The sequence below is a fragment of the Halobellus sp. genome (genome assembly GCF_042218505.1).
Classification (GTDB): Archaea; Halobacteriota; Halobacteria; order Halobacteriales; family Haloferacaceae; genus Haloquadratum.
In genome coordinates, this window is sequence record NZ_JBDGQZ010000031.1 from 1 (window position 1) to 54,803 (window position 54,803).

Genomic DNA, 54,803 nt, shown 5'->3' on the forward strand with positions numbered 1-54,803 from the left:
CGTGTTGTTGGCAATAGTAGCCTGCGTCCCAGAAAGTAGGACGGCCTGTGGGTAGCCTCCTCCGTCCGGGGCGGCCGACTGATTGAACGTGTTGTTTGTCACCCTGACACCGGTCGACGCCTCTGCTCTGATTCCGTAGTTCGAACTGCCGGAGATGTTGACCGTGTTGTTCCTGAACGTCACGTTGTCAGAACCGCCAAGAAAGATTACCTGACCGTTGAGGTCGAACGTGAGGTCGCTGACGGTGCTGTTCGGTCCGACTTCAACCCGAGCGCTACCGGCGACCACCGTCGGGGAGACTCCTGATGCGGCGGTGACGGTCAGATTATCGACCGAACTTCCAGAGAATGCGCTGTAATCCGCGGCGCTTTGTTGAACGACCACTGTGTCGCCGCTCGTCGCATTGTCCACCGCTGCCTGAATCGTGCCGTACTCGCCCTCCCCTGAATCGTTATCGACGACCAGCCGACCATCGGAGTTGGTCTGACCGTTGACTGCACCACCTTCGAGAGCAGAGAGGTCGCCACTCGCCCCTGCCGTTAGATCGATATCAGTCGCTACTGCGCTGCCACTCCACGCGAACAGCCCGATTAGAGCAATGGATAGTATAAGCATCACAAGACCGCGCTCTGTCAACTGCCATTTATCATCACGCATTACCAAGAGTATATCTAGTAGTCTTAACATTTTGATGCCGATATTAATAGGCGACGTGACAGTACATAGTATCAATATAGTAACTATAGCATTTCCCCGATAGACGATCGAGGTCTGTCCGTCCACTTTCTCGTTCGGCAGTGTAGCATTCGTCTTCCAAGCGCTCGCGACAGAACGCGCGATTTGGGAGGGAACAGCAGCATCGGGTGGAAATCATTCTTTCGATCAGGTATCGACACGAGCAGGCAGCTATAGTAGCGTTTGCAACTGATTGCACAGCCGATCGCACGCAGTTGTGCAATCGAGTGAGCGAATATTTGCAAACGCTACTATAGTGATTACCCTCGTCTCTTCGCAGTGATCACCGCGAGCGGGGACGACGATCACCGGTAAACAGTGAGAGTAATCACTATCTCCCCGTTATGATCGTCGGTTGGACCGTCGTCGTTCGCTCGCTTCGACTTGTGGTGACCGCGTCTGTACTCTGTTTTCAATCATATTCGCCGTGACACTCATTTCCAAACCACAGTCCGTCAGGTGACTCTCTCGCCGGGTGCATCACGCCCCGTTTGGTCCCGTCTCCACGGGGGCACAACTCGTGTGCCGTGTTTACGTGTGACGAACCAGCGAGGAAGGCGAAAGTACGTCGGGGCCTTAGGTCTGTTATGGACTTACTCCGAATGCGGTGGCGCGACGCGCTGTTCGCCCACTGGGCGGTCGGTCCGGACGTGATCGACCAGGCGCTTCCGGAGGGACTCGACGTCGCCACCTACGACGGCGACGCGTGGCTGGGCGTCGTCGGCTTCGTGATGGAGGACATCCGCCCGCGCGGTTCGCCGGTCGGACTCTCGTTTCCGGAACTCAACCTCCGGACGTACGTGACGCGCCCCGGGAGCGACGAGCACGCCGTCTACTTCTTTAGCCTCGACGCCGACGACCGCCTCGGAGTCTCTGTCGCTCGCTCGCTGTTCGAGCTCCCGTACTATCGTGCCAAGATCCGCGTGGCACGCGAAGACCACGACGAAGTGCCGGAACTGACGATGCGAAGCCAGCGCGATCACGCGGGCGTGGCTCCGGCACGGTTCGAGGCGTCCTACCGACCGGCCGGTGAGCAGTTCACCCCCGAGCCGGGGACGCTCGAAGCCTTCCTGACCGAGAACTACCGGTTCTACACCGCGGGCGACGGCGACCTCTACTACGGGAACATCGACCACCAGCCGTGGCCGCTGCAGGAGGGGGAAGCCGAGATCGAGTCGAACACGCTGTTCACCGCCAACGGGTTCGACGCGCCGGCCGGAGCGCCACTGCTGCACTACTCGCCAGGAATCGACGTCACTGCGGAACGGCTCACCAGAGTATGAATCGGAACAGCAACACAGCGGACGTCTCAACAGTCGCTCGACTGGGATCGCCGGGTTTCAAGCGCCGTGGGTCCCTCCCGCTATCTATGGTACTCGACACCGTTATGCGGACGCTCCACACCGTCGTCGGAGCGCTGTGGGTCGGAAGCGTCGTCTTCGTCGCCTTGGCCATCCTCCCGAGGGCGGTCGACGGCGCGCTCGACGCGGCCCCGCTCGAGACGATCGCCGACCAGCTCGTCTATCTCTCGCGCGGGTCTTCGGTTGTGATGCTCCTCACCGGCGGTCACCTCGCCGGCACGGGGTACACGATCAGCAGTCTCACCGGGAGCAGTCGCGGCCACCTGGTGCTGGCGATGCTCGTCCTGTGGCTCGTGTTTACCGCGCTGGTCGAGATCGGCCGGAGCCGGCTCGTCGACGGTCTTCAGGAGAAGCGGGTCCGCACGCCAGCCACAGAGGTGACGACGCTCTTTCGTGTGGCCTCGGTCGTCGGCCTTCTCCTCCTCGTCGACGCCGGGTTGCTCTCCTCGGGAATCGTGTTGTACTGACCACCGATGAATCGTCTCCATCCCCGCGTCCGGCTGCTATGGGTCGCCCGCGCGCTGCTCACCGCCGCAATACTCGGTGGCGTGGCCGCCGGCGTCCAGTTCACCGTCGCACCGCCGTGGCTTCCGGGCTGGACGCCCGCAGCCGTATTTGCCGTGATGGCCGCCCTCGGCGTCACGACGTCGCTTCTCCGCTATCGGATCTGGCGCTACGAGGTCCGTGAGGATTCGCTGTATCTCGAACGCGGCGTCTTCACTCGGGTCAGGACCGTCGTGCCATTCGTCCGCGTTCAGCACGTCGACACGTCGCGGTCGCCGACGGAACGCGTCGTCGGCCTCGCCAGCACTGTCGTGTACACCGCCGGGTCGCGCGGGGCCGACGTGTCGGTTCCGGGCCTCGCGTACGACGACGCCGACGGCCTCCGCGAACGGCTCAAGCGACTGGCGATCCGTTCGGAGGGCGAAGACGCTGTCTGAGATGGCCCGGAGCCTCTCGCCACTGTCGGTCCCGTATCGCGTCTTCCAGCGGGGGAGCGGTATCGCTATCGCGCTCCTGTTCGCGCTCGGTGGCGGGTTCAACCTCCCTGTCGTCGGGGCCGCCGGCCCGGTTGTTATCGCAGGGTTCGGGCTGCTCGCAGCGACTGCGTTCATCAGTTACGAGGTCGCGTACGTCAGTCGGTTCAGTTACGAACTCACCGCGGACACGCTCGACATCGACTCCGGCGTTCTCTCGCGACGAAGCCGAGAGATCCCGCTACGGCGGATCCAGAACGTCGACATCTCGCGGAACGTGATCCAGCGCGTGCTCGGTATCGCCGTGGCCTCATTCGAGACCGCCGGGGGTGGCGAAACCGAGGCCGAACTCCGATTCGTCTCGTTCGAGGAAGCGAAGCGTCTCCAGCGGGAACTCGGCCGGCTGAAACGCGGCGACGAGACGACCACGGACGAGGACACAGACAATGCAGCCACCGGGCCGGAGACGACCGAACTATTCGCGCTCGATCGCGGCGAACTCGCCCTGGTCGGCGCGTTTTCTATCGACCTCCGCGTCCCGGGGCTCCTGTTTGTGGCTGCCTCCACGCTCGGCACGACCGTCGTCCCACAGTACCTCACCGGCGCGACGGGCGTGGCCGTCGTCGGACTCGGGGTCGCGGGCGTAGTGCTGCTCGCGCTCGCTTCCTGGGTCGTCGGCGCGGCCGCGTCGATTGTGGAGTACTACGACTTCCGTCTGGTACAGTCGGGCGAGGAACTCCAGTACGAACGGGGGCTCCTCCAGCGCTACGACGGGTCGATCCCATTCGACAAGGTGCAGACGCTGACAATCCGGGACAACCCGCTGAAGCGGCACTTCGGCTACGCCACGCTGTACATCGAGACCGCCGGCTACGGCAGTGGCGGCGACGGCAGCGGTCGGGGCTCTGAGGCGGCGATCCCGCTGGCCAAACGCGACCGCATTCTCGACCTCGTCGATGAACTCGAACCGGTCGGCGACGTCGACCTCGAGCGGCCGCCCAAGCGGGCGCGACGACGCTATCTCGTCCGGTATCTGTTCGTCGTCAGTGCGCTCGCCGCCGGCCTCTACGGGGCGCAGACGTTCGTCTCGCCCTCGATTCCGTGGTGGCCGCCACTGGGGCTCGCACCGCTCGCCGTCTGGTACGCACACGCGACGTGGAAGCATCGGGGGCACTGGCTGGGCGACCAGCACGTCGTCACCCGGAACGGGGTCCTGCGGCGGGAGACGAAGGTCGTCCCGTACTATCGGATCCAGACGGTCATCGACTCCCGGAACGTCTTCCAGCGCCGTCTCAATCTCGCCACGGTCAATGTCGATACGGCGGGATCGCTCTCGCTCGGGGGGCAGGACGCCGCCGCGGTCGATATCTCCAGTGAGCGGGCCGACGAACTCAGGACGGGCCTCGACGAGCGACTCGATCAGGCCGTCGACGCCTACCGGGCTGGCCGCGCGGGGATCGGCCTCGAAACGGGATCACTGCAGGAGGAGTTAATCGGTCTAGACGGGGTCGATGCAACAGAGACGAACGGGCACGTCCCGGCGGCGCCGGACGAGAGCGACGGGCCAGCGCCGCCGGACGGCGAGCCTGCGGTCGACTCCGACGGCCACGACGGAGCGGTGGAGGACAAGTAGGCCGGGCGAAATCGCGACCGAGCAGCGGGGAGTGGAGCGTCCAGGCTGGCGGCCACGAGCGAGAAGCGAAGAACGGGTTGTCCGGCCGAGGATGCCGATTGCTCAGTCGTCGGCAGCGACGGGCGCGGTCGCGGGTTCAGGTTCGGTCGATGCCTCGCGCTCGGCGAGCCCTATCCAGGAGCGTTCCTCGTCGTAGTGGAAAGCTTCGTGATCCTGCGTGGGATCGACGACAGTCAGCGAGAGCCAATTGTTGTCGAGTAACTCGACGAGTTGTGCGTGTTCCGAGAGAATCTCGGTCACGCGGTCGACGGGCGCGTGGACGACCGTCGAGAGCCGGAGTGGCTGATGGTACGGTTCGTCGTCCGCCTGCTTCAGGGACTGGAGGGGCAGGCCGCGCATCAGGTCACCGCCGTTGCCCTGGTAGACGCCGACGTTACCCACCGGGTTCTGGGTGACTTTCGACCCGCTTCCGTACGCGGCGGTGTCGACCGTCGCGAAGTAGTACTGGGCGTTGATCCACTGGGTGACGACCATCGGCCCGGTCAGGATCGCTTCGAGCGCGTCGCCCTCGGGGTCGGTCTGCCAGTCGTAGGAGTGGAGAAACGCGCGGCCGTTCAGGTCCACGTCCGCAGTGAGATCACGAGGGCCGACGACGAGTCCGGCGTTGCCGGCGAGACCCCATTCGGGGCGCGTCTCCGCCCAGTCGGCGGCGCGGCGCTCCGTCTCGCGTGCGGGATCCGACGCGTCCGCATCCATCGACGCCACGCGCTCCGCCGCCGCCGATTCGGCGGCCGTCGCGAGGTCGCGCCGAAGCCGATCGAGGTCTTCGGCGTGGCTCTCCGGGGTCGAATCGACGAAGAGTTCTACCTCGTCAGTCGTAGTGTTGTGCTCGCCGGCGACGAAGACGGTGTCCTCGGGGATATCGATTCCGCGCGCTTCCAGGGCCTCACGCACTGCGTCGTCGTTGCAGATGGTTGCGAGCACGCGAGCGTTCGGGCCACCAGGACTCCCGGCGCAGGCACCGCAGTCGAGGCTCGATTCGTGAGGGTTGTTGGTCGTCTCGCTGGTGTGCCCCGCGAACACGACGACGCGAGCGAACTCGTCCCAGCCCATCAGTTCGAAGGCCGTCGCCGCATACTCGACACGCTCGTCGAAGGTCAACCCCGAAGGGAGGCCACCGTCGGCAGCGGTACCGGCCCCGGGTTCGGCCTCGTGGTCGGGATCGAGCAGCGGCCGGCAGAACTCCACGGGGTTCGGAATCCGCTCGTCGACTGCGTCGAACACGTCGTGCACGCGCCCGGGGAGGAGCGTCCGGGCGGTGAGGGCAGCCCCGTAGCCGCTCCCGGCGGTCTCGACGAAACTGAACGCGGTCGCGGCGTTCGACTTGAGCGATTCCACGAGATGCTCGGCCGCCTCGAATCCCGCCGTCCACCGCGCGTGGTCCTCGTGGCGGTGGTCGTGGTCGTCGCTCGGGCGGTCCGCGATCCGATGTTCGGGATCGACGATCGGCGGGCACGCGTTCGTCCCCGTGGCCGCGTCGTATCCCTCGTAGCGCATCGGAATGCCGAAGAAGCCCGCGTAGCCGTACGTCTCGTAATCGCCGGTGGACTCGACGTGGCGACGGATGACCTCCGAGCGCGTGTCGATACAGAAGACCATCTGTGCGTCTGGCCGGTCGCGCTCGTCCTGAAGAGTTGCGCTCCGCGCTGCGACGGCCTCGCTCAACTCGTCCCGGTACGTCGCCTCCCAGGCGGTTAAGAAGGCCTCTGCGGGCGGGGCGGCAGCCGCTGATTCAGCAGCGTCGACAGGATCCGGTGTCTCGTGATCGCTCACGTCCGTCGGAGCGATCGGCGCGCCGAAGGCAGTTACGAGCGCCAACCGGACGGCCAGATAGCCCGGGACGGTGATCGGGTACGCGGACTGCCAGACGTCGCCGTCCTCGACGCGCTGTCTGATCAGCCCCGTCCAGCCGGGGAGCGCAGTCAGATGGTGTTCGAGAATCGACGACCACTCAGCCTCCGAGTACTCCGAAAGATGGTCGGCGAGGGCCTCGATCGGATCGTCGGGGAGATCGGCGACCGCGCCGTTCGGAATCTCGCTGTCGTGCCGTGCGACCGAGCGAAAGGCGCTGTAGAAGCCTTTCGACCGGTCCGGCATCGGCCACTCCGCGCCGCCCTGGTCGAGGAACGCCGACAGCCACTTCGTCAGGACGTGATCAACGTGGTCCGACGACGTCGCGGAATCGCGTTCCTCGGCCGACTCCTCCGACGCCATCCGGTCCAAGAGCGTCTCGGGGTCGGCATCGTGTCCGTGACGGTTCAACTCCTCGCGGAGCACCTCGCTTTCGATCCGACCCGCTTCCCAGGCCCGACGGAAGACCGCAGCGCGCGGATAGCCGTCGGCCCCGAACAGCGATTCACCTCGCGCCACCGCCTCGTGGAACGGGCGGTCCTCGAACCCGGCGAGCGGGTTGGCCGTCACGAACGAGTGGAGCGGCCAGACCCGACCGACCGCCGTCGATGCCTGCTCGATGCTGTCACGGATCGCTGTCTCAGTACTCATTGTAGTCCTCCGTCGAAGTCGTCATCGTCGTCGTTGGCGAGCGTGAGGCGTTCAGTAGTGCCACGTACAGACGCCTGCTGCGCCGGTAGACCCCGGTATCGATGGCTACGTAGGAGCTCACGAACGCAACGGCGACGAGCCCGTGAACGGGCGTGAGCGTCGTTGCTGCGGTCACGATGGGGAGCCCACTCAGGACCGTCCTGATCGCGTTGTAGACGAGGCCGTAGAGGGCGACTGCCGGAAGCAACACCAGCGGGATGGCGGCGAGGCGGGCCGCGACCGGGAGATCTCCCTGTCCCAGCGTGGTCCGTGCCGCGTGCATCGTCGACACGACCACGATCAGGGTCAGCAGCAGTCCGGTGTCGAACTCGCCTCCTTTCCCAGTGGTCACGACGAACACCGCGCCGCCGGCGACAGCCGACACGGCCGCGACGGCGACGCCGACGAGGCCGAGGGAGTCACGTTCGGCCGCTGCCGACGGGGCGGCGCGTTCGACCCGGCTCCCCGCCGAGAGGAACTTGTAGGCCTTGTAAAAGCCGTGCAGGACGAGATGCGTGATCGCGGCACCGAAGAACCCGAGGCCCGCCTGCATCAACATAAAGCCCATCTGACCGACCGTCGAACAGCCGAGGCGGCGTTTGACGTCGGTCTGTACGGATTTCAGCAGTTTACCGCCCAGCGCGCTGATGGTCCCCAGGAGCACGATTGCCAACATCACGCTCGGTTCGATCGTCACAACGGGCGCGAAACGCAGGAGGAGGATTCCGCCGGCGTTGACGAACCCGGCGTGCATCAGTGCCGACGCCGGGGTCGGGGCCGTCATCGACGAGAGGAGCCAGGTGTGAAACGGCAACAGTGCGGACTGGATCGCCGCCGCCAGGACGAGCGCGCTGCCGGCGAGGAACACCGAGGGGCCGGACAGCGAACTGGTGGCCGCCGCGATTCCGGAGACCGTTGTCGCTCCGGTCTGCCACCACAGGACAGCGAGGGCGGTCCCGACCAGCGCGCTGCTTCCCACGAAGTACCGGCGGGCGAGTCCGGCGGCCGCTTGCGCCTGTGACCAGCCGCGAACGTGTCCGACCAGATCGGCCATCACGAGTCCCATCGCCAGCCACGCGCCGACGAACAGCGCGGCGTGGTCGGCGGCGGCCAGCACCATCACAGCCACGGTGAACCCGAAGATCCGGGTGAAAAAGCGGGTGAGGCCCGAGTCACCGGCCATATACCGACACGAATAACTGTGGATGATTCCGCTGAAGAAAGTCACGACGATCCACAGCAGGACAGTCAGCCCATCGACCGTCACGGCACCGAAGGCCTGCCACGGCGCGGTGCTTCCACTCAGGAATCGCATTCCCAGCACGCCGACACTCGCGACCCACAGCGCCCACACGAGTCGCGTGAGCACCGCCGGCGCGAAGGGCGTCGCATCCGCGGCCTCGCTCGGTTCCGCTCCGACCGTCGTCGACTGTGTCTCATCCGTCATACGTTGGCTCAGTGTTGGCCGAGTCCGTCTCGCAACCGGACACCCGCAACGAACGGAAGGCGGCCAACTTGACCTTATATAGAACAGAACGTGTATTAAATCTGTTTATCTGAACGAATTGTTCTTCAATTCCATATTATAGAACGTTATGTTTTTTCGCGTGATACACAGTCACACGAGCACTCGATCGACGGCAATGGCTCTCTGACGGTGCGAGGCGAGAGCGTTCGATAGACCGTAAAACAGCCGATAGCGACTCGAAGAAGCCGCTCCGTAATTGATGTCAGTGATAGTACCAGGCGGGCCGGATCCGACGTCGGCTACTCCCCCCCGAACTCCCCGAACGGCGTCGTCTCGTGGCTCCGGACGAGCACTTCGTCGGCGACGGTCAGCCCCATCTCCAGAAGTTCCTGCGCAACGGGGGTGATGTCGTCGTCGTCTTTGCCGACCACGGTGACGAGGAGGTTCTGCTCGCCCGTGACCAGTTCCTGCACGGAGACGACGCCGTCGATCGACAAGATTCCGGGGATGAGTTCGCCCCGCTCGGGGATCGAAGCGGTGCAGAACAGCAGCATCCTGAGGGGGTAGCCGGACGCCTGGTAGTCGATCTCCGCGCTGTACCCCTTGATGATGCCGTCGGATTCGAGCCGTTGTATCCGCTTTCGGACGGTGCTCCCCGAAGTTTCGGTCCGCTCAGCGATGTCCCCCGACGACATATTGCGGGCGTCTTCCTGAAGCGCGTGGAGGATCGCCTGATCGACATCGTCGACGTCGTCTTCGGCCATACTACATAATCTCGGGTTGCGAACTAAGATACTTCGGCTCCGTGGGCGTTTATTCCGTGGACCGGGCCCTCAGTCGCTCCGGGCTTGTTCTATCTCGCGCGTGAACGCTCGTGCGGTCTCGGTGATCGCCTCGAAGTCACCCGCGGCGATCGCGTCGGCGTCCATTATTGCGCTGCCCGCGCCGACGACGGCCGCGCCGGCCTCGATGTAGTCGGAAACGTTGTCGGCGTCGATACCGCCAGTGGGCATCAACGGGATCTGGGGGAGCGGTCCCGCGATGCTCGAAAGGTGTCCGGGCCCAATCGACGAGGCGGGGAACACCTTCACGACGTCGGCGCCGGCCTCGTAGGCGTCGAGCGCCTCGGTCGGTGTCAGGACACCGGGGGCGACGAGCGTCCCGTAGCGGTTGCACGTCTCGACGACTCCCGCGTCGAACGTGGGACTGACGACGAACTCCGCCCCGCGTTCGATGGCCCGTCGAGCGGTCGTATCTTCGAGGACGGTCCCCGCGCCGACGATTGCCTCGTCCGCCGAGAACGACGCCGAGACCTCCTCGATGAGCGCCATCGCGTCGGGATTGTCTGCGGTGATCTCGTAGGCCGTAACACCGCCGTCGTGGAGCGCCTGGGCCACGTCGATGATCGTATCGGCGTCTGCGCCGCGCATCACCGCGACGACACCGCTATTGACCAGCCGTTCGAAATCCGAACTCGGATGCGGAGTACTCATCTCGTCTCACCGTCGTCGGGGAGGCAAGATAAAAGCAGGCGACGCGAGGTGGCGGCACGGTCGGCCGGCAACAGGGGCGCGGGGTACACTCAGTCCGTCTGTGGGACTGCGTACGCGCCAGCAAGGAAGAACACGACGGCCAGCGCCGCGGCGATTAGGAGGTTCGGTGCGGCCACCGTCGTCGCGTCGGCATAGGTGACTGCTCGGATCCCACGAGCCACGTACGTCAGCGGTGAGAGGCCAAGTGCGGGCCGGAACCACGCCGGGAGGAGGTCGGGCGTGACAAACGTCTCCGAGAGGAATAGCAGCGGGAGTGCGATGGCGTTCGACGCCGCAATGACGCCGTCCTGGGAGTCGGCGACACGTCCGATGATGGCACCCATCCCGCAGAAGAGCACGACGCCGACAGCGACAAGCGGGACCACGAGGAGCGTCGCGGGTGACAGCGCCAACGCGGTGCCGGTGACCAGCACCGAGAGCACGAGCAACAGGAGCGCGGCGATGCCGATGACGACGACGTTCACGAGCGACTGTGCGAGCAGCCACTCGGCGCTGGAGAGCGGCGTCGTCGCCAACTTCTCGAACTGGCTCCCCTCGCGGTGGCGTGCCACTGTACTCCCGACCCGCGACAGGGGCGTGAACAGGACGACGACAGCGAGATAGCCGGCGACGTAGTACCCCTTCGGCTCGGCGAAGATGCCGCCGCCTGTCGGCTGGGTCTGGACCAGTGCGCCGAAGATCACGACGATGATGGCGGGAAAAAAGAAGGTGAAAAACACCGCCGTGCGGCGACGGAGAAACGCGTGCCAGGCCGCAGTGAACTCGGCGCGGAGTCGACCGAGGCGGGTCACCGGCTCTCACCTGCCATAGCGGGGATGGACGTCGACGACGCGGATGTGTCAGCACCCTCGAACGTTTTGCCCGTGAGTTCGAGGTAGACGTCCTCTAGATCCGGTTGCTTCCACGTCAGCGACTCGAACGAGAGCCCTGCGGCGTCGAGCGCATCGACGACGTCGCCGATGTCGCGCGGGCCGACCGCTTCGACGACCACCCGATCACCGCGCGTCGAAACTGAATGTGAGAGCGTCGCTGTGAGGGCGTCCGGGGGAGCGTCCGTCTCGACGAGGAGCCTGGACGCGCCGCCGTGGGTGTCCACGAGGTCCCGCGGCGAGCCGACAGTGACGAGGTCGCCGTCGGTGAGAAAGCCCACACGGTCCGCGAGCCGCTCGACTTCAGCCATCGAGTGAGAGGTGAGAAAGACCGTGGTTCCACCGGCGGCCAGATCTTCCAGCAACGACCACAGGGCACGCCGGCCGGCCGGGTCGATCCCGGTCGTCGGCTCGTCGAGCAAGAGGACATCGGGGTCGTTGACAAGCGCGATCGCGACACAGACGCGGCGCTTCTGCCCCCCGGAGAGTTCCTCGTACCACTGATTCGCCGGCTCGCCTTCGATCCCCACGTCCGCGAGCACCGCGTCGGAATCGCGGGCCGTATCGTACCGACCGGCGTACTGCGCGAGCAGTTCGCGTGGCGTGAGTCGGCCCGCCGGCGAGAACGACTGCGGGAGCAGGCCGATCTGCGACGAATCGACCGCCGACGGCTCCTGCCCCAGAAGCGAAACCTCACCCGTCACCGTCGTCGTCCCAGTGAGTGCGCGGACCAGCGTGGTCTTGCCCGCGCCGTTCGGCCCGACGAGGCCGAACACCTCACCGGCGGCGACCGAAAGCGAGACGCCGTCGAGCGCCATCACGTCGCCGTAGGATTTGTTCACGTCCTCGGCGACGAGTGCGACTGTCATACCTACGGCTCGGAAGCCTCCGGGCGTAAGGGGTTCGGATTCGATCGGGGGGACGATACTTGTGTCTCGGAACCGAGCTATCGATATGAAGCGTCTGCGACGACGACGGTTCCTTCGGATCGGCGGCCTCGCCGCGCTGGGTTCAGTGGCGGGTTGTAGCGCGCCCACCGAACCCGCCGGCGAGGACGACGGGTCCGGAAGCACCGGCGGCGCGTCCGGGACCACGGAAGCCGCGAGCACCGGAAGCACGCCCAACACGCGAGTCCCAACGCCGACAGAGACCGGTCGTCCCACTCCGACGTTCGACGGTTCGGCGGTCGTACTCGAACCCGTCGCTTCGGGGTTTTCGGCCCCGCTTGATTTCGTCGCGCCCGAGGGGACGGACCGGCGATTCGTCGTCGATCGCAACGGTCGAATCTGGGCGGTCAGCGAGAGCGGCCGTCGGGAGACGCCGTTTCTTGACCTCGCCGACCGGATCATTCTCGGAAGCGAGCGCGGCCTTCTCGGCGTCGCTGCGCACCCCTCGTTCGCGAGTAACGGTCGCCTCTACGTCCGCTACAGCGCGTCGTCACGAGCGGGAACACCCGACGGATACAGTCACACGTCTGTCCTCGCGGAGTTCACGGTCGACCCAACCGCTCAGGTCGCTGAAGACCCGCGAGAACGCACGCTATTGGAGGTGCCGCAACCGCAAGGGAACCACGACGCCGGGGCCATCGCGTTCGGCCCGGAGGGCTACCTCTACGTCCCCTTCGGCGACGGTGGCGGAGCCAACGACGTGGGGCAGGGACACGCCGACGACTGGTACGACACCGTCGACGGCGGAAACGGCCAGGACGTCACGGCCAATCTGCTCGGGAGCGTCCTCCGAATCGACGTCGACGGTCGGGGCGGGGTGGAGGGGCGCGACGCAGACAAGCCGTACGCGATCCCGGAAGAAAATCCACTCGTCGGACGCGAGGGGGCCGCTGAGCAGTACGCCTGGGGGTTCCGAAACCCCTGGCGACTCTCCTTTCACGGATCAGACTGCTACGTCGCGGACGTCGGCCAGAACGCCTGGGAGGAGGTGAACCTGCTCGAAGCCGGTGGCAACTACGGGTGGAACGTCCGTGAGGGTGCTCACTGCTTCCAGCGGGAGGAGTGCCCGACGACCGGACCCGACGGTCAACCGTTCGTCGATCCGGTGGCGGAGTACCCCCACGAGGGCGGCGAGATCTCCGGCATCTCGATCATCGGGGGTCACGTCGCGACCGGCGATGCGGTCCCGAATCTGCGAGGCGCGTACGTCTTCTCGGACTTCGTGGCCCGCGGCCGACTGTTCGCGGTCGATCCCGGTAGAGAGCCACCCTGGACCATCGCAACCGTCCCGGTTACCGGCGACACCGAATTAGGTCAGTACGTGCTGGGATTCGGCCGCGATCAGGCCGGTGACGTCTACGCGCTGACGACAAACCAGAGCGGCGGCGACGGCGAGTCGGGCCGTCTACTCCGACTCGCGGCTCCCTGAGAGCGGCGCGCCCGACTACGTGGAATCGACGGTGTCCGAACCGTCGGAGGGACCATCGGCGGCTTGTGTGTGGCTGTCGGCGTTTTCAGTCTCGCCATCGGCGTCCCCGATCTCGCTGTCGGCGTTTTCGTTATTACTGTCCGCGGCGCCAGTCCCGCTGTCGGTCTCCTCGACGCGGTCCGCTGTGGGCTCCACGCGACCGTTGTCGCCACCGACCTCGTCTTTGATCGATTCTAGTTCCGCCTCGACGTCGACTTCGGGAGACGCGTCCTCCTCGTCGGACTGGTGTTCGCCGTCTTCGTGGCTGGCGTCCGCGTCGGCTCCTCCCTCCGCATCCGTCTGCGATCCGGTGACGTCGATTTCGACCGGTTCTGTCGTGCGGGCCGACCGTCGGTCCGCGTCGCCTCCTCCCTCCGCGTCAGTTCGTTCCGCCCCGCCGGCGTCTCGGCGCTCGCGTCCGGATGCGGTGCGGTCCACGTCGACGTACTCACGGTCTGTAGACGCCGACAGCCGGTCCGAGACCTCCTCGGAGAGTTGCCGGGCGTCTTCGAGCAACTCGCGTGACGGGTCGTCGTCGGGCAGATCGGACTCCGAGAGCGCACGCTGGAGTTCCGAAAGGGCGCGTTCGACCCCGGAAGCAGCGCCCCGACCGATACCGGCGACGCCGTCACTCAGGCGGTCGGCTGACGACGTGCGGCGACGAGTGTTCCGTGAGTCCAGGGCCGATCGTTCCGGATCGACGAGTCGCAGCACGCCGCGGAGCATCTCCAGCGACCGGATCGTCGCCTCCAGCGTCGAGATGACAGTCGGAATCGTATGCTGTTCGGTGAAGCGGAACAGGTCCGAGGGCGAGGGCGGTTGCAGTCCACGTCGATCTCCAGAACCGGTCCGCCACGCCGCCGACTCGGTGTCGTCCCGTCGGTCCAGTTCGTCGCGAAGGGTCGAGAGCGTCCGGTCGAGATCTTCAACGAGGTCGCGGAGTTCCTCGTCGGAGCGGTCGTTCGGATCGGGAGGAGCCATACACGCGTTTGGGTTTGCAACGGCAAAAAGTGTCCGTGCAGGTCGGCCGGCAGTCAGTAGTTCGTGGTTACGATGGGATCGTCTCGACTTGTCCTTCGACGCGACACACGCGTTCACCCTCGACGGCGTCGGCGCGGTCGGGGTGGAGGCAGTCCGATAGACGCTCGAGCGAGTCGACCAGTCGAGGGCCGGGACGGTTGAACAGGGCGTTACCGTCGACAGCGAAGACGTGGCCGCTGCGGACCGCGCTGAGATCCGCCCAGCCGGGTTGTGCGGTCAACTCGGTGACAGCTTCGACCGCCCGCTCCGTCTCGAACCCGCAGGGCGCGATGACGAGCCGTTCGGGGTCGTACACACGGAGATCCGCCCAGCGGATGGGCTCCGACGGACCGTCGGGCTGGAACGATGCGTCGCCGCCCGCGAGGTCGATCAGATCGCGGATCCAGTGGCCGCCTTTCATCGGGGGAGCCGTCCAGTCTAGCACCGCCGTTCGGGGATGGTCAGTGTCCGCGACTCGCGAGCGAACGGTCTCGATACGATCTCGGGCCTCCTCGAGAAACTCCTCTGCTTCCACCGCCCGCCCGACGACGTCGCCCACGCGCCGGACGTCGGCGAGAACCTCGTCGAAAGAGTGCGGGTCAAGCGTGAGCACCGTCGCGTCGATGTCGCGGGCAGCAACTGTCTCGAACACCGCCGACGACTCGACGGCGCAGACGTCGCAGGTAGCCTGGGTGACGACGACGTCGGGATCGAGGGCTTCGAGCCGATCCGCGTCGATGTCGTACACTGCGCCGTCGACGGACTGCATCTGATCGTCGATCTCGTTGCTCGATCGGCCTTCGTGGTCGATGACCGTACGCGTGACGCGCGGCCGATCGGTGACGGGAGGCGGGTAATCACAACTGTGTGAGATTCCGACTGGTTCGACGCCGAGGGTCGAAAGGATCTCAGTCGCTGAGGGCAACAGCGAGACAGCGCGCATACGGGAGTGTCGGCTCGGATGAGAATAAGTTCGATGGTGAGAGCGGTGTTCGGGGCGGTCGCTTACCGGAAACGGCCGCGCTCGTACTGCTTCGGCCACTCGACTTCCACGCCGAGTTTATGCGCGGCTTCGAGCGCGAAGTAGGGGTTCCGCAGGTGTTCGCGGCCGACGATAGCGAGGTCAGCCCGGTCGTTGCGGATCAACTGGTCGGCCTGCTGTGGCGTCGTGATCCCGCCGACGGCTCCGACTGAGATGTCGGTGGCGTCGCCGACGCGCTCGGCGTAGGGAATCTGATACCCCGGCCCGGCGTTGGGGAGGCGCTGGTCCGGGTGGATCCCTCCCGAACTGACGTCGATCAGATCGGCGCCGGCCTCGGCCAGGAGCGGTGCGAGGCGTGCCGAGTCCTCGATGGTCCAGGAGTCGCGTTTCGGGAGCCAATCGGTGCCCGAGATCCGCACGAAGACCGGAGCGTCTTCGGGCCACACGGATCGGACGGCCTCAGTCACCTCGCAAGGGAGTCGCGCGCGGTTCTCGAACGTCCCCCCGTACGCGTCGTCGCGGTCGTTGGTGACCGGCGAGAGGAACTCGTGGAGCAGATAGCCGTGGGCCGCGTGAACCTCGGCTATCCGGAAACCGATATCGCGTGCGCGCTTGGCGGCGAGGCGGAACTGCTCGATCACCCGGTCGATGGCCGAATGGTCCATCGCTTTCGTCGGGACCTCGCCCTCCTCGTGTGGGTAGGCCTTCGCACTCGGTGCGAGCGTTTCCCAGCCACTCTCATCAGTCGGGATCGGGCCGCCGCCGTCCCAGGGCGCACGGCTACTCGCTTTGCGTCCGGCGTGGGCCAGTTGGATGCCGGGGACGCTGCCGCGCTCGCGGATGAATCCGACCGTGTCGCGGAGCGCGTTGGCGTGATCGTCCGACCAGATGCCGAGGTCCGTCGGCGTGATCCGTCCCGTCGGCGACACCGCCGTCGCTTCGGACATCACGACGCCCGCACCGCCGACAGCGCGACTGCCGAGGTGGACTTGATGCCAGTCGGTCGCGAAGCCGTCCGGCGCTGAGTACTGGCACATCGGCGACACCATAATTCGGTTCGGGATCGTCGTCCCCCGAAGCGAGAGCGGCGTAAAGAGTGAATCTGTCACACCGGGACGCTCGAACCAGGAGGACATATACTGTCTGCTCTCGGCTCGGTGTACAGGCACTTGTTTAGGCCGACCAAAAACATTATACACGCCTGTACCTCACTCTCTGATGATGGAACACAGCGATGCCGACCCGCGCGCGACTGACGGAGAGCCGGATCCCGATCACGAACAGATCTCCGCCCACCAGTCGTCACCTGATCGGATCGTCTTTACCGAGGCCGACAACAGCGACGGGTGGATCGCGCTCGATGCGGACGCAGCGCTGACTGTCGAACGCTGACGGCTCAAAAAGAAGGACCACTCGAGTCGGCCGAGAGACCGGGTCTGTGCTATTACTCGTTGACGAGCGTGTCGTCTTCGAGGTAATGCTCGATGTGGTGGGCGGCTTCCTCGACTTCGATGAGGTTCTCACGGAGCAGATGCGCGGTCGTCGGGTCGCCGAGGTTCTCAGCGAGTTCGACGTGGTCGCGCAGCGACTCGATGATGTCGCCGTACATCGCCATATCGTTCTCCAGCGACGTTCGGATGTCGTAGACGTCCTCGTCTTCGGCCTCGACCGCCGCTTGTTCGGTCAGCGCGTCCATCCCGGCGACCGGGACGCCACCGAGCGCCTGCGCGCGCTCTGCGAGTTCGTCGGCGAACTCTTCGGCTTCGTCGGCCGCCTCGCCGAGGAAGAGGTGAAGGTCGCGGAACTCCGCGCCCTCGACGTTCCAGTGGTGCTTCTTCAACTGGTGGTAGAGCACGAACGTCGAGGCGAGATCGGTGTTCAGCGCATCGACGAGTTGGCTCGCTTTGTCGGAATCGATCCGGAGCGCGTCGCTACCTTCGACTTCGTCGGCTCGCTGTCGGACGGTCTGTTGGGTACTCATCTCGTTTGAACGTAGGGTCGCCAGCGACTTAGTTCTTTTTGCGAAAAAATATTTTTCAATATCGAAAATCGCTCTTGTCGTTTTACACACGATCCGGCAAAATTGCGATGAGTCGCCGATCCTCAGTCCGTCGCGACTCCGACGTCGTCCTGGGCCTCTCCCAGTTCGACAATCGTCCCGTGGTGGCGGCACGTTTCGAGGGCGTGCTTGGCTTCCATACCGGCTCCGTGCGGCGTCTTGTCGATACCGACGCCGACTTTGAGTTCGACGCCCGCGGTGGACTCGACGTGCGAGATCGATTCCTGGTAGTCGCTCTCGGTCATCCCGGGGCAGATCGAGATGATGTTGTCGCCGCCGACGAAGAAGGACAGTCCGCCGTGCTCCTCGCGGAGATAGCGCATCAGCGTCGCGTAACCCTGTTCGATCTGGATGAACGAGTCGAACTCGTTGAGTTGGTCCGTGTACTTCCCGGTGGCGTCGTTGACGTCGAAGTGCGCGATCTGAACGTCCTCGGGCGTCCGCTGGTCCTCGGTGAGGTACTCGCCGAAGCGAACCTCACGGCGGTCGCCGTCCTGTGCGGAGCCGGCGTCCTGCAGTCCCGCCGTGGCCGATTCGAGAGCCGAAATCGGCGACGGATCCGTGCCGGTTCCCAGACTAATCGTGACCGGATAGCGGTTGCCGATCGTCTCCTGAAGCAGGTCGTGATCCGTCCGGTCGAGACCGTTCGTGATCGCGACCATATTGTCGAAGCGCGTGAAAAAGACGTATCCTCCCCGGCCGCCGACGAACTGTGCGAGATCGGCAAAAAGCCGCGACTGCAACGTTTGGAGGTCCATTTCACGTCGGGGATTCGGGGTTACTGTCCACGGTCCGTAGTTGTCGATCTGAACGAGAGTGAGCTGGGCGTTCGTCACATTGGTTCACTGGGACGTGTCGTATATGCCTCTTTCCGTATCAGATCAGTTTTGCATCTCATTTCTGGGACGTAGTAGGGTGCGTGGGCCGGTGCGGCCGCTACGTTCAACACGACGTCGCATCTATCGTTGGTGATGGACGTGCGCGGTGTCATCTTCGACGTGGACGGAACTGTCGTCCGGGGCGACGAACCGATCCCCGGTGCCAAAGTGGGCGTCGACGCCGTCGAGGCCGCGGGGATCCGCCGACTCTTCGTGTCGAACAATCCGACGAAACCACCCGAGGCGTACGAGGCCCGCCTGGAGCGCGCGGGCTTCCGCGTCGACGCCGACGAGGTGCTCACCGCCGGGACACTGACCGCCGAGTACCTCTCTGAACACCACGCTGACGACCGGATCGCTGTGGTCGGCGAACCGGGATTGCTCGAACTCCTCTCGGCGAGGGGACTGTCGATCGAGCGGTTGGATTCGAGCGGCGAACTTCGCCAGACCCCCGACACCCTCGTCGCGTCGCTCGACCGCGAGTTCGACTACGAGATGCTCCGGGCCTGTCTGTGGCTCCTCAGGCGGGAACAGGTCGCGTTCCTCGGCACCGATCCTGATATCGTCATCCCGGCCCCGGAGGGGGACGTCCCCGGTTCGGGTGCGGTCATCGATGCCATCGCGAACGTCGCGGGCCGCGACCCGTCGGCGATGTTGGGAAAGCCCAGCGAGACCGCGCGGGCGATGGCGCTGGAGAGATTGGATCTGCCGCCGGCGGACGTTCTCGTCGTCGGCGACCGCCTCGATACCGATATCGCCCTCGGGTCGCAGGCGGGGATGACGACGGCACTTGTCCGGACTGGCGTCACCGTCGACGACGACCTCGCGGCGTCGCCGGTCGAACCGGACTACGTGTGGGACTCGCTCGCGGAGTTGGAGTCGCTTCTCTAAGATACATCACGATAAATAGTCAGTAATTATAACATTCTGGCGGTCATACGGGCGGACGCAATGGGCAAAGAGATCCTGATGATCGTCGGCGACTTCGGTGAGGATTACGAGACGATGGTACCGTACCAAGCTCTGGAGATGGTCGGCCACGACGTCGACACCGTCTGCCCCGAGAGGGAAGCGGGCGAAACGGTCAAGACTGCGATTCACGACTTCCGCGGCGACCAGACGTACCTTGAGGAACGCGGCCACGACTTTGAGGTCAACGCCACGTTCGACTCGATCGACCCCGCGGATTACGACGCGCTCGTCGTTCCTGGCGGGCGCGCGCCGGAGTATCTCCGGACGTACGACCAGGTGTTAGACGCCGTTCGGCACTTCTTCGAGGCAGACAAACCCGTCGCGGCGCTCTGCCACGGGCCGCAGATCCTCGCGGCGGCGGGAGTCCTCGACGGCTACGAAATGACGGCCTATCCCGCGGTCCGGGCTGAACTCGAGGCCGCCGGTTGCTCGTGGGTCGACGGGGTGACCGTCGACGACAACCTCGTGACCGGGCAGGCCTGGCCTGACCACCCCGAGTGGCTCGCGTCGTTCCTCGACCTCTTGGGCACGGAGATCGAAGCCGGCGAGCCAGCGGTCGCAGACGACTGAGTTTCGGTATGTGATAACGTCTGACAAATCTTTATAATTCATCGTCGCCTAGCATCGAATATGGATCACCAGCCAAACAGCCCATACGTGTACGCTGAAGAGGTCGCAGAACCATCTGGCCCGTACGTTTCACACGACGAGGTCGAAGAAGCCGAGATCCCGGACCCCGAGGGCCGGGACGTCGTCATCGCCGACGGGGAGGCGATGAGTTACCGGGCGTATCACCGACGCTAGGAGTCTCAGAACGCGTCGCCGTGGGCGGTGATTGCTGCGTGGAGCCCCTCGCGCAGCGCGCTGTGGACGTGACAGATGTCCTCGGCGCGATCGACGATTTCCGATAGTTCGTCATCCGAGAGGTCGGCCTCCACGTAGAGATCGAAGCGGATCGCCTCGAGGTCGTCGTCCGCATCGAGATCCGCGTCGGCATCGATCTGGATTGTTCCGAGGTCGTCGTGGCCACGCTGTTGCCCCCCGACGCGAACGGCCGGGAGGAAACAGGACGCGTAGTTCGCCACGAGTGTGGCGTTCGGGTTCGGTCCATACTCGTCTGTCGCGTCAATTGTGAGTTCGAAATCACCGACCTGGCTGGTGCTCGCGTACCCTTCCTCGCTGACTGTCGATGTCTGGATGTCGCTCATCTCGTCCGAGAGGAGGAGGGCAACGGTCCTAAAAGTTGCCTCGGTAGCCGGCGTGTCCGGAGGTTCCGCGTGGTCACTCCAGCGCGAACGTCTCGTCGCCGGCAAGGAGGTGCACCTCGGCGTCCGAACCGCTGGCCGAAACCTCGCTGCGGAGGTCGTCGGTGTCGATTTCGACCGGCGGGAAGGTGTCGTAATGCATCGGCAGGAGGTGATCGACGCCGAGCCACTCCGTTGCGATGGCAGCCTGCGTCGGGCCCATCGTGAAGTGATCCCCCACCGGGAGCGCCGCGGCGTCCGGTTCGAGATACGGGCCGATGACGTCTTTCATCTCGGACATCAGCCCCGTGTCGCCGGCGTGGTAGAACGTCGTCGCGTCCGGGTCGGACTCCTGTGTGGGTTCCTCGTCGCTGATGAGGAAGCCAGTCGGCGGTCCGAGGCTGTACTCGTAATCCGTGTTGAGCCCGTTAGTGTGGTCGGCGCGGTGCATCGTGACGAAGGCGTCACCGCACTCGACCGTGCCGCCGATGTTCATCCCGACCGACGACCCGAAGCCGACTTCTTCCTCCATATACGCCGTCAGTTCGGGGACACCGACGACCGTCGCGTCGGTGAACGCCCCGGCATCGGCGACGTGGTCGGCGTGACCGTGAGTCAGGAGGACGAAGTCGGGCGTCGCGACGTCCTCGGCCGACAGTTCTGTCATCGGATTCTGGAAGAACGGGTCGATCAGGAATGTCGTGCCGTCGACGTCGACGTGCCACGTCGAGTGGCCGTGCCAGGTGAGGTCCATTGTCATCGTCCGTGTATACATTGCTCCGGATCGACAATAAAGCGTACTGTCCCGGACGCAGTCGGGCGGCGGACTGTCGCTCGGTTACGCACGTCTGGGAAAACCCGGATCGGTCACAGCGTCAGAACCAACGCACCGAGCAGAACGCTCCCGACGCCGATGGCAATGCCCCCCAGCGACGTTCGAGCCATCCGGGAGGCAGTCGTCGCCGGGGTGGCGTCCGAGACGACAACCGGATCGATGCCGGCGTCTGCGACCCGGCCGACGATGGTGATTGTGTCGCCGCGCGTCGCTCGCTGTTCGGTGTAGCGACGCGTTCCCAGAGACAGCGTCGTGAACAGCGGTCGGAGGATCGCCGGAGGCGTCCGCCACCGCGTCGTCTGCGGATAACCGCTTACCGTGCGCTCGAACTGGGTCACCCGATCCGGCGGGTTGGCGTCGGCGGGGACCGTCGCGATGGTGTCCCGTTCGAGCGAGACAGTCCGAACCGAGCGATCGACGTCAACGACGTCTGCAGCGGTCCGGAGGCGGAACGCGACCGACCCCGCGGTCTCGTGAATCGTCACGAACCGAAGGAGTATCGCTGGCGTCAACCGCCGTTCCTCGGCCGCATACCGCAGCGCCACGCAATCGCGGCCACTGAACGGCGCGGTGAGCAGGCCCGAATCGCCGGGTTCGACGGTCCCGGTGAGGCTGCGCAGCGTTCCCGGGTCGGCCGATTGGATTGATTCGGACTGGGTCGCGCGGCGGACGGTGATCGCCCGCCAGACGTGCCGACCGCTGAAGGCGAACACGACGGCACCGATCAGAAGCATCGCGAGACCGAATACGGAACTCCAGAGATCTACGGAGGGCATACCGGTGGCATTTCACGGGGGCTCTGAAGGGTCTGGCGGCGTCGTGATAGAAAGAACGAAACACCGGGGCACCGAGGACCCGAGTATGCAGACGGTCAGATTCAGAGATCCCGCAGGATCGATCCGAACCGGCGAGTGGCACGGCGATAGCGTCTCGTTCGCCGGCGAGACGTACGAACTCGATGCAGTAGACGTGCTGGCGCCGTCGGACCCGACGAAGATCGTCTGTATCGGCCGCAACTACGCCGATCACGCTGCGGAGATGGACAACGAACTGCCGGATCGACCGTTGCTGTTTCTCAAGCCGCCGAACGCGGTTGCCGGCCACGGCGACACCGTGACGCTCCCGGCCGGGAAAGAACGGATCGACCACGAAGCGGAGATAGCGGTCGTCATCGGCGAGCAGGCCCGCTACGTAGACGCCGCCGACGCGATGGAGTACGTCGCCGGCTTCACGTGCCTGGACGACCTCTCGAACCGCGACGACCAGCGACAGGAGACGAACTGGGTCCGGGGCAAAGCCTTCGACAACGCCGCGCCGATGGGACCGGTGCTCGCCAGCCCCGACGAAGTGGCCGCCGACGCCGAGATCGAACTCCGAGTGAACGGCGAGACGCGGCAGTCCTCGTCGCGAGACCACCTCGCCTTCTCGGTTCCCGACCTCATCGAGGAGATCACGACGTATCTGACGCTGGAACCGGGCGACGTCATCGCAACCGGAACCCCCGCCGGCGTCGGACCGCTCGAAGACGGCGACACCGTCGAAGTCGAACTCGACGGCGTCGGCGTCCTCGAACACGACGTGCGGATCCCGTAATCCGCCCCACGCACGCTTTTTGACTTCGACGCGAAGCATCGGCTATGCGATATTCCCGCCTCGACGCGCTCTCGGTCGCCCTCCACGTCGCAGGGATCGCAGGCGTCGCCCTCCTCCCGTCGCTTCCCGATCGGATGGCCGTCCGGTTCGGAACCGGGGGAGCGCCGAACGAGTGTATGACCGCTCCGCTCGCGGTTGCCTTCGTCCCCGCAATCGGTCTCCTCACCCTCGGAGCAGTGCGAGGCGCTCTGCCGTTCGGGCGCGACGGTCCCGCACCGGCTATCTTCGGCGTCGCTCTCGCGGCCTTTCTGACGTCCGTTCACGGAGTCGCCATCGCCTGGAACCTCGGAATCAGACTGAACGTGACGCTGTTCGTCGTGCCGGGGGGTCGCCGTGATCCTCGGACCCGCGTTCCGCTCCAGTCGCGGGTGACGTGTCGCAATCGACTCGTCCGGGTGACGTGTCGCAATTGGCTCGTCCAGGTGACGACGAAAGGTAACTCATAAGTTTAGGTGTGCCTAATCCCGTGGTGTGGAACTGACCCGACGCGACGCGCTGGCAGCGCTGGCCGCCACAGGTTCGGCCATCGGCGGGGGTGTGCTCGCCGGTCGGTACGGCGCACCGACAGCCGATGCTGCGACCGGAAGCGACCAGAGCCGCTCCTCGCCCTCGCTCTCGACACCGCTTCTGGATCTTCTCGACGGGGTCGCGGAGGTGCTCTACCCGAGCGACGTTGAGGGGCGACGCGCGTTCGTCGAAACGTACGTTCTCGGCCGGATCGACGATCAGCCCTCGTACCGGGCAGGAATGCGCGAGGCGGCCGCCCAACTCGACGCGCTCGCACGGGACTGGGAAGGCACGGCCTACGCGACGCTCGACGTTGAGACCCGTGATCAACTGTTTCGGGGGATCGGTGTCGAGACGGCCGATCCGGAACCGGCGGGCACGCTCACCGAGCGAGTCCGGTTCTACCTCGTCAACGATCTGCTCTTCGCGTTCTACTCGTCGCCGACGGGCGGCCGACTCGTAGGGATCGAGAACCCCATCGGGCACCCCGGCGGCATCAAGAGTTACCAGCGGGGATCGATGTCCGATGCGGCAGCGACGCAGGGAGACCGGACCGACGATGGCTGAACCGACTGACGGCGGCGTCGGTGACGGGAGTGATCGGACTCCATCCGCCCAGGCGGATGTCTGCGTCGTCGGTGCCGGTCCCGCGGGTGCTCTCGTCGCTCACCGTCTTGCCGCGGCGGGCGCGGACGTCGTCGTGCTCGAAGCGGGCCCGTACTTCGACGACGATCGCCGACTCGAACAGCAAGAGACCGTCATCCGCCCGGGAATGAGCAATCCGTGGGAGATGGGCGGACCGCGCGACGCGTACACGTCCGGTGGACGGGGCTACCCGCTCAACGCGGCGCGGGTGAAAGGAATCGGTGGCTCCACCCTCCACTGGCAGGGAATGGTGATGCGACTCCACGAGCGCGACTTCGAGATGCGGACGCGACACGGCGTCGGCGCTGACTGGCCGCTCTCCTACGAGGATCTCCGGCCGTACTACGTCGTCGCAGAGCGGGCGTTCGGCGTCGCCGGCGCGATAGACAATCCGTACGCGCCGCCGCGGGAGGAGCCGTTCCCACTCCCGGCGTTCCCGCCCTCCCACTCGGACTCGCTCTTCGCCGACGCCTGCGAACGCCTCGGCATCGATATGCACTCGGTCCCGAACGCGCGGAACTCCGAGCCGTACGACGGCCGCGCCGCGTGTCAGGGCTACGGCACCTGCAAACCGGTCTGCCCGTCGGGCGCGAAGTACACCGCAGCGTCCCACATCCAGAAGGCCCGGGAGGCCGGCGCGCGCGTCGTCGATCACGCACCTGTGCAGCGACTCGAACACGACGACGACGGCGGTCGGGTCGAGACGGCTGTGTACGCGACGCCCGACGGGACCGAACACCGACAGTCGGCGCGGCGGTTCGTGGTCGCCTGTGGGGGTGTCGAGAACGCCCGATTGCTTTTGCTCTCGTCCTCCGACCAGTATCCCGACGGGCTGGCCAACTCCTCGGGCGTGGTGGGCCGCTTCTTTATGGATCATCTCTTCGCCGGGGCGGGCGGCCAACTCGACGAACCGACCCGGCAGAACCACATCGGCTTCAACACCAGCGAGTGTCACCAGTTCTACGACGACTCCGAACCCCTCGAGGGGCTGAAACTTGAGTTCCTCAACTACGCGGGGCCGTCGCCCGTGACGGAAGCCCTGGATGCCGACACGTGGGGCGACGACCTACTCAGTCAGTTGCGTGACTCATACGGGAATCACGTCGCAGTCGGTGCACTCGTCGAGCAACTGCCCAGCGTCGAGAACCGCGTGACCCTCGATCCGAGCGAGCGCGACGATCACGGCAACCCGGTCCCCCACGTGGAGTGGTCACTCGACGAACGGACCAAACGGGTGATCGAACGCGCCAACGCGATCCAGCACCGGATCCTGACGGAACTCGGCGCGGATGTCGAGTGGACCGTCGGCCCCGACGCCACCGGGCCGGCGTACCACCAGATGGGAACCACGCGGATGGGCTCTGACCCCCAACGGAGCGTCGTAGACGCCGACTGCCGGTCCCACGACCTCCCGAACCTCTGGGTCGTTGGCTCATCGACGTTCCCCACGGGTGGGGCGATGAACCCTACGCTCACCATCGCGGCGCTCTCGCTGCGCGCGGCCGACGCACTGGAAGCGTCTCTGTGAGATAGCGAACAGCCGGCACCCGCTACAGACCGGATTCGCCCCGATCCGGGCTGCGCTGTCCCCACGCCGTTGTGCCGGACAACCGCTGTCGACACGGGGAAACGGTCAGATCACGGCGTGGCTGGCCGCTCTATCCGATATAAAGTCTCGGGAGCACAGCGGATCGAGCGGGCCGGCGGCCGAAGTCCGAGACGCACCCTTCAAGACCCGCCGGCGACTCCGTACGAATATGCAACCGAGGGATCTCTCCGCACACAAGGCATACGTACCCGGGCGGGGGGCCAAGGAGGTGGCTCGCGATCTCGGGATGGACCCCGAGGAGCTGACGAAGCTCTCGTCGAACGAGAACCCCCACGGCCCGAGCCCGGCCGCTATCGCTGCTGTCGAGAACGCTGCATCTGATGTGAACGTCTACCCGAAGGCCTCCCACACCGATCTCACTGCACGGATCGCTCAGTACTGGGGGCTCGACGACACACAGGTGTGGGTGAGCGCCGGTGCCGACGGCGGGATCGATTACCTCTCGCGGGCGTTTCTCGATCCCGGCGACGAGATGCTCGTCCCGGATCCGGGGTTTTCGTACTATCCGATGTCGGCGCGCTATCACCACGGCGAGACGACCACGTATCCGGTCTCGAAGGAGGACGACTTCGAACAGAGCGCCGAACACGTCCTCTCGTCGTACGACGGTGAGCGGATCGTCTACGTGACGACGCCGCACAACCCGACGGGATCGGTCCTCGAAACCGAGGAGATCCGGACGCTCGCGGAGGGCGTCCACGACCAGACGCTCGTCGCCGTCGACGAGGCTTACGGTGAGTACTACGACGCGCCGTCGGCCATCGAACTCCTCGACGAGTACGACAACGTCGCGGTGCTCCGCACCTTCTCGAAGGCTTACGGCCTCGCCGGACTCCGAATCGGCTATGCTGCCGTTCCCACGGCGTGGGCCGATGCGTACGCGCGGGTGAACACGCCGTTCGCTGCGAACGAACTCGCTTGTCGGGCCGCACTGGCCGCACTCGACGACGACGACCACCTCGAGCGCTCCATCGAGACCGCTCGCTGGGCCCGAGAGCACTATCACGAGCACCTCGACGTGCCGACGTGGCCCTCGGGCGGTAACTTCGTCCTCTGTGAGGTCGGGGACGCGAGCGCGGTCGCCAGCGCGGCGCAAAAGCGCGGCGTCATCGTCCGCGACACGTCCAGTTTCGGACTTCCAGAGTGCATTCGAGTCTCTTGCGGGACCCGTGAGGGAACGCGCCGGGCCGTCGAAGTCATCAACGAGGTCGTCGCCGACATCGGGGTGGAGGCGGCCGAACCGTGACACAGATCGCGCTCACGGGGACGCCGGGGACGGGGAAGACGACCGTCGCTGACCTCGTCGAGCAGCGACTCGGCCTCGACGTACTCCATCTCAACGACGCGATCCGCGAGGCGGACCTCTTCGCAGAGCGGGATGTCGAGCGCGACTCGCTCGTGGTTGACCTCGACGCCGTCGGGTCGTGGGTGCAGGAGGCGCAGTCCGACGACGGGAAGTCGCTCATCGACTCGCACCTCTCGCACCTGCTGGACGTCGACAACGTCGTCATCCTCCGCTGTCATCCCGAGGAACTGAAACCACGGCTGCGCGACCGCGGCGAGTCGGAGGCGTCGGTGGCGGAAAACGCAGAGAGCGAGGCGCTCGACGTGATTCTCGCCGAAGCAGTCGAACGGCACGGCGAAGATTCGATCTGGGAAATCAACACTACGGATCGCTCTCCCGAGGCCGTCGCCGACGACGTGGCTGCGGCCGTCGAAAGCGAGATTCCGCCCCGCGTGGGCGTCGTCGACTTCATCGAGTCCGTTTAATCGACGATGACGCTCGACCAGTACCGTGAGTTCGCGGATCGGCTGCTCGCGCCGTTCGTCTCGGCCGCGGATCGACTCGGATTGAGCCCCGACGGCGTCAGCGTCGTCGCGTTCGGATTTGCCGTCGCGGCCGGAGGCGCGTTCTACCTCGCGACACCGACGTGGTACGTTCTCGGCGCGCTGTTCGTCTTTGTGAATGGATGGCTCGACCTCGTCGACGGCGCTCTCGCGCGGGCCCAGGGGGTCGATAGCGACGGTGGGGACCTGCTCGATCACGTGCTCGATCGGTACGCCGACATCTCGATGCTCGTCGGTCTCGCGGCCGGAACCGACGCCTACGGACTGGGCCTGGCCGCGGTCACGGGCGTGTTGATGACGTCGTATCTCGGAACCCAGATTCAGGCGGTCGGCCTCGGCCGGGAGTACGGCGGCCTCGTCGGCCGGGCGGACCGACTGGCGATCATCGGCGTCGCCACCGTGCTCACGGCCCTGGGCCGCGTCGTTCCCGGCCCGGCCCTCGGCGTCCTCGGAGTATCGATCGTGGGCTGGCTGCTGGTCTTCTTCGCCGTCGTCGGCCACCTCACGGCGCTCCAGCGCTTCTGGGGTGCGTGGTCGGACCTGGGCTGACCGCCGAGCGGGACAAAGCCCATTAGGGTTGCGACAGGAGGCCGGTGTATGGTCCCCACACCATCCTCCACCACCGACCGCGGCTGTCCGAAGTGCGGCCACGAAGAGACTGACGTCGGGAAGATCTCGACGACCGGCGGCGGCTTCTCGAAGCTGTTCGACATTCAGACGAACAGTTTCAAAGTCGTCTCGTGCGCGAACTGCGGCTACTCCGAACTGTACCGCGACACCACCTCGGGCAGTAGCGACATCGTCGACGTCTTCCTCGGGTGATGACCGGGGCCGCGTTCGCGCTCGTCGCCTTGCTGTTCGGGATCGGCGCGCCGCTGGTCCTCTACGGCCTCGTCCGGAGCGAGCACGACCAGCGGCAGACGATGAACAGGACGGATGCGGAGCGGGCGGCGCGGCGCGATACTGGCGACGACCGACACTGAGGCGCGACCCACCGCTCCGCGTGACCCCTCGGCATCGCCACGTCCCGCGGCGTGTGCTTTATACCGTACCCTCGACTACGGGGAACTATGCCCCAGTGCGAGATGTGCGGCAGTGAGCAGCCGTCGCTGACGACGGTGAAGGTCGAGGGGGCCGAGCTCGAATTATGTGATGATTGTAAAGAGTTCGGCACCGAGGTCCGCACTGAGTCGAGTGCCTCCCAGTCGACGAAGTACTCGACGTCGAGTTCGTCCGGAACGAGCGGATCGAGCGGCTCCTCGAGCAGTTCGTCAGGCGGCAGCACCGCCGGCGGCTCCGGCGGATCGACTCGACGCCGCGATATGTTCGACGATATGGACGAGATTGCCGGCGACTACGACCAGCGCATTCGTGAGGCCCGCGAGGACCGTGGCCTGAGTCAGGAGGACCTCGCGAACTCGCTCAACGAAAAGGCGAGTTTGATTCGAAAACTCGAACGCGGCGACATCCTCCCCTCAGACGACGTCCGAAAGAAACTCGAACGTAACCTCGAGATTTCGCTCGTCGAGGGCGACGACGGTGAGGACAGCGAGTGGTCCGGCGGCTCCTCGACGACGACGACGCTTGGCGACGTGGTAAAGCGGAAAGACTGACCGGTGCAGAGAGGAACCTATTTTGGCTAGTAGCGCACACCGGCACCTATGTTCATCCTTGTCAACCTCAAGGCGTACCCCTGTGATCCGATCGAAGTAGCGACGGCCGCGCGCGACGTCGCTGACGAATCGGGAGTCCGGGTCGCCGTTTCGCCGCAGGCTGCAGATCTCTCCCGCGTCGCCGAGACAGGCGTCGAGACGTGGGCCCAACACGTCGATCCGAACGGTCACGGCAGCCACACGGGCAGCACCCTCGCTGCGGCCGTCGCCGACGCCGGCGCGCAGGGAACACTCGTCAACCACTCCGAGAGACGGCTCCGACTCGCCGACATCGACGGGGCCGTTCAGGCCGCCGCGCGGGCCGGTCTCGAAACGTGCGTCTGTGCGAACAATCCCGCACAAATCGGTGCGGTAGCCGCGCTCGGCCCCGACGGCGTCGCTGTCGAGCCACCGGAACTCATCGGCGGCGACGTCTCCGTTGCAACCGCCGACCCGGGGATCGTCGAAGACGCCGTCGAGGCTGCGGCCGCCGTCGACGACGACGTCGCAGTCTACTGCGGCGCGGGAATCTCCTCCGGCGAGGACGTCGCCACCGCGGGCGAACTGGGGGCGACGGGAATCCTCCTCGCCTCCGGCGTCGCGAAGGCCGACGACCCTCGCGCGGCGCTTGAGTCGCTCGTCGAACCGCTCTGAAGTATGGCTACATCGATTTCGTCGATGTCCTCGGCTCTCGTTCGTCGCGCATAGTCATGACCCTCAGACAGTTCCTCGACGATGCAGAGCACCCGGACCGCTCGCTGGTCGTTATCAACAGAACGGCTCCCGATCCGGTCCAGCAGATGCTCGAAGGGATATTCGACGGACAGTCAGTCGACGTCGACGAACTGGAACTCCCGGAGGGCGAAGACGATCAAGTACTCGTCGTCGAGGGCGACGACGTCATTGCGAGTTCGCCGCTCAGGGATCTTCAGAATTCGATTCTGTTCGTCAACTCCGATCTCTTCATCACCGGGACGCGCGGCATCGAAGAGATCGAACTCCCGTCGGCGCTGCGAGGCCTCGACGAGATTCCGTTCTATCTCCAGGGGTATCCGGAATCGAACTCCGAGAAGTTGCTCTTGATCCTCATCTCGCGGTACATTGAACGGACGGCCTGGGAGGAGGGTGCGGGGACGCTCCGGACCTCCTTTCAGAACCTCGGACGGATCGAAGACGAGTTGGGCACGAACGAGGTCTACACGCGAGTGGACCAGACGGACGTCGACGTGCACGTCTATGGGACTCCGGGATGGGAGCCATCACCGGAGATGGACATCACGATCCACGCGGGCTACGGGCAGGACTTCCGGGAGTCGTGGTTCGTCGTGTTTTCGCCGCCAGACAGGAGCGACAGCCACACCGCGCTGTTGGCTCTCGAAGAAGATCCGAACGAGTGGGTCGGCTTCTGGACGTTCCGGAAGTCGATGATCGATCGGCTCAACGGGTACATCGAACGGCGGCTGTGAGTTCCGAGCGCGGTCAGTCCTCTGCGACGCTCGGGCCCGTGTCCCGCTCTGCCCCGGAGTCCCCGGTCGGGTCTGCACCCGCCGCACGACCGTCTCGATCCATCCTCGGAACGTCGTCAGTCTCTCCGGCTCCGTCGCTGCCGGCTGTGTCCGCACCCTCGACGCTGTCGTCTTCAGAGTCGTCGTCGTTCGAGGTCGATAGCTCCGGTCGGAACGCCGATTCGACCGCGGCGACGACCTCCCGGAGTTCCGCCTCCGAGAGCCGATCGGCGAACTCCGAGCGGACGAGGTTCGGGAGCGCGTAGGCGTAGCGTCCGCGGCCGACGTGTTCGACGAAGCCGGCGCGCCGGAGCGGCCCGTTCCGGCTGTACGCGAGTTGCTTGTCTCCGACCTCGCCGGCGGCGACGTGCGCGTCGACGGGGTCGCAGGCGTCGATTTCGCGGTAGAACGCAAGCATCCGCCGTGAGGCCGGCGGAAGCGACGCGACGACCTTCCGCAGTCGTTCGACGACGTCCTCGCGGCCAGTCAGTCCAGCAGTGTGTTCGTGCGCGCGCTCCGGGGCGAGGTCGGCCGTTCCGCTATCGAGTAGCCCCACGTCGTTTCCGACGTCGAGCCCGGGATACGCGCCTGCGGCCGCGGCGGTGACCGCATCCGGATCCGGGTCCGCGTCGGCGTCTCCATCGTCCGCATCGGCGGCTTCGTCCGCCGTCGTAGCGCCGTCCGGAGGGTGCTCGGCGGACCCTTCGACCGGCACGTCGCCGTCGTACTGATCGAGTGCCGCCTGCTGTTCTTCGGAGCGGTTCAGGTTCCGGGTTTCGCCACCGCGGTAGGGTGACTCGGCGGTCTGGAACATCGCCTGCGCGAACTGATCGGCCATCTGTGAGAGGTCCTGCGCCTCTTCGAGTTCGCGTTCGAGTTGTCGGATGCGTTGGTCTTTCTTTTCGAGTTCCTGTTTGAGGTCGGCGATCTCGCTCTCGCGACGTGCTTTCTCGTCAGAGATGTCCTGCAGTTCGGAGACGAGATCACCGTCGACGGACTTCAGGTCCGGGCGCTCGAAGTCCTCCAGTCCGGGCGTCGCCCCGGCGTCGAACGTCTGCTTCTTGTGGAATCTCACCCGTCGAAGCGACTCCGACCAGTCAGTGACGAGGAACGCCTCACCGTCGTCCATCTCCTCGATGGCGTCGGCGTACTCAGAGCCGAGGATCCGGCCGACGACTTTCGTGTCGTTGTTCCAAGTGAGACGGTGCCAGACGAGCCAGTCGCACTGCGTGATGAAGTCCTTCTTCACGTCGGCCGGGCGCTGTGAGATGCCCACGATTCCGAGTCCGTGTTTGCGACCGCGCTTGCCGATTTTGATGAGCATCTTCCCCGCTTCGGTCATCCCGCCGCCTTCGGGGATGTACTCGTGGCACTCCTCGACGAGCATCACGAAGGGCTTTTTCAGTTTCTTCTCCTTTGCGAAGAGGTGCCGCGCGACGGCAGTGAGCAGTTCCTGTGCCTCGTCGTCGTCGAGGTAGCCGGAGACGTCCAGGATGATCGGGACGTTCTGTTCCAGGGCGAGATTCGCGAGTTTCTCGGCGTGTTCGGGACTGACGACGATGTCGCACTCCTCGTCCGCGCCGGCGTGCAGCAGTTCGAACTGTTCTTTCAGGCCGTAATACTCGCCGTCGGTGTCGACGATCAGGACCGGGAAGTTGTTCGAGAGTAGGTTCTCGATCACCACCGAGGCGGTGTTCGACTTGCCCGACCCGGACTTGCCCGTGATGAACCCCCGGCCGGTCAGGATGTCGACGACGGGCAGGTCGACTGACGCGCCCGGTTCGTGGGTTCCGTCGCCGCCCGGCCCCTCGCGCACGTTCGCGACGGCGATCGTCTCCGTCTCCTCGGTCATTGCTCGGACGCTCGCCCTCGCGCGACATAGTTCCTTCCCCGAGAGGACGGGCGTCTGACGCGCGTCTGATGCCGGTTCTGGGAGTCGGCTCACTCACCGGGATCAAACTGATCCAGCGACGCCTGTCCGCCCCCGGTGTCGGGCCGCTCGCTGTCGTGACCCTTGCGGTCGTGATCGTCGCCCTCGACGGCCGTTTCACCCTCCCAGCCGTCGAGTTTCGCCTGCTCGCCGTCCGCGAACGAAAGGTTCGACACGCGGACGCCGACCTTGCGCGCCGGGTCGTCTGCGAACTCGGAGAGCAGATCGAGGGCGACGCGTTCGACGAGGTCCGGTTCGTCGACCGGTCCGGAGAGTGACTGCTCGCGAGTGGTGACGTCGTACGGCGGGACGACCACCTTGATCCCGATCGTCCGGTAGGTCGCGCCGCGATTTCGCGCCCGTGCAGCGACGTCCGAGGCGAGTGCGCTGACCTGTTCGCGTTTCTCGGCCTGATCGACCGTGGCTTCGGCGAACGCTGACTCCCGCGAGAGGCTCTTCGGCCGACCCGTGGGCGTGACTTCGCGGTCGTCGATGCCCCGGGCTCGGTCCCGTAGTTCCGGCCCGCGGGAGCCGAACGCCGAGCGGAGTTCGGTCGGGTCGGCGTCCGCGAGGTCGCCCGCCGTCTCGATTCCCATCGAACTCAACCGGTCGGCGGTGACCGGCCCGATGCCGTGGACAGCCTCGACCGGCAGCGGATCGAGAAACGCGGTGACGTTTCCGGGTTCGACGACGACGAGTCCGTCGGGCTTGTCGTGATCGGAGGCGACCTTCGCCGTCGACATATTCGGCGCGACGCCGACGCTGGCGGGCACGCCGACCTCGCGCGCGATTCGCTGTTTCACGTGTCTCGCGTACCCCTCGGCCAGCGTTCGTTCGCCGTCGGGGGCGCGTTCCCACGCTGTCCGGCCGGTCACGTCCAGGTACGCTTCGTCGATGCTTACCTCTCTGACGACATCGGCCGACTCGTGGAGGATCTCTTTGACCGACGCCGCGACCGAGCGGTAGCAGTCGAGATCGACGGGCCGGTAGTAGCCGACGGCGTCGTCGGCTGCGTCTGTCGGCGTTTCGTCCGTAGCGTCCTCGGCCGCGCGCGGCAGCCGTTCGAGCGCCTGTGAGATGGGTTGTGCGCTCTCGACCCCGTAGTCGCGAGCCTCGTAACTCGCGGTTGCGACCGCGCCGAACGTTTCGCCGGCCTCGTACCCCATCCCCACGACGACAGGGTTATTACGGAGTTCGGGCTCTCGCAACCGCTCACAGGAGGCATAAAAGCAGTCCATATCCACGTGGAGGACGATCCGCGAGGACGGCTCCGCCTCCACCCCCGGGAGGGTCTCACCGCTCATCGTCCGCTGGGTTGCTCTCGCCGGGAGACGAGACGACGGGTCCGTCCCGCGGCAGGCATCGATGTCTTGTCCGTGCGGTCATCACGCGTCTGGATACTCGAACATTGAGGAGGGAGCACTATAGCGTTCGCAAACCGGAGCGAAAGTGGATCTGGAATATCGACTGACCGGGACAGGGACGACGAAGAGACCAGATACCTCGACGTGGTACCGCGATTGTTCGTTACTTCAGGCGTTCCTGCAGGAACGACGGGTGGGCGGCCGTGATACCCTCGATGCCGAGCAACGTTTCGGAGATCACATCGCCGAGCGCGTCGCCGTCTGGGGCCCGGACCTCGGCCATCAGCATATGGTCGCCCGAGGAGGTGTAGAGCGACTCGATAGCCTCGAGATTTTTGAGTTCGCGCGTGACTTCGACGTAACACTCCGAGGCGACGTCGAGACCCACCAGCGCGATCGACGTCTCCGAAAGCTTCTTTGGATCCACGTCGGCCGAGTATCCGACGATGATCCCCTCCTGTTCCATCTTGCGGATGTACTTCCGGACAGTCGGCTTCGAGACGTCCGCTTGGTCTGCGATCTCCGAGTACGACGCCTGGGCGTCCTCTTCGAGCACGTTGAGGATGCGCCCTTCCGTCGAGGTTGTTTCCATACCTGTATCTTTTGCTTGATGGAAAAAATACCTTCCGAATAAACAAAGCGACCTACCGCCGACGAAACGATCGGGCCACGGGCGGAGCCGAGAGTGTCGGTCCCGGGTGGTTCCCCGGCGGTACCGCCACGGCGTCCCGCGATCGTCGTCAACCGATCGTCACTTGTGCTTGTCGAGGAACGTGTCGTAGACGCGCTCCCACTCGTGGTCGTCGTCGAAGTAACGCTCGGCGAGCGGTTCGTCGGGGATCTCGCCGATGCGCTGTTTCTCCTGCTGGTAGGACGGGCGGTCGTCGACGTAGTAGCGGCCCGTGAGAACGGTGCCCTCGTGGAGCGCGTTCTCCGTCTCGAACATCATCTCGGAGGCCTCAGACCGACTGGTCCTGTCGAACTCGTAGTCCTCGGAGTCGTTGACGTCGATGTAGGGGACGTACTGCTTGGCGTCCTTGTTCCAGGTCGGACACTGCGTGAGGAAGTCGACGTGGGAGAACCCGTCGTGTTCGATTGCCTCGACGATGATGTCCTTGGCCTGGTTCGGGTTCACGGCGGCCGTCCGGGCGATGTACGACGCGCCGGCGTTCAGCGACATCGACAGCGGCCGGATCGGATCTTTCGCCGACCCGTGCGGTTGGGTCTTCGACTTGTGGCCCTTCGGCGACGTCGGCGACGTCTGCCCCTTCGTCAGCCCGAAGATCTCGTTGTTGAACACGATGTAAGTGATGTCGTGGTTCTCACGGGCCGTATGCATAAAGTGGTTACCACCGATGCCGTAGCCGTCGCCGTCGCCGCCGGCGGCGACGACCGTGAGGCCGGGATTCGACAGTTTTGCGGCTCGGGCGATCGGGAGCGAGCGTCCGTGGATCGTGTGGAATCCGTAACTGTCGAAGTAACTGTTCAGTTTCCCCGAACAGCCGATGCCCGTCGAGACGAGCATCTCCTCGGGGGAGAGGCCCAGTTCGGCCGCAGCGCCCTTCAGGGCTTTCAGGACCCCGAAGTCGCCACAACCCGGGCACCACGTCGGCTGTGGTTCGAGGCCGGGGGTGTACTCGTTACGATCGCGTTCGACGTCTTCGCCGATTGCACTGAATGCACTCATTATCAATCACTCGCTGCAGGGACGAACTTGGTCTCGTGGCCGGGCAGCGTCCCGTCCTCGACGATGCTGGTGACGAACCCATCGACGATCTCGCCGGGCTCGAATGGGTTGCCGTTGTACTTCAGGAGGCTCGAGAGCTTCCCGCCGAAGCGACCGAGTTCCTTCTGAGTTAGGCCGCGGAACTGCGCGGAGGCGTTCATCTCGACGACGAGCACCTCGTCGACGCTTTCGATGAACGCGGTCACTTCCTCGACCGGGTAGGGAGCGAGTTCGGAGACGCCGAGGGACTTCACCGAGTGGCCCCGTTCGTTGAGTTGGTCGACGGCCTCCTCGGCCGTCCCCTGCTGGGACCCGAACGTCATAATCCCGTACTGAGCGTCCGCGGGCCCGTAGTGCGCGTTCGTGTCCTCGTCGGTGTCGAGGTCGGCCCGGATGGCCTCCATCTTCTCCATCCGACGATCGACCTGATTGACGCGGTTGTCGGGGTCCTCGGAGATGTGGCCGGCGGGCATATGTTCGTTCCCAGTCGCGAGGTAGCGACCGCCCTCCTGGCCGGGGATGGACCGCGGGCTGACGCCGTCGCTGACATCGTGTTGGAAGCGATTGTACTTTCCGGAGGAGTCGTGGGGGGCGTCGGCGAGCTCAGCCTCGGTGACGACCGATCCCAGGTCGGGGTTCGGTTCCTCGTCGAACACGCTGGCCGGGACGTTCTGCAGTTCGCCGCCGTTCTTCTGATCGTAGAGCACGATGGACGGGATCTGATACTCGTAGGCGATCTGGAACGCTCGGCGGGTCTGCTTGTACGCCTCCTCGGCGCCGGCGGGCGCGAAGACGACCCGGTGGGAGTCGCCCTGAGACGTGTACAGGACGTGTTCAAGATCCGCCTGTTCGGGCTTGGTCGGCATCCCAGTGGACGGGCCGGCACGCATCGCCTCGACCAGGACGACCGGTGTCTCGGTCATCTCGGCGAGTCCGAGCGGCTCTGACATCAGTGCGAAACCGCCACCGGAGGATCCCGACATCGCCTTGACGCCCGCGTGGGACGCACCGAGTGCGAGCGCGGCCGCGGCGATCTCGTCTTCGACCTGTTCGGAGATGCCGCCGACCTCGGGGAGGTTCTGCGACATAATCGTGAAGACTTCGGTCCACGGGGTCATCGGATACCCTGCGATGAACCGACAGCCCTCGTCGAGCGCGCCGTAGGCGATCGCGTCTGATCCCGAGATGAGGACCTGTTCCTCGTCGTGCTCGCCCTCAGGCACCGTGATGCCGGGCGCGTCGGCGTCGTACTCCTCTTTGACGGTCTCGTAGGCGTCGTCGAAGACCGACATATTCGGGTCGAAGATCTTCTCCGGCATCGCGTCCTCCATCAGGCTCTTGATCACCTGGGGTTCGATGTCGGCGATGGCGCAGGTGACCGCCACACCGGCGGTGTTGCGCATCACTTCCCGGCCGTGATCGCGGGCGATGGTCCGGAGGTCGATATCGTAGACGTGCCAGTCGTTCGCCTCGACGCGCTCGTCGAAGTTCGGGACGTCGTCGGTGTCCAGCAGTCCCGAGTCGTAGACGATGACGCCGCCTTCGTTCAGTTCGTCGAGGTTCTCAGCCAGCGGTTTGACCTCCTCGTTGCCGTAGTAGGCGTTCTCCTGGGGATTGCGCGCGAAGGAGTCGCCCAACGAGAGGAGGAAATTGTAGCCGTCGCCGCGTGACCGTACAGGGTCCGCGGAGACGCGGACCTCCGTGTACGTGTGGCCACCACGGATGCGCGACGGGTAGTGACGATGCGTGAATACGTGTAGGCCCGCTCGCATCAGGGCCTTTGCGAAGTTCTGGCTCGTCGAGGCGATTCCGTCTCCGGAACCTCCCGCGATTCGCCAGATGAGTTCGTCGTCAGTCATATCTGAGCACACGGCCCGCGTGGGCCACTACCAAACACTTTCGCTACGAGTCGATTAAAGCCTTTGCTATACGTTACCAAGGAAAGATAATGATAGACCTAATATGCAAGTGATATACACGATTTGCGTCTTATTATTGGATGTATACCCAACTATACGGATTTTGAAAACACACGCTGCAACTGCTTCGTCGGAACGACTGCTATCTCGTCACTCGTTGTCGGGGCTCGATGGGTGATACTCCGTATCGTACTCGCCGGGGCGGTCGTCGAGGCGGTCGGGGTTGATCCGGCCACCGAGCAGCATAAAGTCGAGAATCGTGAGGTTCAGCATCGCCTCGACCACCGGGACCGCCCGCGGCGGCAACACGGGGTCGTGACGACCGACGACCTGGATGTCCTTCTCCTCGCCGCTCTCCCAGTCGACCGTCTTCTGCTGTTTCGGGATCGATGTCGGAGCGTGCCAGGTGGCCTCGCCGTAGATCGGTTGTCCGGTGGTGATGCCGCCCTGAAGCCCGCCGTGGGTGTTGCCCTCGGGAACGGGGTTGCCCTCCGCGTCGAACTCCCAGTCCTCGTTGCGATCCGATCCGGTCCACTCCCGAGCGTTCTTGCCGAGGCCGAACTCGAAGCCCGTCGTCGCCGGAATCGACAGCATCGCCTGTCCCAGTCGGGCGGGGAACGAATCGAACCGCGGCGCGCCGAGTCCGCGCGGGACGCCGCGTGCCTCGAAGTAGATCGACCCGCCGATCGAGTCGCCCTCAGTCTGGTACTGGTCGATGCGGTCGCGCATCTGCTCGGCCGTCTCGGGGTGCGCACACCGGACCTCGTTCTCTTCGGTGTGTTCGACCATCTGGTCGAAGGTCACTTCGGGCGCCTCGATGTCGCCGATCTGGTTCACGTGCGCTTTTACCCGCACGTCTTCGGTCTCGAGGATCTTCTTCGCGATTGCGCCCGCAGCGACCCAGTTCACCGTCTCTCGGGCCGAAGATCGCCCGCCGCCGCCCCAGTTGCGCGTTCCGAACTTCGCCGAGTAGGTGAAGTCGCCGTGGCTCGGGCGCGGGGCCGTGACGTACGGTTCGTACTTGCCCGATCGGGCGTCTTTGTTCTCGATGACCATCCCGATCGGCGTGCCAGTGGTGTAGCCGTCCTGGATCCCGGAGTTGATCGAGACAGCGTCGGGTTCGCCCCGGGAGGTCGTGATCATCGACTGCCCCGGCTTTCGTCGGTCCAGTTCCGCCTGGACGTCCTCCTCGTCGAGTTCGAGCCCAGCCGGACAGCCCGAAACGGTCACGCCCATCGCGTCGCCGTGACTCTCCCCGTACGTGGTGACTTGAAAGAGCCGGCCGAATCGGTTACCGTTCATTATCACGCCGTCGTGGTTCCGTCCATATATACGTTGCAGTACGCGCCGTTCGGGGGTCTTCGAATTGGGTCGATACACCGTGGCTGCGCCGCGCGACGGGTCGGGGTTTTATGTCCGGATGTGTTCGAAGGGGGACACGCAGATGGTCCCCTCCAGCGACTCGCTCCCGGAGGCGACTTCCGCGTCGTCTCGCTCCGGGAGCACGTCCTCCAGTGGTATTGCCGGAGCGCTCCAACCGACCTCGGCGCACCTGCGGAGATCCGTCCGATGCCCGACTTCGTAACCCGGATCTCCGCGGGGATGGACCGCGCCAGCGAACACCTCGCACTTGCGCTCGTTCCGGTCCTGCTTGCGCTCCTCCGGACCGACAAAATCGTCGCGATTGCCTCGTTCGATGGCGGGCATCTGGGATTCAACCTCGGGCTGCCGCTTTCGGTTATCACCGTCTGGCAGTTCGTGAGCGTCCCAAACTCCGGTGTCGCGGTGTACGCCGGACAACCGATCGAGATGCTGCCGTTCGCGGTCGTGACCGCGCCGGTGCTGGTGGTCGTGCAGGCTGCGGTCACTGCCGGCTACTTCGGAAGCCTCCGTGCCGCACTCGACGACGAGTCCCGACGGTTCTTCGAACACAGCCGCCAGTACTTCGTGCCCTTTCTCGTCTTGATCGCCGTGCCGTTCCTCACGGTACTCCCGTTCGCGCTCGGCATCTTCGGACTCGGATCACTCACCGGCTCTATCGGTGCGGTAGCGCTCGTCCTCGCCATCCCGGCCCTACTCGGGTTCCTGGTCGCTGGCTACCTCTTCTATGCGACCCCGTATCTGGTCGTGCTCCGGGGCGACGGCCCCATCGACGCTGCCCGCCGATCCTACGCGCTCGCGATGGACGGCGGTCCGTACGTCTCGTATGCGGTCGGATTCGCACTCTTCGTTTTTCTCGTCTCCCCCTTCGCGACCGGGTTCGTCGTGAACGTCCCGATCGTCGGGGTTCCGGTCGGCGTTCTCGGCGGTGCCGTCATCGGGCTCGGAGCGAACTTCGCGACGATGCGCTTCGTCGCCGACCTCGATCCCGAAACGTCGGTCGAACGGCGGTGGGACGACGAAGCAGAAGAGACGACCGACTGAGGCGACGGACGCCCCCACCGCGAACCGTCCCCTGCCCAGTTACGCCTCGCGCTCGACGGCGACACCGAGCGACTCGATCGCGTCGAAGAAGTTCGGGAAAGAGACGTCCACGTGTTCGCCACCCTGAATCACCGTTTCGCCGTCGGCGACGAGGCCGGCAATCGCGAGCGACATCACGATTCGGTGATCGGCGCGGCCGTCCACTCGGGCCCCGACGAGGTCGGTGTTCCCGCCGTGAACCGTCAGCCGGTCCTGCGCTTCGGTCACTGACGCACCCAGTTTCGTCAGTTCTTCTGCCATCGCACTCACGCGGTCGGTCTCTTTGTACCGGACGTGCTCGCAGTTTTCGATGACTGTATCGCCGTCGGCGACCGCACCAAGCGCGGCGATCGTCGGGAGCAGGTCCGGCGTGTCGCCGACGTCGACAGTCGTTCCCGATAGCGACGCATAGGGCACGGCGATCTCTCCAACGTCCCGGTCCCAGTCGACCGTCGCGCCCATCGACTCCAGAACGTCGACAATCGCACTGTCGCCCTGTGCGCTGGGTCGCGCACCTTCGACGACCACTCGCTCGCCGTCTGCGGCCGCGACGGCACCTGCCGAGAGGAGATACGACATCGACGAGAAGTCGCCCGGAACGGCGTACTCGCCGCCCGCAGGGGCGTATGACTGTCCGCCCGGAACGGCGAAGCCCGCCACCGTCCGCTCGGCGTCGATGCCGAAGTCGTCCAGCACTTCGAGCGTGATGTCTACGTAGGGGGCGGACTTCAGTTCGGTCTCCAGTTCGATGTCGATTCCGTCCTCGGTCACGGCTCCCGCCAGCAGGAGCGCAGTGATGTACTGCGAGGAGACGTCGCCGGGAATCGAGACGGAGCCGCCGCCGACGTGACCGCCGACTACGAGCGGCGCCTGTCCGTTGCCCCGGGTCGACTCCGCGCGCCCGCCGAGTTGTTCGACCGCGTCAAGAAGGGGGCCCTGCGGTCGCGAGCGTAGCGACTCGTCGCCGGTGAAGACGCAGAGTCCGTCTGCGAGCGCGCCGCAGGCGGTGACAAGCCGGGTCGTCGTCCCGGAGTTCGCGCAGTCGACGACGTCGTCCGGAACCGCCGGCCGGCCGTCGAATCCCGAGATTTCGAGTCGGTCGTCGCTGTCTGCGCGTGCCACGTGACCACCGAACGCCTCGACGGCGCGCATCGTCGCACGGGTGTCGGCGCTCACGAGCGGATCGGTAACCACGGCGCTCTCGGCGTACCCGGCCGCCAGAATCGCTCTGTGCGTGTAACTCTTCGATGGCGGCGCGCGAACGCGCCCGGCGACGCGGGACTGAGAGATGGAGACGTCCATACCCACCGTTCGCGCGGGTGAGGGTTTGATACTTACTGTCGCGCGGTCCGGCTCCCGGGCACAGCGGTTCGTCACCGCTCGATTGGGACGATGGTTTATATGCGAAGCCGGGGCCAACGTCGCCGTGACGTAACGAACGCCCCACACCAGCCGCAGTTGTCCGGCACACCGGCGTGGGGACCTAGCGAGCGAGTGCCGGCTGTACGCTCTTGAGGTCAGAGAGCACCGCGGCCGCTTCAGCTTCGGAGCCAGCGGAGCGGTTCCTGCCGCGTCGGAACCAGCGCGGATGGTACCCCGGCTTCGGCATCAGCGTAAGGGATTACTGCCGCTTCGGGACGAGCGCAGCGAGGGCCGCCAGCGCAGCGACCGCGGCGATGATGCCGAATCCGGGCGTGCCAGCACCCGACATGGGTGACGCGCTGTCAGTCGCCGGGGCGGTCGTCTGCGACGGGGTCTCTGATGCTGCGGTCGGCGACGTCGTGGGGTCGGTACCAGATTGGAGTTGCTGGTACTTCTCGTACGCGTCGGGGTGGACGGCCTCCAGAATGGTCTCCGCGGCGAGGATCGACCGCGGCGCGGGCTGCTGGAGGTAGTTCGTGTTCACTCGAACGACGTTCCCCTCCTGCACAGCGGTCGTGCTGTTGTAGGCTGCAGTCTCGGGAATCGAACTGCCTTCGGGCGTGACGATCCACTGCGGGTTCAGTTCGACGACTGTCTCCTCGTTGATCGGCTGGAAGCCCGAGATGCCCGCCGAGGCCGCGCCGTTCTGGAGACCGGCGACCCCCATCACGTCGCCGATAAACGTGTTCTCTCCGGAAGTGTATCCGTAGAAGACGTTGAGCCCGACCGGGCGCTCCTCGTCCGCTAGCGCCTGTCGCATCAGGTCGAGCGAGCGACGCATCTCGTCGGCGCGTTCGGTGCCCGCTTCGCAGTTTCCGGTGAGCCGACCGACGCGTTCGGTCTTGTCGGCGACGTAGTCGAGCGAGGTCGCTTCCCCGAAGACGTAGACGGGGACGCCTTGGGCGCGGATCTGCTCGACGCGCTCGGCCGCGAACCCGTGCGTGCTGTTCGGCACGAGAACGAGGTCGGGCGTCGCGTTCAGCACTGTCTCGACGCTCGGTCCGCCCGCTCCGGAGACGTTCACCTTCGCGCTGGCACCATCGAGATACGTCGCGTACTGCGAGACGCCGACGACCTCGTCCTCCGCGCCGATCTCCCACATCGTCTGTGCGGCACTCGGGTTGAGCGTTACCACGCGTTCGGGATCCTCCGGAATCGTCACCCCAGTTCCGGTCGCGTCAGTCGTTTCGTACGGGAACGGACAGGCGTCGGCGTCTCCACCGTGTGATGCGACGTGTGTTCCGACGGATTCGCTGGGACCGGCCGCGGCGACAGGGCCGGCTGCGGGGCCGACGGCCGCGACGACGAGCAAGACCGAGAGGAGTAGTGCGCTTCGATGCATAGACGGGCCTGCACGCTAATGCAACAAGTATTTGCCTAATCCAACTGAGATTGGGTAACGTCGTGACTGTCAGAACGCGCGCCATCGCGTGGTCGAGCGCGCTAACCGGTGTACTCGCCGCTGTCGTGGTTGTGAGCGCCGGAATCGGCCCGGTATCCATCGCTCCGGACACCGTCGCGGGGATCCTCCTGTCGGCCGATCCGTCCCCGCTGACGTTCCACGCCGCGCGGACGAGTCGCGTCATCGTGCTGGACGTGCGGCTTCCGCGGATCGTTTTGGCGGCGCTTGTCGGCTTCGCGCTAGCGACCGCGGGCGTCGTGATGCAGGGGTTCTTCCGCAACCCGATGGCCGACCCCTCGATCGTCGGCGTCTCTTCTGGTGCGGCGGTCGGCGCCGTGACGACGATCGTCCTCCCGATTGCGTTCCCCCTCGGCCTCGAACTCCAGGGTGCAGCCTTCACGTCCGCCGTGATCACGGCCTTCGGGGTGTACTTGATCGCGACGAGAGGCGGACAGACGCCGACTGCGACGCTCCTGCTCGCCGGTGTCGCCGTCCAGGCGTTCCTGGGTGCGATCATCTCGCTGTTGCTCCTCCACAGCGGCCAGAGCCTCAGACGGGTCGTCTACTGGCTGATGGGTCACCTCGGCGGGACGACCTGGACAGAAGTGCGCGTAATCGCCGTCGTCGTCCCACCGCTGTTCGCGCTACTTCTGGCGTACGCCCGCGATCTGAACGTGCTTCTGCTCGGCGAGGAGGACGCACGAACGCTCGGTATCGAGGTCGAACGGACGAAGCGTCTACTCCTGGCCGCGTCGAGCGTGGTTACTGCGGCGGCCGTCGCGGTCACCGGTGTGATCGGGTTCGTCGGCCTCATCGTGCCGCACGCGATGCGACTCGTCGTGGGACCGGACCATCGAGTGCTACTTCCCGCGAGCGCGCTCGCCGGAGCGTCGTTCCTCGTCGCCACCGACACCCTCGCACGGTCCGGGCCGACGGAGATTCCGGTCGGTATCGTCACGGCGGCGCTCGGGGCACCGTTCTTTCTCTACTTGCTCCGGTCACAGGAGGTGACCGGACTGTGAACGATGTCGATCCCGGCTCTCAGGACGACCCCCTCGTCCGATTCGAGGGACTCCGCGTGGCGTTTGACCAGACGCCGGTTCTCGAAGGAATCGACGCGGCAATCCATCCGGGCACGTTCGTCGGCCTCGTCGGGCCGAACGGCGCGGGCAAGACGACCCTGCTCCGAGCGCTCAACGGGACGCAGACTCCCGACGCAGGCGACGTGATTGTGAGCGGCAAACGGATCCCCGAACTCGGGTCGAAGGCGGCGAGCCGACTCGTCTCGACGGTCCCGCAGGACACTGCCGTGGCCTTCGAGTTCGACGTCCGGCAGGTGGTCGAGATGGGGCGAAACCCGCATCGGTCGCGCTTCGGCGGGTGGAGCGAGGCCGACGAGGCGGCAGTCCAGCGCGCGCTCGATCGGACCGATACGGGTCAGTTCGAAGACCGGTCGGTCTCGACGCTGTCGGGCGGCGAGCGCCAGCGGGTGGTGCTGGCGAGGGCGCTCGCCCAGGAGACGCCGCTCTTGCTCCTGGACGAACCGACGGCGAGCCTCGACATCAACCACCAGGTGCGGACCCTGGAACTGGTCCGCGATCTAGTGCGCCACGGCAAGACGGCCGTCGCGGCGATTCACGACCTGAATCTCGCGGCGCACTACTGCGACGAACTGGTGCTCCTCGCGGACGGAGAGATCAGGGCACAGGGGTCGCCCGAATCGGTGCTCACCGAGACGGCCCTGCAGGAGGCCTTCGACGCCAACGCCGTCGTCTCACAGCACCCGGTGACGGGCTCAGTCTACGTGACTGCGCTTCCGGACGAGACTGCGGACGAGGCGCGGTCCGAACAGGGAACCGGCCGTTCTCGACCGGGACGGATTCACGTCGTCGGCGGCGGCGGGACCGCCGCTAGACATCTCTACGTCCTCGACGCAGCCGGATACGACGTGTCTGTGGGCGCGTTGAACGAGGGCGACACGGACACGGAGGCCGCCCGGAGTCTCGCGCTGGACGTCGAGACGGTCGAACCCTTCGCCGGAATCGATCCGGCGAGCCGTGCGGCGGTCGAGCGGCGGATCGATGCGGCCGACTGCGTAGTCGTCGCCGACATCGAGGTCGGGACCGGGAACCTCCCGAATCTCCGGGCCGCGACCGCCGCAGACGAGGTCGTACTCGTCGAAGACCGCTCCTTCGAAGAGCGGAATTACGTCGGAACGGCCGCAACCGAGGTCTATGAGTCCCTGCGGGAACGGTCCCGAGTCGTCGAATCGAGCGACGTGCTGAGCGCCGTGACCGACGCGGTCGATGGGTCGAGCGTCACCGAGACCGACGCCACGGAAGACATAGTGTCCTCACTGCGGCAGGCGCAACCCGGGCCGGAGGAGCCGGATTCCTGAGCATTCGCGCCCCGTTTACCGCGAGGTCTCGATTGTGTTCGGGGTCGAATTTGGACCTGGTCGACATTGTGTTCGCACACGGCCGACAGATTTTTTAAGCGAGCCAAACAATGTATGGTTACGAGCGAGGCGGTGGACCGGTTCTCGCCGTCTCACGAGATACAAAATGAGTGATGCCCTTCACGCGCGTACGCGCGAAGACGACGACGAACGAACGTGGCGAGACCACGATGCCGGCGGGACCACCGGGTACACCGAGGAAACTGAACATACCGAAGCGACTGAAGAGGAGTCGCTGGAGTGTCCCGAGTGTAGTTCGACCGATCTCGTAACTGACGATGAACGCGGCGAGACAGTCTGTGCGGACTGCGGACTCGTTGTCGACGAGGATTCGATCGACCGCGGCCCCGAGTGGCGCGCCTTCGACAGCGCTGAGCGTGACGAGAAGTCTCGGGTCGGCGCACCGACGACGAACCTGATGCACGACAAGGGGCTGTCGACCAACATCGGCTGGCAGAACAAGGACGCCTACGGTAACTCCCTGTCGTCGAACCAGCGCCAGAAGATGCAACGGCTGCGGACCTGGAACGAGCGGTTCCGCACCCGCGACTCGAAGGAGCGCAATCTCAAGCAGGCGCTCGGCGAGATCGATCGGATGGCCTCGGCGCTCGGCCTCCCGGAGAACGTCCGCGAGACCGCCTCTGTTATTTACCGCCGCGCGCTCGATGAGGATCTCCTCCCCGGCCGCTCCATCGAGGGAATCGCAACGGCGGCCTTGCACGCGGCCGCCAGGATGGCACAGGTGCCCCGCAGCATCGACGAAGTCGCGCGGGTCTCTCGAGTCGGCGAGGACGAGTTCGAGCGGGCGTACCGCTACGTCGTCCGCGAACTCTCACTCGAGATCCAGCCAGCCGATCCCGCGGAGTACGTCCCCCGGTTCGCGTCGGACCTGGAGATACCCAAAGAGACCGAGCGGACGGCGAACGAACTTCTAGAGAACGCGAAGCGACAGAACGTCCACTCCGGGAAGTCGCCGGTCGGGCTCGCCGCGGCCGCGCTTTATGCCGCCGCCCAGTTGACTAACGAGGAACTGACGCAGGCGGACGTGAGCGAGGTGACCGACATCTCGGAAGTCACCATCCGGAACCGATATCAGGAACTGCTGGAAGCGTGGGACCTCGATTCCCCGCACGGCGGCCGCAGCGGTGCGGCAGAGGCCTGATCGAAGGCTGATTCGCGGGGCGCGCTGCCTATTCTTCGACGACGACGACGCCCTTCATCCCGAGCATCTTATGCGGCGTGCAGTAGTACGAGACCGTCCCGGGTTCTGAGAACGTCTGGGAGTAGGTGTGTCCTTCTTCGCGGACCTGCTTGGATTTGAAGGAGCCGTCCTCGGCGACGACGTTGTGGAGGCTGCCCTTGCCGGTCCACTTCCAGACGACGGTCGTCCCCGTCGAAACGCGGACGGCGGCCGGGCCGAACCCGAAGTTTCCGCCGTTGGCCTCAGTGCCTACGTTCACTGTGACCTCCGACTGTCCGGTGCGGTCCACGACGCCGTCGTAGTTCGACGTCTCAGCGAGGTAGCCGTCGAAGGATGGCCTCGAACCGCCGTCGTCGCCGCTGTCGCCGGATTCGGCGGTCGAACCGTCGCTGGACCCGGACGTCGAGTCGCTGTTGGACCCCGACGTGGAACCGCCGCTCGAACCGGAGGCAGAGCCACCCGAACAGCCAGCGAGGCCGGCGGTAATCGCCACAGCCGCTCCCAAGAAACGTCGACGGGTAGAGTCTGTCTGTGACATCACCAGACGCTTCGCCCTGGTACAGTAAGGAAGCCCGAATCGTTCTCAGTTCCCGAAAACGGGCGGAACGGATTCGGGGATCCAGTAATATGGTAGCGATGATGAGTGACGAAGAACGTATGCGCGTGAGCGAACCGCGGAGCGATACGACGCCGGAGTGGGAGGTGTTCCTCCGCAGCGAGGCCAACGATCCGCTGCGTCACGTTGGGAGCGTCACAGCCCCGAGCGAGTCGGTGGCCCGCGAACAAGCATCGTCACTGTTCGGGTGGACGGCGGAGACACTGTGGCTCTGCCGCGCCGACGACGTGGCCCGGTACAGTATCCGAGCGCTGGGCGAAGACGAGACTGAACCGGGCGAAGCGCCGGCCGCGGGCGGTGTAAACCAATGATCTCGATCAGCAAACTCCTCTGTGATCTTGACGCCGAGGGCGACGGACTCCGGTACGACGACGGCCGCAACTCCGAAGAAGCGCAAATTACCGAAGAGCGGACCACGAAGCCAGTCGTCGTCTGGAACCTCACTCGTCGCTGTAACCTCTACTGCGAGCACTGCTATGCTGGCGCTGACCTCGACGCCGCCCCCGGAGAACTGACGACGGCCGAAGGCAAACAGTTACTCGACGAACTCGCCGATTACGGCGCGCCGGTTGTCCTCTTTTCGGGCGGCGAACCACTCGTTCGCGACGACCTCGAAGAACTGGTCGCGTACGCCAACGAGGTCGGGATCCGACCCGTCCTGTCGACCAACGGGACGCTGGCGACGCCTGGACGGGCAGCGGCGCTCCGGGACGTCGGCCTGAAGTACGCCGGTGTCTCCGTGGATGGGATGCCCGAGCGCAACGACGCGTTCCGCGGCGAGGAGGGCGCGTTCGACGCCGCGGTGCAGGGAATCGAGAACTTCCTCGATGCGGGGCTCAAGACGGGGCTTCGCTACACGATCACGGAGAAGAACGCCGCCGATATGGAGTCCGTCGTCGGTCTCCTCTCGGAGGTCGGCCTGGATCGCTTCTGTTTCTACCACCTGGACTACGGCGGCCGCGGCGGCGAGATTGCCGACGCGGACCTCACGCCGGCGGACCGCCGTCGCGCCGTCGAGCGACTCTGTGAGATGACGCTCGAATATCATCAAGAGGGCGAGGAGATTGAGACGCTGCTCGTGGGCAACTACTGCGACGCCGCGTTCCTCGTCGAGTACGCCCGCGAGCATTTCAGCGAGGCGAAGGCTGACGCCGTCCGCCGGTACCTGGAAGTCAACGGCGGCGATCCGACCGGCAAACGCGTCGCCGACGTGGACTACCAGGGGAACGTCCACCTCACGCAGTTTTGGCAGAGCTACAGCCTCGGTAACGTCCGTGACCGACCGTTCGGCGCGATCTGGGAAGACGAGTCGAACCCGCTCCTGGGCGCGCTTCGGAACCGCGAGAAGCACCTGACGGGTCGCTGCGGGACGTGCCGCCACCAGGACATCTGTCGCGGCGGGTCCCGGCTCCGCGCGCTCGCCGTCGAGGGCGACGTTTTCGGATCCGACCCGCAGTGTTACCTCACGCGCGACGAGCGACTCGGTCCCGCCGCCGGCGCGGGGGAGTCGGCCGCAGACTGAACAGCGACTGAGACGACTCGGAACGGCGGCCAACGCCGGGGAGACCCCGATTCCAGCGGTTTGAGAAGCGGCTATCATTTATATTCTCTCTCGTGCCGTATCGAATGACGAGATGAGCACTTCACGGTCGACCCCGGAGATAGATATCGACCCTCTCAAGATCGCAATCGGCGTGTTCGTAATGCTCGGCGTCGCACTGACGGTAGTCGCGGGGTACGCGATCCTCAGGACGTTCGCCGGCGGTCTCGGGGCGCTTCCCACGGAACTCGCGATGACGGTGGTCTTCGGCGCGTTCCTGTTGGTGACGGCCGCGGCGACCCGCCGACACGTCCCGCGTCGGTGAGGGTGACGGCCTACTTTTGTCACCGAGATCAATAGCAACACCGCTGAAAACGGCGGTTTTTTCACACCTATCCCGACTCGCCGGCCGCGTCTCTACGAGAACGGCAGTCTGTGAGTCGAAGTTCTCCCTTTGCGCTCGATACGAGCGACGGGAGGGGCTGTCGCTTCCCACGCAGATTCTCGTTCGGGGGTTCCAGCAGCAGATGAGGAAGGGTTCGATATTCGACCGGCAAAACGACAAAACTGGGCTGCGGGCGCAGATCTCGAAATTCGATGCGATTGAACAGCTCCTGTCCCCAGTCGAAATCGAAAATGGCCGCCCAGCCGCACCGGAGCGATCGGCTACGGCGTCGCAGCAGCTTCTTCCTCCGACGTGAGTCGTCCCAACACGTACACGGCAGTGAGAATTGTCAGAAGCAGCGCCTCGAAGAGGATCACCGAAATGAACGGGAGTTCGAGACCGAAGAACCCGGCGAACGTCCGGAATTCGACGGCAAACGGGATGGTGAACGCGACGAGGATCAGGAACGTCGCGGGCGAAAGTTGCCGCATCAGCGACTCACCCCCAGTTCTGCAGCGAGGTCTGCCGCGGTATCGAGCGGGTGGATGCCCGCGGCTGCGTCGGGAGAGACGTGCGGCAGGGCTGAGGCGGCCGCTTCTGCGAGCGCGTCCAGCGAGACGACGACCGGGAAGCCCTGGCTACTGCCGAGGAGGCCGCTGTCGGTGATGATGCCCGCCAGCGGGAGGGTGTACGCGAGGATGACGAGCACCACTGCAATGCCGGTCCACAGCGAGAGGTTGTCGAGGATCAGCGGTGCGCCGCTCGACGGCGACAGCGGCTCGGGAATCGTATCGTCGACCGGCGTATCGACTCGGCTCTCGGCCCACGTCGCCGCCACGTTGAATAGGAAGAGGACGACGCTGAGAAAGAGCAACACGCCGCCGAAGGCGATCTGCATCCTGATCTCGCCGACGCTACCGACCGCGGCCGCGAAGTCGAAGTTCTGATACTGCGGCTCGGCGGTCCGCCGCGGGATCCCCAAGAGACCGCCCCGATGCATCGCGTTGGACATAAACACCATTCCGATGAACCACAGCACGACCTGAAAGAGACCGATCGGACGGCTGTAGATCGTTTTGCCGGTGATCTGCGGGAGCAGCCAGTAGGTGCCGGCCATCATCGTCAGCGCGACGGCGGTCCCGACGGTCATATGGAAGTGCCCGGGGACCCACAGCGTGTTGTGGATGAGGTAGTTGATGTTCATCCCGGCGTTGATCATCCCCGAGAAGCCGCCGGCGGCGAACATCAGTCCGGCCAGTGCCATCCCGGCGAATGCGGGGTCGCGCCACGGGAGTGCGCCCAGCCAGCGGAGATACCCATCACCGCCTCGCTGTCGCGCGCCGTGTTCGACGCTAGCGACGACCGTGAACGCCGTCAGAAGCGACGGCAACAGGAGGAACATCGTGTTCGTCATCGCGATGAATTTGAAGCCCTCCGCGATGCCGGGATCGACGTACTGGTGGTGGATGCCGACCGGCGTCGAAAGCAGGACAAACAGAACGAAGACGACGCGGGCGAGCGGGTCGCTGAAGAGTCGCCCGCCGGCGAGTTTCGGCAGCACCGTGTACCATAGCAGGTACGCGGGCATTAGCCAGAAGTAGACGACAGGGTGGCCGAAGTACCAGAACAGGGTCCGCGTGAGCAACGGGTTCACCGTCTCGATGAGTCCCAGCGACCACGGGATCAGAAAGAACACGACTGCGACGGCGACTCCGAGTGTCGAGACATACCACATAATCATCGTGGTCAGCACTATAAACGGTTGCAGCGGAATCCGTTCGTCGGGGTTGTCGCCGCGCCAGTCGCGATACGCGAGAAACCAGTCTGCCCCGGCCATCCACGTACCGACGATGAACATCGCGAGCCCGATGTAGAAGGCCGGGTGCGCCTCGAGCGGGGCGTAGAAGGTGTACAGCACGTCCGCGCTCATCGGGATTTCGGGGACCAGCCCGGCGAGGATTGCGACCGCGTTCAGGACCGTTCCGGTCGTCATCAGGCCGAACCACGCCCACGTCAGTCTGATGTCCGGGAGCGGGCGCTCGAACCCCTTCGCGATCGCCCACGTGAACACGCCGACGAGGAAGAAGATCGTGAACACGAGCGCGAGTAACACGCCGTGCGCGGTCAGGAGCGTGTAGTAGTCGACCGAGTCAATGACGCGCAGCACGTTGGTCCGATGTAACGCCTGGATCAGCCCGAAGAACGCGCCGATTCCGAGGGCGATAAACGCGACTGCGAACGATGCCTGTACGACTTTCGCTTCGTCCGGATATCTATCGACGAACGTCGCCATTTCAGTTCACCACCATACTCTCGTTCCACTGGCTCTGCGGCACGACCTGAATACTGCCCTCCATCGCGTGGTGGGCCGATCCGCAGTACTCGTGACAGAGCAGTCCGTACTCAGTCGGTTCGCCGAACTCGACGGTGATCGTCGCGACCTGTCCCGGGATCGCCATCGTGTTGGCGTTGGTCCCGACGATCTCGAAGCCGTGGACGACGTCTCTGGACGTGATGTGGAAGGTCACCTCGGAGTTGGCCGGCACCCGGATCGGGTCCGACGTGCCGGGGTCGAACGCGAACTGATAGGCGACCACGTAGACGTCGTACTCGTTTTCGCCGGTCTTGTACGTTCCCGGCTCGCTGAACTTGGGATGGTCGCTGATCGCGTTCGGTTCGAGTTGTCCGCCTTCGTCGTCGACCATTTCGATGCCGGCCCCGACCGCGCCGTAGGAGACAGTCGCGATGAAGCCGACGATGAGGAGCAGTGCGCCTGTCAGCCAGATTTTCTCGTATCTGTGTATCTCCATAGTTATCCGATCACCGTCAGGTCACCGCCGAGGAATTCGACGAAGTACATAAATATCCACATTGCCCCGATAATCGTCATATAGATCGCGATGAGGACGAGCGTCCCGATCGGATCGAAGTCCTCGTGATCGATCTGTCTAACGACGCCGGCGCGGCCCGAGCCGATCACGTACCCCTCGTCGTCGATCGATTCCGTGTCGGGAATCGACGCTCCGTCTCCGGTCTCCTCACCGCCTGGCGTCGGCATTTCCTCGGTTTGCGGTTCGCCTGCCATATCGACGCGTATCGACTAAAGATGCTTGAACGAGCGGATAGATTCTTACGCGATGAAAATCAGCGAAATGTCGAATCACCCCCGTGCGAGAGGAAGCGTATGGAACTGACGCCGCGTGTCGCAGGAATGGCCGCGCTATTAGCGATCCTTCCGGTGGCTGCGTTCGGAATCTTCCGGACGTGGTGGGCCGGAGCAATCACGCTCGTCAACGTCCTCCTCATCGCCGTGAGTCTGTACCTGCTCTTTTCACCGAACGACGGAGCAGGCCACAACTCTCACGAAGAAGCCGCGACCGGCGAAGAGGCGGTCTGATCGGCCGTGCCGATACCGCCCACGGTAGAGACCGATGCGGCGCTCCTGTCAGCCGCGGGTCTCGGCGAGTTACCGGCGTCGAACGTCGAGGCGGGAGTCTTTCTCGTGGTTGGCGCGCTTGGCGGGGCGCACTGCCTGGGGATGTGTGGGCCGCTCGTGAGCGTCTACGCCGATCGGCTGCAGGCCACCAAAGAAGCCGAAAGCCGGCTCTCGGTCCGACAGGTCAGGCAGCACGCGCTATTTAACCTCGGTCGAGCGGGCGGGTACGCCGTCGTCGGAGCAGTCTTGGCTCTCGTTGGCGCACTCACGGTCGGCGCAGCCGATGCCGTCGTCGCGGTCGGAAACAGCGTCCGGGCCGCGACGGGAATTGTCGTGGGCGTACTCATTATGGCGACGGGTGCATCCTACCTCAGCGGCGGCTCCCGCGGCGTCGTTCGGCTGCCGGGGCGGTTCTCGGCCGTCTTCGGACGCGTCAGCGCTGCCCTCACGAGTCGCGTCGACGCGCTCGTCGGCGATGTCCGGATCGCCGGGCTCGGTGTCGGACACGCGTTTCTGCCCTGTCCGATCACGTTTCCAGCGTACCTGTACGCGTTCGCGATCGGTGATCCGTTCCGGGCGGCGTTTCTCCTGTCGCTTCTGGGGCTCGGGACGTTCCCGACGCTTTTCGTCTACGGCACGGCGCTCGGCTCGCTGTCGGTCGGACGCCGCCGGACGCTGCACCGCGTCCTGGGCGTCGCCTTCCTCGCCCTCGGATATTTGCCGCTCGCACACGGGTTGCTGCTCGTTGGCATCCACATCCCGCATCCGATGCTTCCGATCTACCAGCCGCTGGGGTGACCAATGAGTTCAAACACCGACACCTGTTCGCTGTGTGATCTCCCGACGCCGGATCCGCCGGTGACCGACGAGGGCGTTGCGGGCACGTACTGCTGTCGCGGGTGTCTGGAAGTCACCCGATCGATCGGCGGCCCTGAGAACGCTGGCTTGACAGATATCGACGACGAACTCGACACCGCGACGAGCGAGACACCGGATAGCGAGGTGCCGGACAGCGCGGAAGAGACGTACCTCGCGGTCGACGGAATGCACTGTGCGACCTGCGAGACGTTCATCGAATCGACCGCCGCGGACGACGACGGTGTCTACGCGGTAGCGGCGTCGTACGCGACGGATATGCTCTCGGTCACGTACGATCCAGAGCGCACCGACGTGGGCGAACTCGACGAACGGCTCTCGCGGTACGGCTACGAGATCGAGGATCCCGAGGACGAGGACGACGAGGAGCGGGACGGACTGGCGACGTTCCTCATCGGCGGCGGGGTCTTCGGGATGATGGTGATGATCTGGTACGCGGTCTTTCTGTACCCGACATACCTCGGATTCGAGCCGTTCGTCGATCTCGGCGGCTTAGACGGACTCTACGTTCTCGGCAACGTCTGGGTGCTGTCATCGATCGTGCTCTTCTACACCGGGTACCCGATTCTCCGTGGGGCGTGGGTCAGCCTCCGCGCTGAGCAGCCCAATATGGACCTGCTCGTCGCACTCGCGGCGATGTCGGCCTACCTCTTTAGCGTCGGCGCGATGGTCGCCGGGCGCACGCATCTCTACTTCGACGTGAGCGTGGCAATCGTGCTCGTCGTGACCGTTGGGAACTACTACGAGGACCGGATCAAGCGGCGTGCCGCCGGACGACTGACGGATCTGACGAGCGCCCGCGTCGACAAGGCGACGCGGCTCGCCGCCGACGGATCGACTGAGACCGTTTCGGTGGAGGATCTGACCGCGGGCGAACGCGTCGTCGTCCGACCGGGTGAGCGGATCCCCATCGACGGCGTCGTCATCGAGGGCAGCGCCGCGGTCGACGAGTCGCTCGTGACCGGAGAGTCGGTCCCGGATCGCCGCGGGCCGGGCGATGAGGTGCTCGGCGGCACCGTCGTCACCGACGATCCGATCACGGTC

General features: G+C 65.2%; 59 protein-coding genes (1 of these 59 running past the window's edge). 31 read left to right on the forward strand and 28 right to left on the reverse strand.

Annotated elements, in window-relative coordinates:
- A partial coding sequence (locus tag ABEI27_RS09385) for a right-handed parallel beta-helix repeat-containing protein (RefSeq protein WP_375799140.1) occupies nt 1–657 on the reverse strand: 657 nt, incomplete at its 3' end.
- 665 nt (nt 658–1,322) lie between these two features.
- On the opposite strand from ABEI27_RS09385, the gene ABEI27_RS09390 reads away from it, so the two are divergent.
- The 4 genes from ABEI27_RS09390 to ABEI27_RS09405 all read left to right on the forward strand — a co-directional run bounded on the left by ABEI27_RS09390 (nt 1,323) and on the right by ABEI27_RS09405 (nt 4,706).
- Nucleotides 1,323–2,018: a YqjF family protein gene (locus ABEI27_RS09390; RefSeq protein ID WP_375799141.1), complete on the forward strand. Its 696-nt coding sequence runs from the start codon at nt 1,323–1,325 to the stop codon at nt 2,016–2,018.
- Between the two features lie 86 nt (nt 2,019–2,104).
- On the forward strand, nt 2,105–2,563 hold the full coding sequence (locus tag ABEI27_RS09395; protein ID WP_375799142.1) for a CopD family protein: 459 nt from the start codon (nt 2,105–2,107) through the stop codon (nt 2,561–2,563).
- Between the two features lie 6 nt (nt 2,564–2,569).
- Nucleotides 2,570–3,037 (forward strand): PH domain-containing protein, encoded by a 468-nt coding sequence (locus ABEI27_RS09400; protein WP_375799143.1) that lies wholly within the window; start codon nt 2,570–2,572, stop codon nt 3,035–3,037.
- Between the two features lies 1 nt (nt 3,038).
- Nucleotides 3,039–4,706, forward strand: a complete 1,668-nt coding sequence (locus tag ABEI27_RS09405; RefSeq protein ID WP_375799144.1) for a PH domain-containing protein — start codon at nt 3,039–3,041, stop codon at nt 4,704–4,706.
- 102 nt (nt 4,707–4,808) lie between these two features.
- Here the strand turns inward: ABEI27_RS09405 and ABEI27_RS09410 are convergent, their stop codons facing one another.
- From ABEI27_RS09410 to ABEI27_RS09435, 6 genes are all read right to left on the reverse strand, one after another.
- Complete coding sequence (locus tag ABEI27_RS09410) at nt 4,809–7,268, reverse strand: DUF2309 domain-containing protein (RefSeq protein ID WP_375799145.1); 2,460 nt, start codon at nt 7,266–7,268, stop codon at nt 4,809–4,811.
- The gene (locus ABEI27_RS09415) at nt 7,258–8,754 is read right to left on the reverse strand and encodes a proton-conducting transporter membrane subunit (protein WP_375799146.1); all 1,497 of its coding nucleotides are present in this window, start codon (nt 8,752–8,754) and stop codon (nt 7,258–7,260) included. The genes ABEI27_RS09410 and ABEI27_RS09415 overlap by 11 nt, the downstream gene beginning before the upstream one ends.
- 320 nt (nt 8,755–9,074) lie before the next feature.
- Nucleotides 9,075–9,539, reverse strand: coding sequence for an Lrp/AsnC family transcriptional regulator (locus ABEI27_RS09420; RefSeq protein WP_375799147.1), 465 nt, complete (start codon nt 9,537–9,539; stop codon nt 9,075–9,077).
- Between the two features lie 69 nt (nt 9,540–9,608).
- Nucleotides 9,609–10,268, reverse strand: a complete 660-nt coding sequence (locus ABEI27_RS09425) for a bifunctional 4-hydroxy-2-oxoglutarate aldolase/2-dehydro-3-deoxy-phosphogluconate aldolase (RefSeq protein WP_375799148.1) — start codon at nt 10,266–10,268, stop codon at nt 9,609–9,611.
- Between the two features lie 89 nt (nt 10,269–10,357).
- Nucleotides 10,358–11,119: an ABC transporter permease gene (locus ABEI27_RS09430; RefSeq protein WP_375799149.1), complete on the reverse strand. Its 762-nt coding sequence runs from the start codon at nt 11,117–11,119 to the stop codon at nt 10,358–10,360.
- Nucleotides 11,116–12,066, reverse strand: a complete 951-nt coding sequence (locus ABEI27_RS09435) for an ABC transporter ATP-binding protein (protein ID WP_375799150.1) — start codon at nt 12,064–12,066, stop codon at nt 11,116–11,118. Before ABEI27_RS09435 ends, ABEI27_RS09430 begins: the two co-directional genes overlap by 4 nt.
- A gap of 85 nt (nt 12,067–12,151) precedes the next feature.
- Here ABEI27_RS09435 and ABEI27_RS09440 point away from each other — a divergent pair, with 85 nt between their 5' ends.
- Nucleotides 12,152–13,573 carry a PQQ-dependent sugar dehydrogenase gene (locus tag ABEI27_RS09440; protein ID WP_375799151.1) on the forward strand — a complete coding sequence of 474 codons (1,422 nt, stop codon included), beginning with the start codon at nt 12,152–12,154 and terminating at the stop codon, nt 13,571–13,573.
- 15 nt (nt 13,574–13,588) lie between these two features.
- On the opposite strand, the gene ABEI27_RS09445 is transcribed toward ABEI27_RS09440, so the two are convergent.
- The 3 genes from ABEI27_RS09445 to ABEI27_RS09455 all read right to left on the reverse strand — a co-directional run bounded on the left by ABEI27_RS09445 (nt 13,589) and on the right by ABEI27_RS09455 (nt 16,723).
- Nucleotides 13,589–14,593 (reverse strand): hypothetical protein, encoded by a 1,005-nt coding sequence (locus ABEI27_RS09445; RefSeq protein ID WP_375799152.1) that lies wholly within the window; start codon nt 14,591–14,593, stop codon nt 13,589–13,591.
- 67 nt (nt 14,594–14,660) lie between these two features.
- Nucleotides 14,661–15,575, reverse strand: a complete 915-nt coding sequence (locus tag ABEI27_RS09450; RefSeq protein WP_375799153.1) for an ABC transporter substrate-binding protein — start codon at nt 15,573–15,575, stop codon at nt 14,661–14,663.
- Between the two features lie 62 nt (nt 15,576–15,637).
- Nucleotides 15,638–16,723 (reverse strand): NADH:flavin oxidoreductase/NADH oxidase, encoded by a 1,086-nt coding sequence (locus tag ABEI27_RS09455; RefSeq protein WP_375799154.1) that lies wholly within the window; start codon nt 16,721–16,723, stop codon nt 15,638–15,640.
- Between the two features lie 112 nt (nt 16,724–16,835).
- Here ABEI27_RS09455 and ABEI27_RS09460 point away from each other — a divergent pair, with 112 nt between their 5' ends.
- A complete protein-coding gene (locus tag ABEI27_RS09460; protein ID WP_375799155.1) occupies nt 16,836–17,006 on the forward strand; it encodes a hypothetical protein in 171 nt (56 codons plus the stop codon).
- Between the two features lie 52 nt (nt 17,007–17,058).
- On the opposite strand, the gene dpsA is transcribed toward ABEI27_RS09460, so the two are convergent.
- Both dpsA and ABEI27_RS09470 read right to left on the reverse strand, forming a co-directional pair.
- Complete coding sequence (gene dpsA, locus ABEI27_RS09465) at nt 17,059–17,595, reverse strand: DNA starvation/stationary phase protection protein DpsA (RefSeq protein ID WP_375799156.1); 537 nt, start codon at nt 17,593–17,595, stop codon at nt 17,059–17,061.
- 122 nt (nt 17,596–17,717) lie between these two features.
- A complete protein-coding gene (locus ABEI27_RS09470; protein ID WP_375799157.1) occupies nt 17,718–18,509 on the reverse strand; it encodes a GTP cyclohydrolase III in 792 nt (263 codons plus the stop codon).
- Between the two features lie 135 nt (nt 18,510–18,644).
- Between ABEI27_RS09470 and ABEI27_RS09475 the strand changes: the two genes are divergently transcribed.
- Genes ABEI27_RS09475 through ABEI27_RS09485 form a run of 3 tightly spaced genes read left to right on the forward strand, consistent with a single transcriptional unit; the run spans nt 18,645 to nt 20,327 of the window.
- On the forward strand, nt 18,645–19,442 hold the full coding sequence (locus tag ABEI27_RS09475) for an HAD-IIA family hydrolase (RefSeq protein WP_375799158.1): 798 nt from the start codon (nt 18,645–18,647) through the stop codon (nt 19,440–19,442).
- 60 nt (nt 19,443–19,502) lie between these two features.
- Nucleotides 19,503–20,093, forward strand: a complete 591-nt coding sequence (locus tag ABEI27_RS09480) for a DJ-1/PfpI family protein (protein WP_375799159.1) — start codon at nt 19,503–19,505, stop codon at nt 20,091–20,093.
- Between the two features lie 60 nt (nt 20,094–20,153).
- Entirely contained in the window at nt 20,154–20,327 is a 174-nt protein-coding gene (locus tag ABEI27_RS09485) for a hypothetical protein (protein ID WP_375799160.1), read from the forward strand.
- A 5-nt stretch (nt 20,328–20,332) separates the two neighbouring features.
- Here ABEI27_RS09485 and ABEI27_RS09490 read toward each other — a convergent pair whose 3' ends face one another.
- The 3 genes from ABEI27_RS09490 to ABEI27_RS09500 form a co-directional block, all read right to left on the reverse strand.
- Complete coding sequence (locus ABEI27_RS09490; RefSeq protein ID WP_375799161.1) at nt 20,333–20,731, reverse strand: OsmC family protein; 399 nt, start codon at nt 20,729–20,731, stop codon at nt 20,333–20,335.
- A 73-nt stretch (nt 20,732–20,804) separates the two neighbouring features.
- On the reverse strand, nt 20,805–21,521 hold the full coding sequence (locus ABEI27_RS09495) for a metal-dependent hydrolase (protein WP_375799162.1): 717 nt from the start codon (nt 21,519–21,521) through the stop codon (nt 20,805–20,807).
- 113 nt (nt 21,522–21,634) lie between these two features.
- Nucleotides 21,635–22,378 carry a hypothetical protein gene (locus ABEI27_RS09500; protein ID WP_375799163.1) on the reverse strand — a complete coding sequence of 248 codons (744 nt, stop codon included), beginning with the start codon at nt 22,376–22,378 and terminating at the stop codon, nt 21,635–21,637.
- An 85-nt stretch (nt 22,379–22,463) separates the two neighbouring features.
- Here ABEI27_RS09500 and ABEI27_RS09505 point away from each other — a divergent pair, with 85 nt between their 5' ends.
- From ABEI27_RS09505 to ABEI27_RS09560, 12 genes are all read left to right on the forward strand, one after another.
- Entirely contained in the window at nt 22,464–23,195 is a 732-nt protein-coding gene (locus ABEI27_RS09505; RefSeq protein ID WP_375799164.1) for a fumarylacetoacetate hydrolase family protein, read from the forward strand.
- 44 nt (nt 23,196–23,239) lie between these two features.
- Nucleotides 23,240–23,701, forward strand: a complete 462-nt coding sequence (locus tag ABEI27_RS09510; protein ID WP_375799165.1) for a DUF1648 domain-containing protein — start codon at nt 23,240–23,242, stop codon at nt 23,699–23,701.
- Between the two features lie 25 nt (nt 23,702–23,726).
- Complete coding sequence (locus ABEI27_RS09515; protein ID WP_375799166.1) at nt 23,727–24,329, forward strand: gluconate 2-dehydrogenase subunit 3 family protein; 603 nt, start codon at nt 23,727–23,729, stop codon at nt 24,327–24,329.
- On the forward strand, nt 24,322–25,935 hold the full coding sequence (locus ABEI27_RS09520) for a GMC family oxidoreductase (RefSeq protein ID WP_375799167.1): 1,614 nt from the start codon (nt 24,322–24,324) through the stop codon (nt 25,933–25,935). Before ABEI27_RS09515 ends, ABEI27_RS09520 begins: the two co-directional genes overlap by 8 nt.
- Before the next feature lie 229 nt (nt 25,936–26,164).
- Complete coding sequence (gene hisC, locus ABEI27_RS09525) at nt 26,165–27,262, forward strand: histidinol-phosphate transaminase (RefSeq protein ID WP_375799168.1); 1,098 nt, start codon at nt 26,165–26,167, stop codon at nt 27,260–27,262.
- Nucleotides 27,259–27,786, forward strand: a complete 528-nt coding sequence (locus tag ABEI27_RS09530) for an adenylate kinase family protein (protein WP_375799169.1) — start codon at nt 27,259–27,261, stop codon at nt 27,784–27,786. The genes hisC and ABEI27_RS09530 overlap by 4 nt, the downstream gene beginning before the upstream one ends.
- A gap of 6 nt (nt 27,787–27,792) precedes the next feature.
- The gene (locus ABEI27_RS09535; protein WP_375799170.1) at nt 27,793–28,413 is read left to right on the forward strand and encodes a CDP-alcohol phosphatidyltransferase family protein; all 621 of its coding nucleotides are present in this window, start codon (nt 27,793–27,795) and stop codon (nt 28,411–28,413) included.
- Nucleotides 28,414–28,461: 48 nt separating this feature from the next.
- Nucleotides 28,462–28,686: a zinc ribbon domain-containing protein gene (locus ABEI27_RS09540; RefSeq protein ID WP_375799171.1), complete on the forward strand. Its 225-nt coding sequence runs from the start codon at nt 28,462–28,464 to the stop codon at nt 28,684–28,686.
- Nucleotides 28,686–28,847: a hypothetical protein gene (locus tag ABEI27_RS09545; protein ID WP_375799172.1), complete on the forward strand. Its 162-nt coding sequence runs from the start codon at nt 28,686–28,688 to the stop codon at nt 28,845–28,847. The genes ABEI27_RS09540 and ABEI27_RS09545 overlap by 1 nt, the downstream gene beginning before the upstream one ends.
- 87 nt (nt 28,848–28,934) lie before the next feature.
- Nucleotides 28,935–29,477 carry a multiprotein bridging factor aMBF1 gene (locus tag ABEI27_RS09550; RefSeq protein ID WP_375799173.1) on the forward strand — a complete coding sequence of 181 codons (543 nt, stop codon included), beginning with the start codon at nt 28,935–28,937 and terminating at the stop codon, nt 29,475–29,477.
- A 48-nt stretch (nt 29,478–29,525) separates the two neighbouring features.
- Nucleotides 29,526–30,170: a triose-phosphate isomerase gene (gene tpiA, locus ABEI27_RS09555; RefSeq protein WP_375799174.1), complete on the forward strand. Its 645-nt coding sequence runs from the start codon at nt 29,526–29,528 to the stop codon at nt 30,168–30,170.
- Between the two features lie 56 nt (nt 30,171–30,226).
- Nucleotides 30,227–30,982, forward strand: a complete 756-nt coding sequence (locus ABEI27_RS09560) for a DICT sensory domain-containing protein (protein WP_375799175.1) — start codon at nt 30,227–30,229, stop codon at nt 30,980–30,982.
- A 13-nt stretch (nt 30,983–30,995) separates the two neighbouring features.
- Here ABEI27_RS09560 and ABEI27_RS09565 read toward each other — a convergent pair whose 3' ends face one another.
- From ABEI27_RS09565 to aroC, 6 genes are all read right to left on the reverse strand, one after another.
- Complete coding sequence (locus ABEI27_RS09565; RefSeq protein ID WP_375799176.1) at nt 30,996–32,873, reverse strand: helicase HerA domain-containing protein; 1,878 nt, start codon at nt 32,871–32,873, stop codon at nt 30,996–30,998.
- An 89-nt stretch (nt 32,874–32,962) separates the two neighbouring features.
- Nucleotides 32,963–34,255, reverse strand: a complete 1,293-nt coding sequence (locus tag ABEI27_RS09570) for a DNA polymerase IV (RefSeq protein ID WP_375799177.1) — start codon at nt 34,253–34,255, stop codon at nt 32,963–32,965.
- 223 nt (nt 34,256–34,478) lie between these two features.
- Nucleotides 34,479–34,907: an HTH-type transcriptional regulator LrpA1 gene (gene lrpA1, locus ABEI27_RS09575; protein ID WP_375799178.1), complete on the reverse strand. Its 429-nt coding sequence runs from the start codon at nt 34,905–34,907 to the stop codon at nt 34,479–34,481.
- A gap of 159 nt (nt 34,908–35,066) precedes the next feature.
- Entirely contained in the window at nt 35,067–36,002 is a 936-nt protein-coding gene (locus ABEI27_RS09580; protein WP_375799179.1) for a thiamine pyrophosphate-dependent enzyme, read from the reverse strand.
- A 2-nt stretch (nt 36,003–36,004) separates the two neighbouring features.
- Entirely contained in the window at nt 36,005–37,900 is a 1,896-nt protein-coding gene (locus ABEI27_RS09585; protein ID WP_375799180.1) for a 2-oxoacid:acceptor oxidoreductase subunit alpha, read from the reverse strand.
- Between the two features lie 210 nt (nt 37,901–38,110).
- A complete protein-coding gene (gene aroC, locus ABEI27_RS09590; RefSeq protein ID WP_375799181.1) occupies nt 38,111–39,262 on the reverse strand; it encodes a chorismate synthase in 1,152 nt (383 codons plus the stop codon).
- Nucleotides 39,263–39,382: 120 nt separating this feature from the next.
- Here aroC and ABEI27_RS09595 point away from each other — a divergent pair, with 120 nt between their 5' ends.
- Complete coding sequence (locus ABEI27_RS09595; protein ID WP_375799182.1) at nt 39,383–40,384, forward strand: hypothetical protein; 1,002 nt, start codon at nt 39,383–39,385, stop codon at nt 40,382–40,384.
- Between the two features lie 39 nt (nt 40,385–40,423).
- On the opposite strand, the gene aroA is transcribed toward ABEI27_RS09595, so the two are convergent.
- Nucleotides 40,424–41,725: a 3-phosphoshikimate 1-carboxyvinyltransferase gene (gene aroA, locus ABEI27_RS09600; RefSeq protein WP_375799183.1), complete on the reverse strand. Its 1,302-nt coding sequence runs from the start codon at nt 41,723–41,725 to the stop codon at nt 40,424–40,426.
- A gap of 319 nt (nt 41,726–42,044) precedes the next feature.
- Nucleotides 42,045–43,187, reverse strand: coding sequence for a PGF-CTERM-anchored ABC transporter substrate-binding protein (locus ABEI27_RS09605; RefSeq protein ID WP_375799184.1), 1,143 nt, complete (start codon nt 43,185–43,187; stop codon nt 42,045–42,047).
- 62 nt (nt 43,188–43,249) lie between these two features.
- Here ABEI27_RS09605 and btuC point away from each other — a divergent pair, with 62 nt between their 5' ends.
- The 3 genes from btuC (at nt 43,250) to ABEI27_RS09620 (ending at nt 46,867) form a co-directional block, all read left to right on the forward strand.
- Nucleotides 43,250–44,269 (forward strand): vitamin B12 ABC transporter permease BtuC, encoded by a 1,020-nt coding sequence (gene btuC / locus ABEI27_RS09610; protein ID WP_375799185.1) that lies wholly within the window; start codon nt 43,250–43,252, stop codon nt 44,267–44,269.
- The gene (locus tag ABEI27_RS09615) at nt 44,266–45,645 is read left to right on the forward strand and encodes an ATP-binding cassette domain-containing protein (protein WP_375799186.1); all 1,380 of its coding nucleotides are present in this window, start codon (nt 44,266–44,268) and stop codon (nt 45,643–45,645) included. Before btuC ends, ABEI27_RS09615 begins: the two co-directional genes overlap by 4 nt.
- Before the next feature lie 166 nt (nt 45,646–45,811).
- Nucleotides 45,812–46,867, forward strand: coding sequence for a transcription initiation factor IIB family protein (locus tag ABEI27_RS09620; protein WP_375799187.1), 1,056 nt, complete (start codon nt 45,812–45,814; stop codon nt 46,865–46,867).
- Nucleotides 46,868–46,895: 28 nt separating this feature from the next.
- Here the strand turns inward: ABEI27_RS09620 and ABEI27_RS09625 are convergent, their stop codons facing one another.
- The gene (locus ABEI27_RS09625) at nt 46,896–47,447 is read right to left on the reverse strand and encodes a halocyanin domain-containing protein (RefSeq protein WP_375799188.1); all 552 of its coding nucleotides are present in this window, start codon (nt 47,445–47,447) and stop codon (nt 46,896–46,898) included.
- 98 nt (nt 47,448–47,545) lie between these two features.
- Here ABEI27_RS09625 and ABEI27_RS09630 point away from each other — a divergent pair, with 98 nt between their 5' ends.
- From ABEI27_RS09630 to ABEI27_RS09640, 3 genes are all read left to right on the forward strand, one after another.
- A complete protein-coding gene (locus ABEI27_RS09630; RefSeq protein WP_375799189.1) occupies nt 47,546–47,833 on the forward strand; it encodes an Htur_1727 family rSAM-partnered candidate RiPP in 288 nt (95 codons plus the stop codon).
- The gene (locus tag ABEI27_RS09635) at nt 47,830–49,044 is read left to right on the forward strand and encodes a TIGR04347 family pseudo-SAM/SPASM protein (protein ID WP_375799190.1); all 1,215 of its coding nucleotides are present in this window, start codon (nt 47,830–47,832) and stop codon (nt 49,042–49,044) included. Before ABEI27_RS09630 ends, ABEI27_RS09635 begins: the two co-directional genes overlap by 4 nt.
- Nucleotides 49,045–49,156: 112 nt before the next feature.
- Nucleotides 49,157–49,387, forward strand: coding sequence for a hypothetical protein (locus tag ABEI27_RS09640; RefSeq protein ID WP_375799191.1), 231 nt, complete (start codon nt 49,157–49,159; stop codon nt 49,385–49,387).
- A gap of 341 nt (nt 49,388–49,728) precedes the next feature.
- Here ABEI27_RS09640 and ABEI27_RS09645 read toward each other — a convergent pair whose 3' ends face one another.
- The 4 genes from ABEI27_RS09645 to ABEI27_RS09660 are packed head-to-tail and all read right to left on the reverse strand — an operon-like array spanning nt 49,729 to nt 52,532.
- Nucleotides 49,729–49,938, reverse strand: a complete 210-nt coding sequence (locus ABEI27_RS09645; protein WP_375799192.1) for a CbaC protein — start codon at nt 49,936–49,938, stop codon at nt 49,729–49,731.
- Nucleotides 49,938–51,740 (reverse strand): b(o/a)3-type cytochrome-c oxidase subunit 1, encoded by a 1,803-nt coding sequence (locus tag ABEI27_RS09650; RefSeq protein WP_375799193.1) that lies wholly within the window; start codon nt 51,738–51,740, stop codon nt 49,938–49,940. Before ABEI27_RS09650 ends, ABEI27_RS09645 begins: the two co-directional genes overlap by 1 nt.
- Nucleotide 51,741: 1 nt before the next feature.
- A complete protein-coding gene (locus tag ABEI27_RS09655; protein WP_375799194.1) occupies nt 51,742–52,257 on the reverse strand; it encodes a cytochrome c oxidase subunit II in 516 nt (171 codons plus the stop codon).
- A gap of 2 nt (nt 52,258–52,259) precedes the next feature.
- Nucleotides 52,260–52,532 (reverse strand): ba3-type terminal oxidase subunit CbaD, encoded by a 273-nt coding sequence (locus ABEI27_RS09660; protein WP_375799195.1) that lies wholly within the window; start codon nt 52,530–52,532, stop codon nt 52,260–52,262.
- A 99-nt stretch (nt 52,533–52,631) separates the two neighbouring features.
- Here ABEI27_RS09660 and ABEI27_RS09665 point away from each other — a divergent pair, with 99 nt between their 5' ends.
- The 3 genes in view from ABEI27_RS09665 to ABEI27_RS09675 are tightly spaced (at most 45 nt apart) and all read left to right on the forward strand, a layout consistent with a single transcriptional unit that may run on beyond the window.
- Complete coding sequence (locus ABEI27_RS09665) at nt 52,632–52,844, forward strand: hypothetical protein (protein ID WP_375799196.1); 213 nt, start codon at nt 52,632–52,634, stop codon at nt 52,842–52,844.
- A 45-nt stretch (nt 52,845–52,889) separates the two neighbouring features.
- Nucleotides 52,890–53,681 (forward strand): sulfite exporter TauE/SafE family protein, encoded by a 792-nt coding sequence (locus ABEI27_RS09670; protein ID WP_375799242.1) that lies wholly within the window; start codon nt 52,890–52,892, stop codon nt 53,679–53,681.
- A 3-nt stretch (nt 53,682–53,684) separates the two neighbouring features.
- Nucleotides 53,685–54,803: the 5' portion of a heavy metal translocating P-type ATPase gene (locus ABEI27_RS09675; protein WP_375799197.1), read on the forward strand. Its footprint extends 1,377 nt past the window's final position; the window shows 1,119 of its 2,496 coding nt (coding positions 1–1,119); it begins with the start codon at nt 53,685–53,687; its stop codon lies off the right edge, out of view.

Excerpts from the sequence above, each read along its gene's own strand:
- ABEI27_RS09390 (WP_375799141.1), top strand. The coding sequence starts at position 1,323 with ATGGACTTACTCCGAATGCGGTGGCGCGACGCGCTGTTCGCCCACTGG.
- ABEI27_RS09395 (WP_375799142.1), top strand. The coding sequence starts at position 2,105 with ATGGTACTCGACACCGTTATGCGGACGCTCCACACCGTCGTCGGAGCG.
- ABEI27_RS09400 (WP_375799143.1), top strand. The coding sequence starts at position 2,570 with ATGAATCGTCTCCATCCCCGCGTCCGGCTGCTATGGGTCGCCCGCGCG.
- ABEI27_RS09405 (WP_375799144.1), top strand. The coding sequence starts at position 3,039 with ATGGCCCGGAGCCTCTCGCCACTGTCGGTCCCGTATCGCGTCTTCCAG.
- ABEI27_RS09410 (WP_375799145.1), bottom strand. The coding sequence starts at position 7,268 with ATGAGTACTGAGACAGCGATCCGTGACAGCATCGAGCAGGCATCGACG.
- ABEI27_RS09415 (WP_375799146.1), bottom strand. The coding sequence starts at position 8,754 with ATGACGGATGAGACACAGTCGACGACGGTCGGAGCGGAACCGAGCGAG.
- ABEI27_RS09420 (WP_375799147.1), bottom strand. The coding sequence starts at position 9,539 with ATGGCCGAAGACGACGTCGACGATGTCGATCAGGCGATCCTCCACGCG.
- ABEI27_RS09425 (WP_375799148.1), bottom strand. The coding sequence starts at position 10,268 with ATGAGTACTCCGCATCCGAGTTCGGATTTCGAACGGCTGGTCAATAGC.
- ABEI27_RS09435 (WP_375799150.1), bottom strand. The coding sequence starts at position 12,066 with ATGACAGTCGCACTCGTCGCCGAGGACGTGAACAAATCCTACGGCGAC.
- ABEI27_RS09440 (WP_375799151.1), top strand. The coding sequence starts at position 12,152 with ATGAAGCGTCTGCGACGACGACGGTTCCTTCGGATCGGCGGCCTCGCC.
- ABEI27_RS09445 (WP_375799152.1), bottom strand. The coding sequence starts at position 14,593 with ATGGCTCCTCCCGATCCGAACGACCGCTCCGACGAGGAACTCCGCGAC.
- ABEI27_RS09450 (WP_375799153.1), bottom strand. The coding sequence starts at position 15,575 with ATGCGCGCTGTCTCGCTGTTGCCCTCAGCGACTGAGATCCTTTCGACC.
- ABEI27_RS09460 (WP_375799155.1), top strand. The coding sequence starts at position 16,836 with ATGGAACACAGCGATGCCGACCCGCGCGCGACTGACGGAGAGCCGGAT.
- dpsA (WP_375799156.1), bottom strand. The coding sequence starts at position 17,595 with ATGAGTACCCAACAGACCGTCCGACAGCGAGCCGACGAAGTCGAAGGT.
- ABEI27_RS09475 (WP_375799158.1), top strand. The coding sequence starts at position 18,645 with ATGGACGTGCGCGGTGTCATCTTCGACGTGGACGGAACTGTCGTCCGG.
- ABEI27_RS09480 (WP_375799159.1), top strand. The coding sequence starts at position 19,503 with ATGGGCAAAGAGATCCTGATGATCGTCGGCGACTTCGGTGAGGATTAC.
- ABEI27_RS09485 (WP_375799160.1), top strand. The coding sequence starts at position 20,154 with ATGGATCACCAGCCAAACAGCCCATACGTGTACGCTGAAGAGGTCGCA.
- ABEI27_RS09490 (WP_375799161.1), bottom strand. The coding sequence starts at position 20,731 with ATGAGCGACATCCAGACATCGACAGTCAGCGAGGAAGGGTACGCGAGC.
- ABEI27_RS09495 (WP_375799162.1), bottom strand. The coding sequence starts at position 21,521 with ATGGACCTCACCTGGCACGGCCACTCGACGTGGCACGTCGACGTCGAC.
- ABEI27_RS09500 (WP_375799163.1), bottom strand. The coding sequence starts at position 22,378 with ATGCCCTCCGTAGATCTCTGGAGTTCCGTATTCGGTCTCGCGATGCTT.
- ABEI27_RS09505 (WP_375799164.1), top strand. The coding sequence starts at position 22,464 with ATGCAGACGGTCAGATTCAGAGATCCCGCAGGATCGATCCGAACCGGC.
- ABEI27_RS09510 (WP_375799165.1), top strand. The coding sequence starts at position 23,240 with ATGCGATATTCCCGCCTCGACGCGCTCTCGGTCGCCCTCCACGTCGCA.
- ABEI27_RS09520 (WP_375799167.1), top strand. The coding sequence starts at position 24,322 with ATGGCTGAACCGACTGACGGCGGCGTCGGTGACGGGAGTGATCGGACT.
- hisC (WP_375799168.1), top strand. The coding sequence starts at position 26,165 with ATGCAACCGAGGGATCTCTCCGCACACAAGGCATACGTACCCGGGCGG.
- ABEI27_RS09535 (WP_375799170.1), top strand. The coding sequence starts at position 27,793 with ATGACGCTCGACCAGTACCGTGAGTTCGCGGATCGGCTGCTCGCGCCG.
- ABEI27_RS09540 (WP_375799171.1), top strand. The coding sequence starts at position 28,462 with ATGGTCCCCACACCATCCTCCACCACCGACCGCGGCTGTCCGAAGTGC.
- ABEI27_RS09545 (WP_375799172.1), top strand. The coding sequence starts at position 28,686 with ATGACCGGGGCCGCGTTCGCGCTCGTCGCCTTGCTGTTCGGGATCGGC.
- ABEI27_RS09550 (WP_375799173.1), top strand. The coding sequence starts at position 28,935 with ATGCCCCAGTGCGAGATGTGCGGCAGTGAGCAGCCGTCGCTGACGACG.
- tpiA (WP_375799174.1), top strand. The coding sequence starts at position 29,526 with ATGTTCATCCTTGTCAACCTCAAGGCGTACCCCTGTGATCCGATCGAA.
- ABEI27_RS09560 (WP_375799175.1), top strand. The coding sequence starts at position 30,227 with ATGACCCTCAGACAGTTCCTCGACGATGCAGAGCACCCGGACCGCTCG.
- ABEI27_RS09565 (WP_375799176.1), bottom strand. The coding sequence starts at position 32,873 with ATGACCGAGGAGACGGAGACGATCGCCGTCGCGAACGTGCGCGAGGGG.
- ABEI27_RS09570 (WP_375799177.1), bottom strand. The coding sequence starts at position 34,255 with ATGAGCGGTGAGACCCTCCCGGGGGTGGAGGCGGAGCCGTCCTCGCGG.
- lrpA1 (WP_375799178.1), bottom strand. The coding sequence starts at position 34,907 with ATGGAAACAACCTCGACGGAAGGGCGCATCCTCAACGTGCTCGAAGAG.
- ABEI27_RS09580 (WP_375799179.1), bottom strand. The coding sequence starts at position 36,002 with ATGAGTGCATTCAGTGCAATCGGCGAAGACGTCGAACGCGATCGTAAC.
- ABEI27_RS09585 (WP_375799180.1), bottom strand. The coding sequence starts at position 37,900 with ATGACTGACGACGAACTCATCTGGCGAATCGCGGGAGGTTCCGGAGAC.
- aroC (WP_375799181.1), bottom strand. The coding sequence starts at position 39,262 with ATGAACGGTAACCGATTCGGCCGGCTCTTTCAAGTCACCACGTACGGG.
- aroA (WP_375799183.1), bottom strand. The coding sequence starts at position 41,725 with ATGGACGTCTCCATCTCTCAGTCCCGCGTCGCCGGGCGCGTTCGCGCG.
- ABEI27_RS09605 (WP_375799184.1), bottom strand. The coding sequence starts at position 43,187 with ATGCATCGAAGCGCACTACTCCTCTCGGTCTTGCTCGTCGTCGCGGCC.
- ABEI27_RS09620 (WP_375799187.1), top strand. The coding sequence starts at position 45,812 with ATGAGTGATGCCCTTCACGCGCGTACGCGCGAAGACGACGACGAACGA.
- ABEI27_RS09630 (WP_375799189.1), top strand. The coding sequence starts at position 47,546 with ATGAGTGACGAAGAACGTATGCGCGTGAGCGAACCGCGGAGCGATACG.
- ABEI27_RS09635 (WP_375799190.1), top strand. The coding sequence starts at position 47,830 with ATGATCTCGATCAGCAAACTCCTCTGTGATCTTGACGCCGAGGGCGAC.
- ABEI27_RS09640 (WP_375799191.1), top strand. The coding sequence starts at position 49,157 with ATGAGCACTTCACGGTCGACCCCGGAGATAGATATCGACCCTCTCAAG.
- ABEI27_RS09645 (WP_375799192.1), bottom strand. The coding sequence starts at position 49,938 with ATGCGGCAACTTTCGCCCGCGACGTTCCTGATCCTCGTCGCGTTCACC.
- ABEI27_RS09650 (WP_375799193.1), bottom strand. The coding sequence starts at position 51,740 with ATGGCGACGTTCGTCGATAGATATCCGGACGAAGCGAAAGTCGTACAG.
- ABEI27_RS09655 (WP_375799194.1), bottom strand. The coding sequence starts at position 52,257 with ATGGAGATACACAGATACGAGAAAATCTGGCTGACAGGCGCACTGCTC.
- ABEI27_RS09660 (WP_375799195.1), bottom strand. The coding sequence starts at position 52,532 with ATGGCAGGCGAACCGCAAACCGAGGAAATGCCGACGCCAGGCGGTGAG.
- ABEI27_RS09665 (WP_375799196.1), top strand. The coding sequence starts at position 52,632 with ATGGAACTGACGCCGCGTGTCGCAGGAATGGCCGCGCTATTAGCGATC.